This window comes from Massilia sp. IC2-477, assembly GCF_020707265.1.
GTDB lineage: Bacteria > Pseudomonadota > Gammaproteobacteria > Burkholderiales > Burkholderiaceae_D > Telluria.
Genome location: NZ_JAJFEQ010000011.1, coordinates 112,034 through 168,205, shown reverse-complemented (window position 1 = coordinate 168,205; position 56,172 = coordinate 112,034). Strand labels below are relative to the sequence as shown.

53 protein-coding genes, 1 tRNA gene and 1 riboswitch (2 of these 55 only partly in view) are annotated in these 56,172 nt (G+C 65.1%); of the genes, 13 read left to right on the top strand and 41 right to left on the bottom strand.

The genetic code is table 11. The annotated features are described in order from the left end of the window. Nucleotides 1-122: the end of a choice-of-anchor K domain-containing protein gene (locus LK542_RS20735; protein WP_227813411.1), read on the top strand. It extends 562 nt beyond the left edge of the window; 122 of the gene's 684 nt are visible here — the last part of the coding sequence; its start codon lies beyond the left edge, outside the window; the stop codon is at nt 120-122. 111 nt (nt 123-233) lie between these two features. Here LK542_RS20735 and LK542_RS20730 read toward each other — a convergent pair whose 3' ends face one another. The 10 genes from LK542_RS20730 to LK542_RS20685 all read right to left on the bottom strand — a co-directional run bounded on the left by LK542_RS20730 (nt 234) and on the right by LK542_RS20685 (nt 11,265). Further along, a complete protein-coding gene (locus tag LK542_RS20730) occupies nt 234-617 on the bottom strand; it encodes a nucleotide pyrophosphohydrolase (RefSeq protein ID WP_227813410.1) in 384 nt (127 codons plus the stop codon). Beyond that, the gene (can, locus tag LK542_RS20725; protein ID WP_227802005.1) at nt 580-1,275 is read right to left on the bottom strand and encodes a carbonate dehydratase; all 696 of its coding nucleotides are present in this window, start codon (nt 1,273-1,275) and stop codon (nt 580-582) included. Before can ends, LK542_RS20730 begins: the two co-directional genes overlap by 38 nt. A 99-nt stretch (nt 1,276-1,374) precedes the next feature. After that, on the bottom strand, nt 1,375-2,499 hold the full coding sequence (gene dnaJ, locus LK542_RS20720) for a molecular chaperone DnaJ (RefSeq protein WP_227802006.1): 1,125 nt from the start codon (nt 2,497-2,499) through the stop codon (nt 1,375-1,377). Nucleotides 2,500-2,625: 126 nt separating this feature from the next. Continuing rightward, nucleotides 2,626-4,566, bottom strand: coding sequence for a molecular chaperone DnaK (gene dnaK, locus LK542_RS20715; protein WP_227802007.1), 1,941 nt, complete (start codon nt 4,564-4,566; stop codon nt 2,626-2,628). Between the two features lie 193 nt (nt 4,567-4,759). Beyond that, the gene (grpE, locus tag LK542_RS20710) at nt 4,760-5,359 is read right to left on the bottom strand and encodes a nucleotide exchange factor GrpE (protein WP_227813409.1); all 600 of its coding nucleotides are present in this window, start codon (nt 5,357-5,359) and stop codon (nt 4,760-4,762) included. A 392-nt stretch (nt 5,360-5,751) separates the two neighbouring features. Next, nucleotides 5,752-6,867: a ferrochelatase gene (hemH, locus tag LK542_RS20705; protein ID WP_227813408.1), complete on the bottom strand. Its 1,116-nt coding sequence runs from the start codon at nt 6,865-6,867 to the stop codon at nt 5,752-5,754. Nucleotides 6,868-6,947: 80 nt separating this feature from the next. Beyond that, nucleotides 6,948-7,376, bottom strand: coding sequence for an organic hydroperoxide resistance protein (locus tag LK542_RS20700; protein WP_227802010.1), 429 nt, complete (start codon nt 7,374-7,376; stop codon nt 6,948-6,950). Between the two features lie 219 nt (nt 7,377-7,595). Next, a complete protein-coding gene (recN, locus tag LK542_RS20695) occupies nt 7,596-9,260 on the bottom strand; it encodes a DNA repair protein RecN (RefSeq protein WP_227802011.1) in 1,665 nt (554 codons plus the stop codon). Nucleotides 9,261-9,301: 41 nt separating this feature from the next. Next, entirely contained in the window at nt 9,302-10,213 is a 912-nt protein-coding gene (locus tag LK542_RS20690) for an NAD kinase (RefSeq protein WP_227813407.1), read from the bottom strand. A 134-nt stretch (nt 10,214-10,347) separates the two neighbouring features. Next, on the bottom strand, nt 10,348-11,265 hold the full coding sequence (locus tag LK542_RS20685; protein WP_227813406.1) for a DUF3667 domain-containing protein: 918 nt from the start codon (nt 11,263-11,265) through the stop codon (nt 10,348-10,350). Nucleotides 11,266-11,423: 158 nt separating this feature from the next. Between LK542_RS20685 and LK542_RS20680 the strand changes: the two genes are divergently transcribed. The 4 genes from LK542_RS20680 (at nt 11,424) to ribB (ending at nt 13,661) form a co-directional block, all read left to right on the top strand. Then, on the top strand, nt 11,424-11,744 hold the full coding sequence (locus LK542_RS20680) for a hypothetical protein (protein ID WP_227802014.1): 321 nt from the start codon (nt 11,424-11,426) through the stop codon (nt 11,742-11,744). Nucleotides 11,745-11,755: 11 nt separating this feature from the next. Then, entirely contained in the window at nt 11,756-12,187 is a 432-nt protein-coding gene (locus tag LK542_RS20675; RefSeq protein WP_227813405.1) for an OsmC family protein, read from the top strand. Nucleotides 12,188-12,286: 99 nt separating this feature from the next. Next, nucleotides 12,287-12,700, top strand: coding sequence for a lactoylglutathione lyase (gene gloA, locus LK542_RS20670; protein ID WP_227802016.1), 414 nt, complete (start codon nt 12,287-12,289; stop codon nt 12,698-12,700). 72 nt (nt 12,701-12,772) lie between these two features. Then, nucleotides 12,773-12,915, top strand: a riboswitch (FMN riboswitch). 101 nt (nt 12,916-13,016) lie between these two features. Continuing rightward, nucleotides 13,017-13,661 (top strand): 3,4-dihydroxy-2-butanone-4-phosphate synthase, encoded by a 645-nt coding sequence (gene ribB / locus LK542_RS20665; RefSeq protein ID WP_227813404.1) that lies wholly within the window; start codon nt 13,017-13,019, stop codon nt 13,659-13,661. A 171-nt stretch (nt 13,662-13,832) separates the two neighbouring features. On the opposite strand, the gene glf is transcribed toward ribB, so the two are convergent. From glf to LK542_RS20635, 6 genes are all read right to left on the bottom strand, one after another. Next, nucleotides 13,833-14,987 carry a UDP-galactopyranose mutase gene (gene glf, locus LK542_RS20660; protein WP_229521340.1) on the bottom strand — a complete coding sequence of 385 codons (1,155 nt, stop codon included), beginning with the start codon at nt 14,985-14,987 and terminating at the stop codon, nt 13,833-13,835. A gap of 258 nt (nt 14,988-15,245) precedes the next feature. Beyond that, on the bottom strand, nt 15,246-16,607 hold the full coding sequence (locus LK542_RS20655) for a TolC family outer membrane protein (protein ID WP_227802019.1): 1,362 nt from the start codon (nt 16,605-16,607) through the stop codon (nt 15,246-15,248). 38 nt (nt 16,608-16,645) lie between these two features. Then, nucleotides 16,646-16,978, bottom strand: a complete 333-nt coding sequence (locus tag LK542_RS20650; RefSeq protein ID WP_227802020.1) for a rhodanese-like domain-containing protein — start codon at nt 16,976-16,978, stop codon at nt 16,646-16,648. A 7-nt stretch (nt 16,979-16,985) separates the two neighbouring features. Continuing rightward, the gene (locus tag LK542_RS20645) at nt 16,986-17,639 is read right to left on the bottom strand and encodes a protein-L-isoaspartate O-methyltransferase (protein WP_227802021.1); all 654 of its coding nucleotides are present in this window, start codon (nt 17,637-17,639) and stop codon (nt 16,986-16,988) included. A gap of 161 nt (nt 17,640-17,800) precedes the next feature. After that, the gene (locus LK542_RS20640) at nt 17,801-18,445 is read right to left on the bottom strand and encodes a TetR/AcrR family transcriptional regulator (RefSeq protein ID WP_227813403.1); all 645 of its coding nucleotides are present in this window, start codon (nt 18,443-18,445) and stop codon (nt 17,801-17,803) included. A gap of 112 nt (nt 18,446-18,557) precedes the next feature. Then, nucleotides 18,558-19,448, bottom strand: coding sequence for an SDR family oxidoreductase (locus LK542_RS20635; RefSeq protein WP_227813402.1), 891 nt, complete (start codon nt 19,446-19,448; stop codon nt 18,558-18,560). 121 nt (nt 19,449-19,569) lie between these two features. Here LK542_RS20635 and LK542_RS20630 point away from each other — a divergent pair, with 121 nt between their 5' ends. Next, entirely contained in the window at nt 19,570-19,824 is a 255-nt protein-coding gene (locus tag LK542_RS20630) for a YkgJ family cysteine cluster protein (RefSeq protein WP_227802024.1), read from the top strand. A gap of 10 nt (nt 19,825-19,834) precedes the next feature. Here the strand turns inward: LK542_RS20630 and LK542_RS20625 are convergent, their stop codons facing one another. Both LK542_RS20625 and LK542_RS20620 read right to left on the bottom strand, forming a co-directional pair. Beyond that, the gene (locus tag LK542_RS20625; protein WP_227813401.1) at nt 19,835-20,044 is read right to left on the bottom strand and encodes a hypothetical protein; all 210 of its coding nucleotides are present in this window, start codon (nt 20,042-20,044) and stop codon (nt 19,835-19,837) included. A gap of 90 nt (nt 20,045-20,134) precedes the next feature. Beyond that, nucleotides 20,135-20,545: a hypothetical protein gene (locus tag LK542_RS20620; protein ID WP_227813400.1), complete on the bottom strand. Its 411-nt coding sequence runs from the start codon at nt 20,543-20,545 to the stop codon at nt 20,135-20,137. A 225-nt stretch (nt 20,546-20,770) separates the two neighbouring features. Between LK542_RS20620 and LK542_RS20615 the strand changes: the two genes are divergently transcribed. Genes LK542_RS20615 through LK542_RS20605 form a run of 3 tightly spaced genes read left to right on the top strand, consistent with a single transcriptional unit; the run spans nt 20,771 to nt 24,800 of the window. Next, on the top strand, nt 20,771-21,604 hold the full coding sequence (locus LK542_RS20615; RefSeq protein ID WP_227802027.1) for an undecaprenyl-diphosphate phosphatase: 834 nt from the start codon (nt 20,771-20,773) through the stop codon (nt 21,602-21,604). A gap of 36 nt (nt 21,605-21,640) precedes the next feature. After that, complete coding sequence (recQ, locus tag LK542_RS20610; protein WP_227813399.1) at nt 21,641-23,464, top strand: DNA helicase RecQ; 1,824 nt, start codon at nt 21,641-21,643, stop codon at nt 23,462-23,464. Nucleotides 23,465-23,498: 34 nt separating this feature from the next. Next, nucleotides 23,499-24,800, top strand: a complete 1,302-nt coding sequence (locus tag LK542_RS20605) for a sugar MFS transporter (protein ID WP_227813398.1) — start codon at nt 23,499-23,501, stop codon at nt 24,798-24,800. Nucleotides 24,801-24,827: 27 nt separating this feature from the next. Here the strand turns inward: LK542_RS20605 and trmB are convergent, their stop codons facing one another. Continuing rightward, on the bottom strand, nt 24,828-25,508 hold the full coding sequence (trmB, locus tag LK542_RS20600; RefSeq protein ID WP_227802098.1) for a tRNA (guanosine(46)-N7)-methyltransferase TrmB: 681 nt from the start codon (nt 25,506-25,508) through the stop codon (nt 24,828-24,830). Between the two features lie 159 nt (nt 25,509-25,667). On the opposite strand from trmB, the gene LK542_RS20595 reads away from it, so the two are divergent. Beyond that, nucleotides 25,668-26,783, top strand: coding sequence for a succinylglutamate desuccinylase/aspartoacylase family protein (locus LK542_RS20595; RefSeq protein WP_227813397.1), 1,116 nt, complete (start codon nt 25,668-25,670; stop codon nt 26,781-26,783). A 12-nt stretch (nt 26,784-26,795) separates the two neighbouring features. Here the strand turns inward: LK542_RS20595 and LK542_RS20590 are convergent, their stop codons facing one another. From LK542_RS20590 to LK542_RS20580, 3 genes are read right to left on the bottom strand one after another with little or no spacing between them, the layout of a single operon-like run. Next, the gene (locus LK542_RS20590) at nt 26,796-27,488 is read right to left on the bottom strand and encodes a lysozyme inhibitor LprI family protein (RefSeq protein WP_227813396.1); all 693 of its coding nucleotides are present in this window, start codon (nt 27,486-27,488) and stop codon (nt 26,796-26,798) included. A 42-nt stretch (nt 27,489-27,530) separates the two neighbouring features. Continuing rightward, nucleotides 27,531-28,202: a DUF6064 family protein gene (locus LK542_RS20585; protein ID WP_227813395.1), complete on the bottom strand. Its 672-nt coding sequence runs from the start codon at nt 28,200-28,202 to the stop codon at nt 27,531-27,533. After that, nucleotides 28,199-29,113 carry an aldo/keto reductase gene (locus tag LK542_RS20580; protein WP_227813394.1) on the bottom strand — a complete coding sequence of 305 codons (915 nt, stop codon included), beginning with the start codon at nt 29,111-29,113 and terminating at the stop codon, nt 28,199-28,201. The genes LK542_RS20585 and LK542_RS20580 overlap by 4 nt, the downstream gene beginning before the upstream one ends. Before the next feature lie 88 nt (nt 29,114-29,201). On the opposite strand from LK542_RS20580, the gene LK542_RS20575 reads away from it, so the two are divergent. Continuing rightward, nucleotides 29,202-30,434 (top strand): sialidase family protein, encoded by a 1,233-nt coding sequence (locus LK542_RS20575; protein WP_227813393.1) that lies wholly within the window; start codon nt 29,202-29,204, stop codon nt 30,432-30,434. Here LK542_RS20575 and LK542_RS20570 read toward each other — a convergent pair. Beyond that, nucleotides 30,431-30,943, bottom strand: coding sequence for an SgcJ/EcaC family oxidoreductase (locus LK542_RS20570; RefSeq protein ID WP_227813392.1), 513 nt, complete (start codon nt 30,941-30,943; stop codon nt 30,431-30,433). The genes LK542_RS20575 and LK542_RS20570 overlap by 4 nt on opposite strands. A 167-nt stretch (nt 30,944-31,110) precedes the next feature. Here LK542_RS20570 and LK542_RS20565 point away from each other — a divergent pair, with 167 nt between their 5' ends. Beyond that, nucleotides 31,111-31,875, top strand: a complete 765-nt coding sequence (locus tag LK542_RS20565) for a LytTR family DNA-binding domain-containing protein (protein WP_227813391.1) — start codon at nt 31,111-31,113, stop codon at nt 31,873-31,875. 27 nt (nt 31,876-31,902) lie between these two features. Here the strand turns inward: LK542_RS20565 and LK542_RS20560 are convergent. Then, nucleotides 31,903-31,976: transfer RNA gene (locus LK542_RS20560), tRNA-Gly, on the bottom strand. A 93-nt stretch (nt 31,977-32,069) separates the two neighbouring features. Then, nucleotides 32,070-32,810, bottom strand: a complete 741-nt coding sequence (locus LK542_RS20555) for a PEP-CTERM sorting domain-containing protein (protein ID WP_227813390.1) — start codon at nt 32,808-32,810, stop codon at nt 32,070-32,072. 211 nt (nt 32,811-33,021) lie between these two features. Between LK542_RS20555 and LK542_RS20550 the strand changes: the two genes are divergently transcribed. After that, nucleotides 33,022-33,204 (top strand): hypothetical protein, encoded by a 183-nt coding sequence (locus tag LK542_RS20550; RefSeq protein WP_227813389.1) that lies wholly within the window; start codon nt 33,022-33,024, stop codon nt 33,202-33,204. A 36-nt stretch (nt 33,205-33,240) separates the two neighbouring features. On the opposite strand, the gene LK542_RS20545 is transcribed toward LK542_RS20550, so the two are convergent. From LK542_RS20545 to dapB, 16 genes are all read right to left on the bottom strand, one after another. After that, nucleotides 33,241-34,260: a TraB/GumN family protein gene (locus tag LK542_RS20545; RefSeq protein WP_227813388.1), complete on the bottom strand. Its 1,020-nt coding sequence runs from the start codon at nt 34,258-34,260 to the stop codon at nt 33,241-33,243. A 120-nt stretch (nt 34,261-34,380) separates the two neighbouring features. After that, the gene (locus LK542_RS20540) at nt 34,381-35,901 is read right to left on the bottom strand and encodes a UdgX family uracil-DNA binding protein (RefSeq protein ID WP_227813387.1); all 1,521 of its coding nucleotides are present in this window, start codon (nt 35,899-35,901) and stop codon (nt 34,381-34,383) included. Further along, nucleotides 35,898-37,127, bottom strand: coding sequence for a putative DNA modification/repair radical SAM protein (locus LK542_RS20535; protein WP_227813386.1), 1,230 nt, complete (start codon nt 37,125-37,127; stop codon nt 35,898-35,900). The genes LK542_RS20540 and LK542_RS20535 overlap by 4 nt, the downstream gene beginning before the upstream one ends. 263 nt (nt 37,128-37,390) lie before the next feature. Further along, a complete protein-coding gene (locus LK542_RS20530) occupies nt 37,391-40,150 on the bottom strand; it encodes a pitrilysin family protein (RefSeq protein WP_227813385.1) in 2,760 nt (919 codons plus the stop codon). A gap of 157 nt (nt 40,151-40,307) precedes the next feature. Then, nucleotides 40,308-41,852: a tetratricopeptide repeat protein gene (locus tag LK542_RS20525; RefSeq protein WP_227813384.1), complete on the bottom strand. Its 1,545-nt coding sequence runs from the start codon at nt 41,850-41,852 to the stop codon at nt 40,308-40,310. Nucleotides 41,853-41,861: 9 nt separating this feature from the next. Next, the gene (locus LK542_RS20520; RefSeq protein WP_227813424.1) at nt 41,862-44,075 is read right to left on the bottom strand and encodes a bifunctional diguanylate cyclase/phosphodiesterase; all 2,214 of its coding nucleotides are present in this window, start codon (nt 44,073-44,075) and stop codon (nt 41,862-41,864) included. A gap of 7 nt (nt 44,076-44,082) precedes the next feature. Beyond that, nucleotides 44,083-46,254, bottom strand: a complete 2,172-nt coding sequence (locus LK542_RS20515; protein WP_227802044.1) for an HDOD domain-containing protein — start codon at nt 46,252-46,254, stop codon at nt 44,083-44,085. A 413-nt stretch (nt 46,255-46,667) separates the two neighbouring features. Next, a complete protein-coding gene (locus tag LK542_RS20510) occupies nt 46,668-47,957 on the bottom strand; it encodes a multidrug effflux MFS transporter (RefSeq protein ID WP_227802045.1) in 1,290 nt (429 codons plus the stop codon). A 9-nt stretch (nt 47,958-47,966) separates the two neighbouring features. Continuing rightward, complete coding sequence (locus LK542_RS20505; RefSeq protein ID WP_374040200.1) at nt 47,967-49,169, bottom strand: class I SAM-dependent RNA methyltransferase; 1,203 nt, start codon at nt 49,167-49,169, stop codon at nt 47,967-47,969. A gap of 236 nt (nt 49,170-49,405) precedes the next feature. Then, nucleotides 49,406-49,819 (bottom strand): CopD family protein, encoded by a 414-nt coding sequence (locus LK542_RS20500; protein ID WP_227802046.1) that lies wholly within the window; start codon nt 49,817-49,819, stop codon nt 49,406-49,408. 13 nt (nt 49,820-49,832) lie between these two features. After that, nucleotides 49,833-51,104, bottom strand: coding sequence for a glutamate-5-semialdehyde dehydrogenase (locus tag LK542_RS20495; protein WP_227813383.1), 1,272 nt, complete (start codon nt 51,102-51,104; stop codon nt 49,833-49,835). A gap of 130 nt (nt 51,105-51,234) precedes the next feature. Next, on the bottom strand, nt 51,235-52,248 hold the full coding sequence (gene holA / locus LK542_RS20490) for a DNA polymerase III subunit delta (RefSeq protein WP_227813382.1): 1,014 nt from the start codon (nt 52,246-52,248) through the stop codon (nt 51,235-51,237). Between the two features lie 9 nt (nt 52,249-52,257). After that, complete coding sequence (gene lptE, locus LK542_RS20485; RefSeq protein WP_374040206.1) at nt 52,258-52,752, bottom strand: LPS assembly lipoprotein LptE; 495 nt, start codon at nt 52,750-52,752, stop codon at nt 52,258-52,260. Between the two features lie 12 nt (nt 52,753-52,764). After that, on the bottom strand, nt 52,765-55,407 hold the full coding sequence (gene leuS, locus LK542_RS20480) for a leucine--tRNA ligase (RefSeq protein WP_227813380.1): 2,643 nt from the start codon (nt 55,405-55,407) through the stop codon (nt 52,765-52,767). Between the two features lie 298 nt (nt 55,408-55,705). After that, entirely contained in the window at nt 55,706-56,032 is a 327-nt protein-coding gene (locus LK542_RS20475) for a barstar family protein (RefSeq protein ID WP_227813379.1), read from the bottom strand. A gap of 2 nt (nt 56,033-56,034) precedes the next feature. Beyond that, nucleotides 56,035-56,172 carry the 3' end of a 4-hydroxy-tetrahydrodipicolinate reductase gene (gene dapB / locus LK542_RS20470; protein ID WP_227813378.1) on the bottom strand. 672 nt of this gene lie beyond the right edge of the window, so the window shows 138 of its 810 coding nt (coding positions 673-810); its start codon lies beyond the right edge, outside the window — the gene reads right to left on this strand; the stop codon is at nt 56,035-56,037.

The window sequence follows — 56,172 nt, the reverse complement described above, 5'->3', positions numbered from 1 at the left end:
TGAACGAATCCAGGATGTTCATCACGGCCGACTTCAGGGCCGTGCCCGAACCAGCCTCGCTCGGCCTGCTCGCGGCCGGCTTCCTCGGCCTCGGCGTGCTGCACCGCCGCCGCCGGGTCTGAACTGCCGGGCAAACAGCACCGTGACGCGGCCGGGCCGCATCGCGGTGCGCTTTTCGGGAAATGCCATGAATTGCCCCGTGCCAGGCTGACGCAGGAGACGCCGGGCGAAGCTTACTTCTTGTACTCGTAGTACTTCCGCGCATCTCCCTTCACTTGCTCGGCCGGGTACTTCTCGCGGTTGAGCACCATCTTCTCCTGCACTGCCACGAACAGGTCGACGTCGAGCTTGTCCGCCAGGCGCACGAGATACACCAGCACGTCCGCCATCTCGTGGCGTACCGCTCGCTGCTTGTCCGGCCCCAGCTCGTCGAGCCGCCCATGCTGCAGCCACTGGAAGTGCTCGAGCAGCTCGGCCGCCTCCACGCTGAGGGCGGAGGCGAGGTTCTTGGGCGTGTGGAACTGGTCCCAGTCGCGCTCGTCCACAAACGTGCGGACGAGCTCGCGCAGACGGATCAGATCACTGTCCGCGGCGTTCGTCACGAACCTGGTCCCCATCCATGTAGCCCTGCAGCACGCGCTCGAGCTTCGGTGCGATCTCCTCGAAGCTGCTGACGGTGATGCCGAGGTCGCGCAGCAGGCCGTCGTGCACGCCATAGACCCAGCTGTGGATGGTGAGCGGCTGGCCGCGTTCCCAGGCGTCGCGCACGATGGTGGTCTGGGCCACGTTGATCACCTGCTCGGCCACGTTCAGCTCGACCAGGCGGTTGACCGCCGCCTTGCCGGCCACGTTGCCGAGATACTTGCCATGCTTGTCGCGCACGTCGCGCACGTGGCCGAGCCAGTTGTCGGCCAGGCCCACGCGAGTGCCGGTCAGGGCCGCGCCCACGCCCGAGCAGCCGTAGTGGCCGCACAGGATGATGTGCTTCACCTTCAGCACGTCGATCGCGAACTGCAGCACGCTCAGGGCGTTCAGGTCGGAGTGCGCGATCACGTTGGCGATGTTACGGTGAACGAACAGCTCGCCCGGCGCCATGCCCAGCAGCTCGTTGGCCGGGACGCGGCTGTCGGAGCAGCCGATCCACAGGTATTCCGGGGCCTGCTGTTCCGACAGCGCCTTGAAGAAGTTCGGGTCTTCGGCCACCATCGAGGCGGCCCATTTGCGGTTGCGTGCGAAGAGGTCTTCGGCGGTCACGCCCGTCGTCTTGTTTTCCAATTTCTCTCCTGTCTGATGCGTGCTGAATAGACGAAAGTATACCAGCCGGGCGAAAAAAAACCGCCGGGGCCTTCGCCGCCGGCGGTTCAGTATGGTCTCTTACTCGAAGAAGTCCTTGACCTTGTCCATCCAGCCCTTGCTCTGCGGGCTGTGCTTGGCCCCGCCTTCGCTGGTGGAGCGCTCGAACTCGCGCAGCAGGTCCTTCTGCTTGTCGGTCAGCTTGACCGGGGTCTCGACCACCACGTGGCAGAACAGGTCGCCGGTGTAGCCCGAACGGACGCCCTTGACGCCCTTGCCCTTGAGGCGGAAGGTCTTGCCGGTCTGGGTGCCTTCGGGCACCGTGAACGACACCTTGCCGGTGAGCGTAGGCACTTCGATCTCGCCGCCGAGTGCGGCTTTCGCGAACGAGATCGGCATTTCGCAGTGCAGGTCGTCGCCTTCGCGCTGGAACACCGGGTGCGGCTTGATGTGGATTTCCACGTACAGGTCGCCCGACGGTCCGCCGTTGGTGCCCGGCTCGCCGTTGCCGGTCGAGCGGATGCGCATGCCGTTGTCGATGCCGGCCGGGATCTTCACTTCGAGCGTCTTGTTGCGCTTGATGCGTCCGGCGCCGCCGCAGGCCGCGCACGGTTCCGGGATGATCTTGCCGCTGCCATGGCACTTCGGGCAGGTCTGCTGGATGCTGAAGAAACCCTGCTGCATGCGCACCTGGCCGTGGCCCGAGCAGGTGGTGCAGGTGACCGGCTGGGTGCCCGGCTTGGCGCCGCTGCCGTGGCAGGTGTCGCACTTGTCCCAGCTCGGCACGCGGATGGTGGTCTCGTAGCCGTGGGCCGCCTGCTCCAGGGTGATCTCGAGGTTGTAGCGCAGGTCGGCGCCGCGGTAGACCTGCGGGCCCGAGCTGCGGCCACGTCCGCCGCCGAAGATGTCGCCGAAGATGTCGCCGAAGGCGTCGCCGAACCCGCCTGCCCCGCCACCGAAGCCGCCGCCGCCCATGTTCGGGTCCACGCCGGCGTGACCGTAGCGGTCATAGGCCTCGCGCTTCTCCGGATTGGTCAGCATCTCGTAGGCTTCCTTGACCTCCTTGAACTTCTCTTCCGCTTCCTTGTTGTCAGGGTTGCGGTCAGGGTGGTATTTCATCGCAAGCTTGCGATAGGCCTTCTTGATGTCGTCTTCCGACGCGGTCTTGGCGACCCCGAGGATCTCGTAAAAATCACGCTTTGCCATTGGCGGCACCTTGCTTGTTGTACTGGTAAAACGGTGGTTGCAAAAAAACCGAGCCGGGGAACCTGGTGGTCGCAGCGGCTCGGCGATTCCCGCGAGAGGGCGGCTTCAAGGCCGCCCCACCGGGGATTACTTCGCGTCTTTCACTTCCTTGAAGTCCGCGTCCACGACGTCGTCCTGCTGCGGCTGCTGTTCGCCGCCAGGCTGCTGGCCACCGGCTGCGCCGGCAGCGCCAGCCTGCTGCGCCTGCATGTCGGCGTACATCTTCTCGCCCAGCTTCTGGGCCGCAGTCGACAGGGCCGCGGTCTTGGCGTCGATGTCCGACTTGTCGCCGCTCTTGATCGCGCCTTCCAGGTCGGTGATGGCCGCTTCGATCTTTTCCTTCTCGCCGGCGTCCAGCTTGTCGCCGTACTCGGTCAGGGACTTGCGGGTCGAGTGCACCAGCGCGTCACCCTGGTTGCGGGCTTCGGCCAGTTCCTTGACCTTCTTGTCCTCTTCCGCGTTCAGCTCGGCATCCTTCACCATCTTCTGGATTTCTTCTTCCGACAGGCCCGAGTTGGCCTTGATGGTGATCTTGTTTTCCTTGCCGGTGGCCTTGTCCTTCGCGCCCACGTGCAGGATGCCGTTGGCGTCGATGTCGAAGGTCACTTCGATCTGCGGGGTGCCGCGTGGTGCCGGCGGGATGCCTTCGAGGTTGAACTCGCCCAGGCCCTTGTTGCCCGCTGCGATCTCGCGCTCGCCCTGGTAGACCTTGATGGTCACGGCCGGCTGGTTGTCGTCGGCGGTCGAGAACACCTGCGAGAACTTGGTCGGGATCGTGGTGTTCTTGTGGATCATCTTGGTCATCACGCCGCCCAGGGTTTCGATACCCAGCGACAGCGGAGTCACGTCCAGCAGCAGCAGGTCCTTGCGGTCGCCCGACAGCACCGAGCCCTGGATCGCGGCGCCGACAGCGACGGCTTCGTCAGGATTGACGTCGCGGCGTGGCTCCTTGCCGAAGAATTCCTTCACCTTTTCCAGGACCTTCGGCATGCGGGTCATGCCACCGACCAGGATGATGTCGTCGATGTCCGAGACTTTCACGCCGGCGTCCTTGATGGCGACACGGCACGGCTCGATGGTCTTGGCGATCAGTTCTTCCACCAGCGCTTCCAGCTTGGCGCGGGTGATCTTCAGGTTCAGGTGGACCGGCGCGCCGTTCGCCATGGCGATGTACGGCTCGTTGATCTCGGTCTGCTGCGAGGACGACAGCTCGATCTTGGCGCGCTCGGCCGAAGCCTTGATGCGCTGCAGGGCGATCGGGTCCTTCGACAGGTCGAGGCCGTTGATCTTCTTGAATTCGTCGATGATGTAGTCGATCACGCGCTGGTCGAAGTCTTCGCCGCCCAGGAAGGTGTCGCCGTTGGTCGACAGCACTTCGAACTGCTTCTCGCCATCGACGTCGGCGATCTCGATGATCGACACGTCGAAGGTGCCGCCGCCGAGGTCGTACACGGCGATCTTGCGGTCACCCTTGTCGGTCTTGTCCAGGCCGAATGCCAGCGCGGCCGCGGTCGGCTCGTTGATGATGCGCTTGACGTCCAGGCCCGCGATGCGGCCGGCGTCCTTGGTCGCCTGGCGCTGCGAGTCGTTGAAGTAGGCCGGCACGGTGATGACGGCTTCGGTCACTTCTTCGCCGAGGTAGTCTTCGGCGGTCTTCTTCATCTTGCGCAGGACTTCAGCCGAGATTTGCGGCGGCGCCAGCTTCTTGTCGCGCACGCCGACCCATGCGTCGCCGTTGTCGGCGCCCAGGATCTGGTACGGCATCAGCGAGATGTCTTTCTGGACTTCCTTCTCCGCGAATTTGCGGCCGATCAGGCGCTTCACGGCGAACAGGGTGTTCTTCGGGTTGGTCACAGCCTGGCGCTTGGCCGGGGCGCCGACGAGGATCTCGCCGTCTTCCTGGTAAGCGATGATCGACGGGGTGGTGCGCGCACCTTCCGCGTTTTCGATGACCTTAGGCTGGCCATTTTCCATGATCGCGACGCAGGAGTTGGTGGTTCCCAGGTCGATACCGATGATCTTGCCCATGTTTGTTTTCCTTTTAAATGCTGTAGTTTCGGATTAATTCAATATTGGGAAATACCGCGCTCTTTCAAGGGCGAACCTACTGCGCGTTGCACTGGCGGTTTGCGATGCCCGCTGTACTCCCGTACAGCTGCGCTTCTCAACCACCATTGCCGCCGCTCGCTACGGTTCGTTAGGCGCAGCGTCCAGCTCCTGCTTACTTCGGCGCTGCAGCCGTCACGATGGCCGGACGCAGCAGGCGGTCGGCGATCATGTAGCCCTTTTGCAGCACGGTGACCACGGTATTGGCCTCCTGCTCGGACGGCACGACGGCGACGGCCTGGTGCTTGTTCGGGTCCAGCTTCTCGCCGGCCTGAGGCATCACCTCGAGCAGGCGGTTCTTTTCAAACGCGGCGCTCAGCTGCTTGAGCGTCATTTCCACGCCTTCGCGGATCGCTTCCACGGTCTGGGTTTCGACCTTCAGCGCCATTTCCAGGCTATCGCGCACCGGCACCATGGCCTCGGCGAAGCTTTCGATGGCGAATTTTTGGGCCTTGGTCACGTCTTCCTGGGCGCGGCGGCGGATGTTCTCCGCGTCGGCCTTGGCGCGCATGAAGGCGTCGTGCATCTCGGCCAGCTTGGCTTCGGTGGCACTCAGCTGGGCTTCCAGGTCCGACTGCGCCGACGTTGCGTCGCCGGTCGGCGGCACACCGGCCTGGCCCGCGCTTGCCTGTGCAGCCTCGTTGGCGGCAGCAGCGGTGGCGGGGTCAATGCCGTTGCCCTGCTGGGACAGCTCTTGGTTTTCTTGGTCTTGCATCGAAAAAACTCCTAGAATCAAGGACTTGGCTGAATTGGTAACGTATCCTGCCGTACTCACAGGCCCCTACATGGGGCGATGTCCTACATTTTCAAGGGGCATTTCCAGTTCGCCCCATGAAAAAGTAGAAATCATTTGTTACAAGATTTACGGTTTCCCTGAATCATTTCCCAGCGAAAAGTCTTAATCTTCCTGACAAGCTTGCGGCATGGGCCGCAGCTGCCGGGGATGAGACATCATGAGACTTCAACTGATCAGTAGCGCCGTTGTGCTGTACACCATCGCGGTGCTGGCATGGCTGTGCTACGTCGGTATCGGCGCGGCGCCCTGGCATTGATGGGCAACCGCCTATTTTAGCAGCTTGTCAAGGCGCGTCCCTGCGCGCCCTCGGCTCAGACTCCCGCCGGAGCGCCCAGCTGGGCCGCATGCTGCGCCCCGACCTGCACGTCGCGCTTCTGCGCCGCGCGCTGGGCCGGCGTGAGAATGGTCGGCCAGCCGATCAGGTGCTGTTCCGCGATTTCGGCCAGGCCCGTAATCCAGGCCGGCGCTTCGTTCAGGCAGGGAATGTAGTGGTATTCCTTGCCGCCCGCGGCTTCGAAGTCGTGCCGCACTTCCATGTTGATCTCTTCCAGGGTTTCCAGGCAGTCGCTGGTAAAACCCGGACAGATCACGTCGATGCGCTCGATCCCCTGGCGCGCCAGTTCCTGCACCGTGGGCGCCGTGTACGGCTGCAGCCACTCGGCCTTGCCGAAGCGCGACTGGAAGGTGACGATGTATTCGTCGGCGCCCATGCCCAGGGCAACGGCCAGCAGGCGCGCGGTCTTCTGGCATTCGCAGAAATAGGGGTCGCCCAGCATCAGGGTGCGCTTGGGGGTGCCGTGGAAGCTCATCACCAGCTTCTGGCCGCGGCCGTGCGCTTCCCAATACGATTCGACCTGCTCGCGCAGCGCCTCGATGTAGCCTTCGTGGTCGTGGTAATGGCGCACCAGGCGCAGTTCGGGGATGTTGCGCACCTGCGCATAGTGGGCGTAGACGGCGTCCCAGACCGAGGCGGTGGTGGTGCCGGAATACTGGGGATAGGCGGGCAGCACCACGATGCGCTGGCAGTGCTGTTCCTGCAGCCGGTCCAGTACCTCGGGCAGCGAAGGCGAGCCGTAGCGCATCGCCATTACCACCTTCACGCCTTCGTGGCCCCGTTCGGCGAGCGTCTTTTCCAGCAGCGCGGCCTGCTTCTGGGTGTGCACCTTCAAGGGCGAACCCTCCTTGGTCCAGATCAGGCGGTACTTGGCGGCCGACTTCCCGGAGCGGAACGGCAGGATGACCAGGTTCAGGATGAACCACCAGATCCTGGCCGGGATCTCGACCACGCGCGGGTCGGAAAGGAACTGCTTCAGGTAGCGGCGGACGGCCTTGCGGCTGGGCTCGTCCGGCGTGCCCAGGTTGACCAGCACGATGGCGCTGGAGGGCACGGTGCCATGGGTGAAAGGCGGTTCTTTTCTGAAGGGCATGTGTGAAGGGCGTTAACCGGGGGACCGCCATTATAAGTGGCGCTCCCCTGCTTTACGTGTCTACGGCAAACAACACCGGGTCAGGTAGTGGTGTGCAGGCGCACGTCGATGTTGTTGCGGGTGGCGTTCGAGTAGGGGCAGACCACGTGGGCCTTGTCGACCAGTTGCTTCAGTTGGGCCTGGTCCATGCCGGGGGCCTTGATGGTGAGGTCGACCTCGATGCCGAAGCCGGTCGGGATCTGGCCGATGCCGACGTCGCCGGTGACGGTCAGGTCCTGCGGCAGCGTCACGTTCTCCTTGCCTGCCACGAACTTGAGGGCGCCCAGGAAGCAGGCCGAATAACCGGCCGCAAACAGCTGCTCGGGATTGGTGCCGGAGCCGCCACCACCGCCGAGCTCTTTCGGGGTGCTCAGCTTCAGGTCAAGCACGTTGTCGGAACTTTTCGAGCTACCTTCGCGGCCGCCTTGCGAGGTGGCCTGGGCGCGGTACAGCACTTTGTCGATGCTCATTCGAACTTCCTCCTGTGTTGTTGTGGACGGTCCGCGGATGCGGAGCGTTTATCACTTTGCCACAGAATGGTGAAAGGAGGATGACGGTAGGGTGATCTAGTCCAGTAGACCAGATCAAGTTTCGCCGACCGCGCGCTCAGCCGGCTCGTGAACCGACCTTGCGTCTCTTCATGCGTGATTGGAACGCGCGGTCGGCAAAGCCGACCACCCTACAAAGCGTCACGACGCCAGCAGCTCCCGCGCATGCTTGCGCGTCGTCTCCGTGATCTCGATCCCGCCCAGCATGCGCGCCACCTCCTCCACCCGCGCCCGGGTGTCGAGTACGTCGATGCGCGATACTGTGCGGCCTTCGCTGGTGGTGCCCTTCGCCACCTGGAAGTGCTGGTTGGCTTGACTGGCCACCTGCGGCAGGTGGGTCACGCACAGCACCTGGCGCGCCTGGCCCAGGCGCTTGAGCAGGCGCCCCACCACTTCGGCGACGCCGCCGCCGATGCCGGTGTCGACCTCGTCGAAGATCAGGGTCGGGGTGATGGTGGCGCTGGCGGTGATCACGGCGATCGCGAGCGAGATGCGCGCCAGTTCGCCGCCCGAGGCCACCTTGGCCAGCGGCCGCGCCGCCACGCCGGCGTGGCCGGCCACCAGGAATTCGACCTGCTCCAGGCCGTGCGCGCCCGGCTCGCCCTCGGTCAGCGCCACCTCGAAGCGGCCGCCGCTCATGCTCAGGTCCTGCATCGCCCCGGTCACGGCCGAGCCCAGCATCGCCGCCGCCGCCCCGCGCCGGTGCGAGACGCGCTGCGCCACTTCCATGTAGGCTTCCCTGGCCTTCTCTTCCTGCTTGCGCAGGCCGTCGATGTCGCTGGCGTCGGCCAGCTGCTGCAGGCGGGTCTTGAGTGCGGCGTGTTCTTCGTGCAGCTCTTCGGGCGTGGTGCGGTACTTGCGCGCCGCGCTGTGCAGCGCCTCCATGCGCGCGTCCACCTCGCGCAGGCGGTCCGGGTCGAGTTCGACCTTGTCGATGTAGTTGTTGAGCGCGTACACGGCTTCCTGCAGCTGGATGCGGGCCGGCTCCATGCAGTCGAGCACCGCCTGCAGCTGGCTGTCGACGTCCACCAGCTTGCCCAGTTTCGCATTCAGCGAGGACAGCTGCGACAAGATCGGATGGTCGGCTTCGGAGATGGCCTGCAGCGCTTCCTGCGCGCCCTCCAGCAGGCTGGCCGCATGCGACAGGCGGCTATGCTCGTTGCTGATCTCGGCCCACTCGCCCGCCTTCGGCGCCAGCTTGTCGAGTTCAGTCACCTGCCATTCCAGGCGCTCGCGCTCGAGCAGCACGTTGCGCGCATCGTTCTCGAATTCCTCGCGCTGGCGCACCAGGGCGCGCCAGGCCTTCCAGGCCGCGGCGGTGGCATGCACGTCTTCCTGCGCGCTGGTGTCGCGCACCGCGCTCTGGTTGTCGAGCAGGGCGCGCTGGGCATCGAGCTTGAGCAGCGACTGGTGCGCGTGCTGGCCGTGGATGTCGACCAGCATGTCGCCCAGCTCGCGCAGCTGCGCGGCGGTGGCGGTGATGCCGTTGATCCAGGCCTTGGAGCGGCCGGCGTTGTCGATCACGCGGCGCATCAGGGCCACGCCTTCGTCATTCGGGAATTCGTTCTCCAGCAGCCAGGAGGAGGCCGGCGAGGTCAGCGCGAATTCGGCGGTGACGTCGGCCTTGGCCGCGCCTTCGCGCACCATGCTCGCGTCGCCGCGTCCGCCCAGCGCCAGTTGCAGCGCGTCGATCAGGATCGACTTGCCGGCGCCGGTCTCGCCGGTGAACACCGTGAAGCCATGTGCGAACTCGAGTTCGATGGCGTCGACAATGACGAAGTCACGGATGGTAAGTGTGCGCAGCATGAAAAATCGGGTCTCCTGGTTTTACTCTGCTTTTGACGCGATTACGTCAATTTGCCTTCGTTGGTCGGGTATTCGTTCCAGTGCAGCTTTTCGCGCAGCGTATGGTAATAGCTCCAGCCCTGCGGGTGCAGGAAGGTGATCGTGTGCGGCGAGCGCGAGATGACGATGCGGTCGCCCAGCTGCAGGCTGGTGAAGGTCTGCATGTCGAAGTTGACGCTGATGTCGCGCCCGGCCACCAGTTCGACCACGATCTCGCTCGACTCGGGCACCACGATCGGCCGGTTCGACAGCGCATGCGGCGCGATCGGCACCAGCACGACGCCCTGCACGCGCGGATGCAGCAGGGGGCCGCCGGCCGACAGCGCGTAGGCGGTGGAGCCGGTGGGCGTCGAGACGATCAGGCCGTCCGCGCGCTGGTTGTACATGAATTCGCCGTCCACGGTGAGCTTGAGCTCGACCATGCCGGCGCCGGTGCCGCGCGCCACCACCACGTCGTTGAAGGCGACGCTGCAGAAGATCTCCTGGTCGTCGCGCACCACGCGCGCCTGCAGCAGGGTGCGCTCTTCCTTGCGCGCCTGGCCCTGCAGGATCTCGTGCAGCGCCGGCACCATGCGCTCGAGCGGGATGTCGGTGATGAAGCCGAGGCGCCCCGAGTTGATGCCGATGAGCGGGATGTCGTACTTGGCAAGCTGGCGCGCGATGCCGAGCATGGTGCCGTCGCCGCCCATGACCACGGCGTAGCCGGCCTGCTCGCCGATCTCGGCCACCGACATGGCGTCGGCCGCGTCGATGCCGAGGGCGTTCAGGTAGGCGGCGGTATCGGCCTCGAACACCACGCGGTAGCCCGCCCCGGCCAGGAAATCGGTGAGCTGCCGGGCCGGATCTTCGATGCCGGGGGTGTTCTGCCGCACCACGAGCGCGATGATTTCTTGCTTTTCAGGCGACACTGACATGGTCTGGAGCGGTTGGGTAAGGACTTGCGAGATTAACCGATTATCCCTGCGGCTGCCACTTCAGCCCCTGCGCACGCCCGGATAAGACTGTACAAATAAACAGTATAAGGGCGGCGCCCACTCGGGGGCAAGTATCAGCCCATCAGGGCCTGCCCCACGGCCACGATGATGGCCAGGACGATGCTCAGGAGGTGCAGCGTCATCAGGACCACCCAGCGCAAGCCGGTGATGAGACGCCCGCCGCCGTAGACGCGGCGCATGGCGGTCGGCAGGTAGAAGGCCAGCCACACGGTCAGCAGGAAGCGGATGAAGTCCCAGCTGCCCGGCACCAGGATCGTGATGCTCAGCATGAAGAAGGCAAAGGCATTCGTGTGCAGCGCGAACAGGAAGTGCTCGCCGTAGCGCCGGCCCGAGCCCAGGTACAGCAGTTTCAGGTAGCCGGCGAACAGCGGCATCAGGGCGAAGATCGCGTACGGGGCGTAGCCGAAGAAGGCGCGCTTGACGGCATCTTGCTGCGCCGCGACCGGCTGGTCCAGGAACTTGTCGACCTTCTTGCCAAGCAGCGGATTGATCGAGGCCGTCCAGGCGACGAAGCGCTCCTGGGTATCCGCCCAGGTATCGGCCTGCTCCCGCGTGGCCGCGCCCAGCGCGGTGTCATGCGTGGGCCCGGCGCTTGCCGGCGCGGTGACGGCGGGACGCTCGATGGTGGTCTCGGGATCGAACAGTTCGGCGCCGCTGAACTTGACCAGGGCGAAGAAGATGATGCTGAAGCTCAGGTACAGGCGCAGGGGTTCGAGGTAGCGCACGCGCCGGCCCTCGATGTATTCGCGGCTGAGGAAACCCGGCTTGAACAGCAGCAGCGCCAGCGACTTCCACAGCTTGCCTTCCAGCGCCACGTAGTGCGCAAGGAACTCGTGCAGGAACTCACGCGCGCTGGGCACGTGCAGGTGGGCCGCCTGGCCGCACTGGTGGCAGTAGTTGCCCTGGGTAGTGGCGCCGCAGTTCTTGCAGATGTCGGCGTCGTGGAGAGTGGCGAGTGCGTCGGTGGTCACAGGTAGATCCGGCTGAGTCGTTCCAGCCCTCATGTTAGCTGTTCAATTGCAAAAAAGCATCTCGGATTATCACACTTGCATTGCTGCCGCACCAATTGCGCGACTGCTTCATCTGGCCGGGGTTAGGATTCAGTCAACTGCAATAGAAGGAGGCCATCATGGTGACCGAAACCAAAGACCGCTTCGTGAACACGAAGAAGCCGATCGAAAACGACGGCATGAAACGCCAGCCGCACGAGCGCGACGAGAGCCCGGACGCGCAGGACCAGGAACCGCGCGGCATCATCAAGCAGGCCGCCGAGGACATGGCGCAAGGGCTGGTGAACACCGACATGTACGGGACCAACGGCGAAGGCGACCTGGACCGTGCAGTCGAACCCGCTCCCGGCGCCACCGGACAGGCAAACCCGCAACCCGACCGCCACCGGTCGATGACCCGCCACGACTCCGTCGATTCGGAGCCGGGCAAGAACCGATAAGGAAGAATGCAATGACCATCAAGCGTAACGGCAGCGCCGTCTGGAGCGGCGGCCTGAAGGACGGCAAGGGCGCCGTCTCGACCGGGAGCGGCGTGCTGAAGGATAGCCAGTACGGCTTCAACACCCGCTTCGAGGACGGCCCGGGCACCAACCCGGAAGAACTGATCGGCGCGGCCCACGCGGGCTGCTTCACGATGGCGCTGTCCGGCCAGCTGGGCCAGGCCGGCATGACGGCCGAGGAACTGCGCACCACCGCCACCGTCTCGATGGAAAAGGTCGAAGGCGGCTTCTCGATCACCGCCGTGCACCTCGACCTCGTCGCGAAGATCCCTGGCGCCAGCCAGGAAGCCTTCGACAAGGCCGCCAACACCGCCAAGGAAAACTGCCCGGTGTCGAAGCTGCTCAACGCGAACATCACGATGACCTCGCGCCTGGAAAACTGAAGCGCATACGGACACTGCCGCGATTGGGCGGTGTCCGGCACGAATCGCGGCCAACGCATAAAATGGCCGCTTTCCGTTTCATCCAGAAGGACATCCACAATGCGCTTCCTGCACACCATGCTCCGCGTCGGCAACCTCGAGCGTTCCATCGACTTCTACACCAATGTGCTCGGCATGAAGCTGCTGCGCACCAGCGACAACCCCGAGTACAAATACAAGCTCGCCTTCCTCGGCTACGGCAGCAACCCGGAGCACGCCGAACTCGAGCTGACCTACAACTACGGCGTCGAGAGCTATGACATGGGCACGGCCTACGGCCACATCGCCCTCTCCACCGAAGACATCTACGCCACCTGCGACAGCGTGCGCAAGTTAGGGGGCAACATCACGCGCGAGCCGGGCCCGGTCAAGGGCGGCACCACCGTGATCGCCTTCATCACCGACCCGGACGGCTACAAGGTCGAGCTCATCGAGCGCAAGGACAATGCCGCCGGCGCTGGGCTGAGCAGCTAAATCTCCCCTGCCCGGCAAGCTCTGCCGGGCGCTGCTACAATCGCCTGGCCTGGCTGTCAGGCAACAATCTAAATACGTCTTCGGGGCGGGGTGCAATTCCCCACCGGCGGTATGGCCTGTAATGGGCCGAGCCCGCGAGCGCCTGCGTGAGCAGGGTCAGCAGACCTGGTGAGAAGCCAGGGCCGACGGTATAGTCCGGATGAAAGAAGATGTGCGCTGTCACGCGCTGTTCCCGCCGCTTTTTGCGCAGGGACCGGCGCGCGCTTTGCTTTGCCCTGATGCGTTTTTCGCCAACTTACTGCGAGGAGCGTTTCACATGTTAGTCACCACCACCCACTCCCTCACCAGCACCGACCTGGAAGGCCGCATCAGCGCCGCCCTGGAAGCCACGCGCTTGGGAATTCCCGTCATCCTGCTCGACGATTTCGACCGCGAGAACGAGGCCGACCTGATCGTCGCAGCCGAAAAACTGAGCGTCGAGACGATGGCCTTGATGATCCGCGAATGCAGCGGCATCGTGTGCCTGTGCTTATCAAGCGACAAGGTACGCACCCTGGAGTTGCCGCCGATGGCCGCGGAGAACGGCAGCCGCTACGGCACGCCTTTCACCGTGTCGATCGAGGCGCGCCATGGCGTGTCGACCGGCGTATCAGCGGCGGACCGCGTCACCACCATTCGCACCGCGATCGCAGCCCACGCCAAGCCGGAAGACCTGGTGCGGCCGGGTCACGTGTTCCCGCTGCGCGCCACACCGGGCGGCGTGCTGGCGCGCGCCGGCCACACCGAAGGCTCGGTCGACCTGGCCATCATGGCGGGGCTGGAACCGGCCGCCGTGCTGTGCGAGCTGATGAATCCTGACGGGACGATGATGCGCGGGGAGCAGATCGAGGAGTTCGCCGCCCTGCACGGCTTCCCGATCCTGACGATCGCGGAGATGATCGAGTGGCGTAAAACCCGTTAAACCGTAGGGTGGGCGGGGTGTTTTAGGCCAGTGGCCTAAAACACGAACGCCCACCCGGTCAACGTACGTATATGAGCCACGGAGGAAACGTGAACTGACCGCGTGGGCAGGAAACCTGCCCACCCTACAAAAGCGATGACGTCGCGTATCCCGGAACGTCATCCAAACGCGTTACGCCAGCGGATCGATCACGAACGCCGGCATGCGCTGGTTGTTCGTCGCGCATTCCAGGAACTTGTCGGCGGTCGACAGTGCCTCGTTGATGGTGACGTCCATGTCCAGGTAGCGGTAAGTGCCGAGGCGACCGACGAAGGTCACGTTCGGCTCCTCGCGCGCCACGTTCACGTAGCGTTCCAGCTGCTGCTTGTCGCGCGCCTGGCGGATCGGGTAGTACGGGATGTCCTTCTCTTCGCACTGGCGGCTGTATTCCTTGTACATCAGCGTCTTCTCGTGCTTTTCCCACGGCGAGAAGTGCTTGTGCTCGGTGATGCGGGTGTAGGGCTGACTGTCGTCGCAGTAGTTGATGACGGCATTGCCCTGGTAGTCGCCGGTGTCGCGGAACACTTCGAAGTCCAGCGTGCGGTACGGCAGGCGGCCTTCGGTGTGCTTGAACCAGGCGTCGATCGGGCCGCTATAGAACACGTGCGCGTAGTCGCCCTTGTTGGCCGGGTCGAAGGTGGTGTTCAGGTGCACGGTGACGCCCGGCACGTCGAGGATCTTCTCGACCAGCGCGGTGTAGCCGTCTTCCGGCATGCCTTGGTACTTGTGTGCGAAGTAGTTGTCGTCGTAGTTGAAGCGCACCGGCAGGCGCTTGAGGATGCTGGCCGGCAGTTCGGTCGGCTGCATGCCCCACTGCTTGACGGTATAGGTCTTGAAGAAGGCTTCGTACAGTTCCTTGCCGACAAAGCGCAGCGCCTGGTCTTCGAAGGTGACCGGGTTCTCGATCGACTTGTCGCCCAGCGAGGCCAGGAATTCCTGGGCTTCGGCCGGACGGAAGGTCTTGCCGAAGAACTGGTTGATGGTGAGCAGGTTGATCGGCAGCGTGTACACGCTGTTGTTGGTGATCGCCTTGACCCGGTTCACATAGGGCATGAAGCGGCTGTAGCGGTTCACGTATTCCCAGACGCGCTCGATGTCGGTGTGGAAGATGTGCGGACCGTAGATGTGCACCATCACGCCGGTCTCGGCGTCGCGTTCGGAGTGGCAGTTGCCTGCGATGTGAGGGCGCGATTCGAAGATCTCGACTTGGTAGCCAGCCTCTGCCAGCTGGCGTGCAATGACGGCTCCGGAAAAACCGGCGCCGACAATCGCGATATTCTTTTGCATGTTATTTATCCTTAGGAATGAGAATTCATGACTCCGGGGGCACCAGCAGCTGGCGGGCTCGGCCGGCCAGCCATTCAGGGAGCGTTTAACGTTGTCAGTTTATCAGTTTTGCAAAAAAATCCGCCGGTTTGAGACTTGTCGTGCGTCAACTATTTTGTCGTCAAATCAATGAGTTAGGTAGAGCTCTAAAAGTAAAAAGCCCGGACGCAAAGTCCGGGCTTTTTACATTCTGCGCTGCAGGACAAGCCTGCGCGGCAATTACTTTTCCAGCAGGGCGTTCACCGCTGCCAGGTCCGATTCGCGCAGCGAACCCGAGGCGGCTTTCAGGCGCAGGCCGTTCAGGATCGTGTCGTAGCGGGCACGCGACAGGTCGGTGCGGGTCGAGTACAGCTGGCGCTGCGCGTTCAGCACGTCGATGTTGATGCGCACGCCCACCTGGTAACCCAGCTTGTTCGATTCCAGCGCCGACTGGCTCGATACTTCGGCCGCTTCCAGCGCCTTAACCTGGGCCATGCCGCTGTTCACGCCGAGGTAGGCCTGGCGCGCCTGCAGGGCGGCCTGGCGGCGGGTCGCTTCCAGGTCGTTGCGCGCCTTGTCTTCCAGCGCGATGGTTTCGCGCACGCGGCTGGTGACGCCGAAGCCGTTGAAGATCGGGACGCTGAACTGGACGCCGATGCCGTTATTCCGGTTCACGCCCGAGACATTGTTCACGCGGCCGCTGGTGTCCTGGCGCGAGCTGCTGGCCACCAGGTCCAGGGTCGGGTAATGGCCGGCGCGGGTCTTCGAGATCTCGCGCTTGGCGACTTCGACCGCCAGCTGCTGCACGGTCACGCCGTAGTTCTGGCTTTCGGCGGCCGACACCCACGGGTCGGGATTGGCCGGCGACGGCGCGGTCAGGGCGATGCCGGCCTTGAGCGGCGCCAAGTTGGTCGGCTCGGTGCCGATGATGGCCTGCAGGGTGTTGCGCTTGTTGTCGAGGTCGTTCACGGCCGCGAATTCCTGGGCGATCACCAGGTCATAGGCAGCCTGTGCTTCGTGGGTGTCGGTGATGGTCTGGGTGCCGACTTCGAAGTTGCGCTTGGCCGATGCCAGCTGCTCGGTCACCGCGGTCTTCTGGGCGCGGGTCGACTCCAGCTTGTCCTGGGCTGCCAGCACGTCGAAATAGGCTTGCGCCACGCGGGTGATCAGCTCCTGCTGGGCCTGGGCGAACTGCGCTTCCGCGATGGCCTGCTGGAGCTTGCTCTGCTGGTAGGTTTCCCAGCGGTCCCAGCGGAACAGCGGCTGGGTCAGGCCGATCGTGTACTCGGTGGTGCGCTCGTTGGTGCCGGTACCGAGCACGCGGGTCTGCCCACCGCTGGCGTTGGGGACCAGCTGGCCCTCGTTCCAGGGCGAACCGTCACGGTCGTTCTTGACGCTGCTGCCGGTGATGCCGATGGTCGGGAGAAGTCCTGCACGCCCCTGCGCGATCCGTTCCCGGCCGGCGGCGGCCGACGCACGCGCGCTGGCGAAGTTCGCGTCGTTGGCCAGTGCCTGCTGGTACACCTGGATCAAATCGGCCGCGCTGGCATTGAGCGAAAAGAGAGCGCTGGCAACCAGCACGGCAAGAAGGGGTTTCTGCATCACATTCTCCACAGGAGTCATCAAAGTTAGGAAGCAGTTCAATACTTCGGCATCGAAGGATCGACCTGTACGGCCCAGGCGTGTATCCCGCCCGTCAAATTCGTTACGTTGTCAAACCCGTTACGTTCCAGGAAGCTCGCTACCTGCATGCTGCGCGCTCCGTGGTGGCAGATGCACACGATTTCGCGGTCATCCGGCAGTTCGCCGGCGCGGATCGGCACCAGGTGCATCGGGATCTGGGTCGAGCCTGCGATGTGGCAGGTCTCGAATTCCCAGTTCTCGCGCACGTCCAGCAGCAGGGGCTGCTCGGCTGCCCCGGCTTCAGCCTGGGCCAGCCGGGCGGCCAGCTCCGGTGCGGTCAAGTGCTGCATCGCGGCCTCAGAACTGGAAGCGCGACGGCGCCTGGGCGCCCGTCAGCGGTTTGACATTGGTCTCGAACAGCTTGACCGTGTCGTAGCCCGTTTCCGAGGTGCGGGTGACGATGTTGAAGCTCATCGCCGGCGCATCGCCCAGGATCAGGCCCAGGCGGCCACCTACTTTCACCTGCTTCAGCAGGGCTTCCGGCAGGACCGGCAGGCCGGCCGAGACGACGATCACGTCGTAGGGCGCGCCCTTGTCCCAGCCGCCGGCGCCATTGCCTTCTTCGACCGTCACGTTGCTCACGCCGGCGCGCGCCAGGTTCTCGCGCGCCAGTTTCGCGGCTTCCGGCTGGATTTCCACGGTGGTCACCTGGCGCGCCTTATGCGCCAGCAATGCCGCCATGTAGCCCGAACCGGTGCCGATTTCGAGGACGTTCTCATGCTTCTTGATCGCCAGTTCCTGCACGATGCGCGCTTCGACCTTCGGGTTGAACATCGCTTCACCGCCCGGCAGCGGGATCTCGACGTCGGCAAACGCCAGGTTCTGGTACGCGGCCGGCACGAACTGTTCGCGCTTGACGACATGCAGCATGTCCAGTACGTCCTGGTCGAGCACGTTCCACGGACGGATCTGCTGTTCGATCATGTTGAAGCGGGCTTGTTCGATATTCATTTGGATTCTCGGTGGAAAATAAATAATCCGATATTTTATCGTTGAACGGCCTCAGGACGCACATCTTAGCGATGGGCTGCCCGAGACCAGGGGAAATTGCGACAGTCTGCAGTTTAGAGGGGTTGAACGCCAAAAAAATGGCGCGTTGTCGCAAACGCAGCTCAGGCTGTGTGGGGAATCAGGCCGTGCAGGCTAACGTCCAGCAGATGTTCGAGGAAAACCTGGGGTTGCAGTTCGGCGCAGTCGCAGGGCGCCACGGCCGAGTGCTTCCATACGTTGAGCATCATCATCGGCGCAATCAGGACCCGGGTCATCTGCTCGATGTCGAAACGACGGAACTCGCCGCGGTCGACGCCACGCTCGAGGATGCTGGAAATCATGCGGACGGTGCGGCTCATGACCTCTTCGCGGTAGAACTTCGCCAGTTCCGGGAAATTGACCGCTTCGGCGAGCATCAGCTTGCCCAGGCCGGAAGCCTTGCTCTGGCCGATCTGGCGCGACCAGGTCATGACCACCTCGCGCAGCAGGTCGGCGCTGTGGCCGTGGAATTCGGCGACCGACAGCTCGGCCTGGCCGAGGAAAGGCAGGATGCTCTCGCGCACTACAGCCTTGAACAATTCTTCCTTGTTGGTGTAATACAGGTAGAGCGTGCCCTTTGACACGCCGGCGCGGCGCGCGACGTCTTCCAGCCGGGTAGCGGCGAAGCCACGTTCGACGAACAGTTCAATAGCGGCAGCAAGGAGCTCCTGGGGACGGGCATCCTTTCGGCGTTCCCACCGCGGCTTGCTGTCGAGTGGACATTCCATGTTTCTGCCTGACAACTGAAGAACCATAGAATATAGACGTGGCTTTCAGAGCAGTCAAGCAATCGTTGTGGCACCGAAACTGTCAATATAAACAGGTATTTACGCTATTTGCTCAACTCATACCCGGGCCGTAAATACGGCCGTTGGCGCGCGAAGTGTACAAGGCGCCGTCGGGGTTGCGCGGCGGGACGTCGCGCTGTTGGCGCGGCACCTGGAACACCGCCAGGCGGTCGACCACGCCGGGAACCAGTTTCTCCAGCATGACATCGAGCTCGGCCATCATGCCGACCCGCACCGTGCGCATCGGGACCACCGCCGCATGCAGGATCGCCGCCGCCACCTCGTGCGGGTCGACCTGGGGCCCGGGCAGTTTCGGTTCGCGGTCCATGTAGTTGCGCGCATGCTGGGGCAGCGGCGTGTCGACGGCGGTCGGCTCGATCAGGGTGATCGAGACCGGCGCCCCGTCCATGTGCTCGACCTCGATGCGCAGCGCATCGGTAAAGCCTTTCACCGCGTGCTTGCTGGCCGAGTACATGCCCTGCATCGGAATCGCCACCTCGGAGGCCTCGCTGCCGAGGTTGATCAGGGCCCCGCCCTGGCGGTTCAAGTGCGGCAGCGCCACCAGCGAGCCGTGCACCATGCCCCAGAAATTGATGTCGAACAGTCGCCGGCTGTCTTCTTCCGACACCTGGTCCAGGCGTCCGTAGATGGTGCCGCCGGCATTGTTGATCCAGGTGTCGATGCGGCCGAAACGCGCGATCGCGACTTCGGCGATGCGCTCCACGTCGGCGCGCACGGACACGTCGGCCACCACGGCAACGGCGTCGAAACCGTCGTCCACCAGTCCCTGCACCACGGCCTCGAGCACGTCGGCGCCGCGCGCGGCCAGCACCAGCTGCGCGCCCTGTTTTGCCGCTTCCTGGGCGGTGGCCAGGCCGATGCCGCTCGATGCACCGGTGATGACGAGGACCTGGCGGTTCAGGGGTTTGAGGGGACTGGACATGGGGTCTCCTGCTGACGATGTGGATGTCTGCAAGCTAGCAGGAAAACGGCGGGCGACGCGCCCGCTTCAGGCGCGGCGGCGGTATACTTGCCCCCTTCCTTCCCGCTTTGATCCTATTCCCATGCAGTGCAGAGACAACTGCGGCGCCTGCTGCACCGCCCCGTCGATTACCAGTCCGATTCCCGGCATGCCGGAGGGAAAGCCAGCCGGCGTGCGCTGCGTGCAGCTGGGTGAGGACAACCGTTGCCGCATCTTCGGCCGGCCGGAACGCCCTGCCTTCTGCGGCGGCCTGCAGCCCTCGCTGGAGATGTGCGGCTCCAGCCGCGAACAGGCGATCCGCTGGCTGGACGACCTGGAACGCGCCACCATGCCCTGAGCCGGGGCTGTCAAGGCTCCTCCTCGGCCTCGCCGCCCTCGGGCGTCAAGACCTTGAAACGCTTTTTCTTCCTTTTGATGACGGTCGCGTCCTCGACCGCCGGCTTGGTGGGCGGCGGCGGGGCGACCGGCAAGGGGAAGCCGAGGAAGGCCATCACGAGGAAGATCGGCAGCAGTCCAAAGAACAGTGGCCGCCGCCAGTTCAGTTTCTCTTTGAGCATGGCCAGCACATATTGCCGAGCTGGCAAATCACAAGGGCGTACCCTTACCCGCTCAGGGTAATGTGCGATGTCTGGCTGCGCAGCCGCTTCTCAGGCAGCGACCGGCTTGCCGCGCGCCTGTTGCACGCGCTGGAACAGCCCGCCCAGCGTCAGGCCGTCGTGCCAGATTTCCTCGAGCATCAGGCCGTATTTGTCGCGCAATTCCTTCGCCAGCGTCTCGATCTCCCGCGCATCCGGCACCCGGCGCACCGGTTTCACCGCGCGGCAGATGCCGAGTACTTCGTCGTCGGGACGGAAATGCAGCTTCTCGCTTTCGCGGAAGGCAAACGCGGACACGACGACGGACAGGAAATCGCGGATGTCTTTCCGCGAGGCAGTAGGGAATGTGCTGCGCCAGGCCCGGCCCTGGCAGGGACGGTAACGCAAGGAAGTTGGGCTTTGCCAACCGTGAAATGCTGCCCAGGCGAGCGCAGCAAGAATCAGGACAACAAAGATACTCATGCAATCGAGTGAAGAATACTCATGCGCTTGAGTGTAGCACGCGTTTGCGCGGATGGCGCACGAGAGAATTTCGCTGTCATGCCCATGAGCTAACCCTGCGGCAAGCTTGGCGCGGTACAATCTTGGACCGGACACGACGGGCGACGTTGCCTGTTGTGATCATGTTAAGCTTCGACCCCGCCGTACTCCCGTCACTCTCCCTCAGCCGAACTGAATAACGCGTACATGGATATTCTTCTCGCCGTCAAGGCGATCATCATGGGCCTGGTCGAAGGCTTCACCGAATTCCTTCCGATTTCTTCCACCGGCCACCTGATCCTGGCAGGCAGCCTGCTCAATTTCACCGGCGAAAAGGTCAAGGTCTTCGAGATCGCCATCCAGGCCGGCGCCATGCTGGCCGTGATCTGGGAATACCGCCAGCGCATCGGCGCCGTCCTCGCCGGCCTCGGCTCGGATCCGAAGCAGCAACAATTCGTCCTCAAGCTGATCGTCGCGTTCATGCCGGCGGCCGTGCTCGGCTTCCTGTTCAACAAGGCGATCAAGGCCGAGCTGTTCGCGCCGGTGCCGGTGGCCACCGCCTTCATCGTGGGCGGCCTCGTGATCCTGTGGGTCGAACGCCGCCATACCGGCAAGGACCGCGTGGCGCGCGTCGAGACCGTGGACGAGATGAGCACCCTGGACGCGCTGAAGGTGGGCATTGCCCAGGCCTTCGCCCTGATCCCGGGCACCAGCCGCTCGGGCGCGACCATCATCGGCGGCATGCTGTTCGGCCTGTCGCGCAAGGCCGCGACCGAATTCTCCTTCTTCCTGGCGATCCCGACCCTGCTGTCGGCCACCGTGTACTCGGTGGTCAAGGAGCGCCACCTGCTGTCGATGGCCGACCTGCCGATGTTCGGCCTGGGCGGCCTGGCGGCGTTCGCCTCGGCCTTCCTGTGCGTGCGCTGGCTCCTGCGCTACATCAGCACGCACGACTTCACGATCTTCGCCTGGTACCGTATCGTATTCGGTATCGTCGTTCTCGTGACCGCGCACTTCAACCTGGTGACCTGGGCGGAATAACACAACACCAGGCAAACCTGTAGAAACACGTTCAGCATGACTTCCGACATTGGCGCGCGCGCCCTCCACGTCCTCGAGACGGTCTTCGGCTATCCCGCCTTCCGCGGGCAGCAGGCCGAGATCGTCGAGCACGTGGCCAGCGGTGGCGACGCACTCGTCCTGATGCCCACCGGCGGCGGCAAGTCGCTGTGCTACCAGATCCCGGCGCTGCTGCGCGACGGGGTGGGCGTGGTCATCTCGCCGCTGATCGCACTGATGCAGGACCAGGTCGACGCGCTGGAAGAAGTCGGCGTGCGCGCCGCCTTCCTCAACTCGACCCAGACCTTCGAGGAAACCCTGCGCATCGAGCGCCTGGTGCGCAATGGCGAGATCGACCTGGTCTACGTGGCGCCAGAGCGCCTGCTCACCCAGCGCTGCCTGGAACTGATCGACGCCTCGCCGATCGCGCTGTTCGCCATCGACGAAGCGCACTGCGTGTCGCAGTGGGGCCACGACTTCCGGCCGGAATACATCCGCCTGTCGGTGCTGCACGAGCGCTATCCGGGCATCCCGCGCATCGCCCTCACCGCCACCGCCGACCAGCAGACCCGCGCCGAGATCGCGCACCGCCTGCAGCTCGACGACGCGCGCCAGTTCGTGTCGTCCTTCGACCGCCCGAACATCCGCTACTCCATTGTCGAGAAGACCACCGGCCGCAAGCAGCTGATCGACTTCATCAGCAGCGAACACCCGCAGGATTCCGGCATCGTCTACTGCCTGTCGCGCAAAAAAGTCGAGGAGACCGCCGACTTCCTGTGCCAGCACGGCATTCGCGCCCTGCCCTACCACGCCGGCATGGAGCACAGCGTGCGCGCCGCCAACCAGTCGCGCTTCCTCCGCGAAGACAATATCGTGATGGTGGCCACCATCGCTTTCGGCATGGGCATCGACAAGCCGGACGTGCGCTACGTCTGCCACCTCGACCTCCCGAAGAGCATCGAGGGCTACTACCAGGAGACCGGCCGCGCCGGCCGCGACGGCATGCCGGCCAGCGCCTGGATGGCCTATGGTTTGCAGGATGTGGTGCTGCAGCGCCGGATGATCGACGAATCCGAGGCCGACGAGACCTTCAAGCGCGTGCTGTCGATGAAGCTCGACGCCATGCTGGGCCTGTGCGAGACGCTGAGCTGCCGGCGCATGCGCCTGCTCGACTACTTCGGCGAGCGCTCCGGCCCCTGCGGCAACTGCGATACCTGCCTGATCCCGCCGATCCAGGTGGACGGCACGGTGCCGATGCAAAAGCTGCTGTCGGCGATCTACCGGGTCGACCAGCGCTTCGCCGCCGGCCATGTGATCGACGTGCTGCGCGGCGCGCAGACGGAACGCATCACCCAGTGGCACCACGACAAGCTGACCGTCTACGGCGTCGGCGCCGACCGCTCCGAGCAGGAATGGCGCGCCATCGTGCGCCAGGCGATCGCGCTCGGCTTCGTCACCGTGGACCACGACGCCTTCAGCTCGCTCAAGCTCACCGACGCCGCCCGTCCCGTACTCAAGGGCGAGCAGAAGGTGCAGCTGCGCCAGTACCAGAAGCCGGTCAAGGCCAAGCGCCCCTCGTCCTCGCGCAGCGGCGGCTACGAGGAAATGGAACTGTCGCGTTCCGAGCAGCAGATCTTCGAGCGCCTTCGCTCCTGGCGCATGGGCACCGCGCGCGAGCACGGCGTGCCGGCCTACGTGGTATTCCAGGACGCCACCCTGCGCGAGATCGCCAAGGTCAAGCCGTCTTCGATCGACGCATTGCGCGGGGTGTCCGGCGTCGGCGAAAAGAAGCTGGTGTCCTACGGCGATGAAATTGTCGCCATCATCAATGAGATGATGTAAGGTCTAAGGTTGAATCCGTTCAACCTCAGACACCATGTCCATCCCCACTCCCACCAGCACCACCGCCGCGCCTTCCAAGGACGGCGCCCAGGCCCAGGTCCCGCAGAATGCGGCCAGCCTGCAGACCTTCGTGTTCGCCCTGTTCTTCGTCTTCGGCGGCATCACCAGCCTGAACGACGTCATCATCCCCAAGCTGAAGGACCTGTTCACGCTCAGCTACGCCCAGGCGATGCTGGTGCAGTCGGCCTTCTTCGCCGCCTACTTCTTCGTCTCGATTCCGGCCGCCGCCATCGTGCAGCGCATCGGCTACATGCGTTCGGCCGTGGTGGGCCTCCTGACGATGGCGGCCGGCTGCCTGCTGTTCATCCCGGCCTCGTACTCGGGCATGTTCATTACCTTCCTGCTGGCGCTGTTCGTGCTGGCCTCGGGCATCACCATCGTGCAGGTGGTGGCCAACCCCTTGATCTCGATGCTGGGCAAGCCGCAGACGGCGTCCAGCCGCCTGACCTTTGCCCAGGCTTTCAATTCGCTCGGCACCACGGTCTTCCCCTACGTCGGCGCAATCCTGATCCTGGGTTCGCTGGCGACGGTCGACGTTTCGACCTTGAGCGGCGCAGCGCTCGACGCCTACCGCCAGGAAGAAACGCGTGTCGTCGTGAACACCTACATCGGCCTGGCGATCGCGCTGGCGCTGCTGGGCGGCGCGGTGTGGATCAACCGCCGCAAGCTGGTGGAAACAGCGGCGCCCTCGGAAAACATCCTGCACGCCTTCGACCTGCTCAAGCAGCCGCGCTTTGCGCTCGGCGCGCTGTGCATCTTCCTGTACGTCGGCGCCGAAGTGGCGATCGGCTCGGTCATCGTGAACTACCTGATGGAGTCGCACGTGATGGGGCTGGGGGCGGAGGAAGCCGGCAAGCACGTGCCGCTGTACTGGGGCGGCGCGATGGTCGGCCGCTTCATCGGCGCGGCGCTGCTGCGCATGTTCTCGCCAGGGAAAGTGCTCGCTTTCGCGGCAGCGGTGACGATCACGCTGCTGCTGGTGTCCGCGAACACCACCGGCGCCGTATCCGGCTGGTCGCTGCTGGCCATCGGCCTGTTCAACTCGATCATGTTCCCGACCATCTTCACGCTGGCTTGCGAAGGCCTGGGTGCGCGCACGGCGGAAGGTTCGGGCGTGATCTGCGTGGCGATCGTGGGTGGGGCCATCGTGCCCCTGCTCATGGGCTTCGCGGCCGACATGGCGGGGCTGAAGATGTCGCTGATCGTGCCGGCCGTGTGCTATGCCGTGATCGTGTATTTCGGGCTGTACGCGCGCCGTCCGCACGGCGCCCAATGAAAAAACGCGCCCTGCGGCGCGTTAGCTTTACTTCTTGGTGAACACCAGGTCCCAGACCCCGTGGCCGAGTTTCAGGCCACGGTTCTCGAACTTGGTCAGCGGCCGGTATGCCGGCTGCGGCGCATAGCCTTCGGCCGTGTTCTGGAGCAGGGGCTCGTTGCCCAGCACTTCCAGCATCTGCACCGCGTAGTCTTCCCAGTCGGTGGCGCAGTGGATGTAGCCGCCGGGGGCCAGCTTGTCGCACAGGACCTTCACGAAGGGCGACTGGATCAGGCGGCGCTTGTTGTGGCGCGCCTTGTGCCACGGGTCCGGGAAGAACACGTGCACGCCGGCGAGCGAACCGTCCGCGATCATGTGGTTCAATACCTCGACCACGTCGTGCTGGATCAGGCGCAGGTTGGTGATGCCCTGCTCGCCGATCTGCTTGAGCAGGCTGCCCACGCCCGGCGTGTGCACTTCGACGCCGATGAAATCCTTTTCCGGCATCAGGCGCGCGATGTGCGCGGTGGTGTCGCCCATGCCGAAGCCGATCTCCAGGATCACCGGCGCCTTGCGGCCAAAGGCCTGCTCCAGGTCGAGGAATTCCTTCCTGTAGTCGATCAGGTATTGGGGACCGAGCTCCTCCAGCGCGCGCGCCTGCGCGGTCGACAGCCGGCCGGCCCGCGTGACGAAGCTGCGGATGCGGTGTTCGGTCGGGTCGTACAGCATGGAACGCGCCGGGCCGTTGGTAGGCTTTTCTTCAGACATGGGGATCGGTAATGAGGGAAAAAAACGGCTGTCATTATAGCCCAGGCGGCGCGTGCGAAGTCCGTCAGCAGAATCGCGCATAATCGTGCTTTCGCCACTGCCGCGTACCGGAGCCCTTCCATGCATTCCCTGAAACACCCGATCGCCGTCGACGAGAACGTCGCCACCGCCCACCTGACCTCGTTCCACTACGGCAGTCCGGGCAGCGGCAAGAAGGTCTATATCCAGGCCGCCGTCCATGCCGACGAGGTGCCGGCGATGCTGGTGGCGCACGTGCTGCGCCAGGAACTGGAACGCCTCGAGGCCGAAGGCCGGATCAAGGGCGAAGTCATCCTGGTCCCGGCCGCCAACCCGATCGGGCTGTCCCAGGTCGTGCACGGCACGCCCTTCGGACGCTACGACCTCAAGTCGGGCACCAACTTCAACCGCGCCTACAAGCACGTCGCCGACGAGCTGAAGAAGTCGCTCGAGGGCCGGCTCGGCAGCGATATCGACGCCAACGTCGCCTTGATCCGCGAGGAAGCACGCAAGCATGTCGCCAGCTGGGAACCGAAGGACGACACCGAGACCCTGAAGAAGACCCTGCTCTCGATGGCGATCGACGCCGACATCGTGCTCGACCTGCACTGCGATAACGAGGCGCTGCTGCACATGTACACCGGCACCCCGCTGGTCGAGACGGTGGCGCCGCTGACCGCCCTGCTGGGCGCGCGCGTGCTGCTGGTGGCCAAGGCCTCGGGCGGCGAAGCTTTCGATGAAGCCTGCAGCCGCCTGTGGTGGGACCTGGCCGACCATTTCGAGGGAACCGCGATCCCGCCCGCCTGCGCCGCCGTCACGGTCGAGCTGCGCGGCGAGAACGACGTGCGCTACGACTACGCGCGCCTGGACGCGGCTGCCCTGCTCCAGTACCTGGGCCACTCCGGCGTGCTCGACATCGAGCTGGCGCCGCTGCCGGAAACCCCGTGCCGGGCGACGCCCCTGAACGCGGTCGAACCCCTGTCGGCGCCCCATGCGGGCGTGCTGGTGTTTCACAAGCGGCTGGGCGAGCTGGTCGAAGCGGGCGAACCAGTGGCCGACATCGTCAACCCGGTCAGCGGCCAGGTGACGACCCTCTCGGCTGGGCACCCCGGGCTGCTGTTCGCCAGCACGGCGCACCGCCACCTGCTGCGTGGCATGCACGTCTGCAAGATCGCCGGGACCGAGTCCTTCCGCAGCGGCGACCTGCTGAGCGCCTGAGCGCTTGCTGGCTCAGGGGGCCAGCTTCTGGCCGAGGATATCTGTCAGGTACAGATAGGCGCCTTGCCCGTCGTCCTTCACCACGCCCTGCCAGTGCCCCGCAGGCTGCTGGGCACACAGGAAGTCCTTTTCCTGGTCGGGCATGCTGCTGAACCGAACAGGGAAGCGGGTCTTCCCCGGTTGACCGACCAGCTCGGCCACGGTGCGCGGGCCGGTCCTGTCGTGGCAGGCGCCCAGATCCATCCAGCCGAATACCGCGACCGGCTTGCCGACATAGGCACGGCTGAACTGGCGCAGATAGCCGGGGTCGACGAAGCGGTAGGTGCCCGCCAGCGACGAAAAATCGCATCCCTGCCTGACCGCGCCCAGGTCGTGCAAGCGCTTATCCATGCGCTCACCCAGGCAGGCGGCCAGCTTGCCGCTGGGACCCAGCGCGCCTTCACCATTGCGGCAATCCCAGCGCTCGCGTAACCAGAACGTTTGTCCCTGCGCCAGCAGCGCCTTGTTGGCCGGGCATTGCTGCCCGAGCGTGGCCAGGCGCTGCGAGATGGCCCGGTCCTTTGCCAGCAAGTCCTGATGCGCGCAGATCGCCTGCTCGATGTCGCTGCGCGCCAGGGTGCAGTCGATGGTCGCGGCGGCGGCCATTCCCGGCAGGGCGAGAACGGCAGAGAAAACCAGCAGCAATGGCGTGCGACGTGGCGTCATGGGGTGGCCCTTCTCGAGGTAGCGGTCATGATAGCGCGGCATTCAGACCGAAAACGCACGCTTTCTCACGGCACTGGACCAGATGCCCGCTGCCAGTGCCAGCAGACCGCCCGCCAGCGGCATCCAGGCCGTCCGCACATGGAGTTCGGCCAGTGTGGCGCTGCTCACCGCGCACCACAACAGCGGCAACACCCAGAGCAGCCATGGCGCGCGCCAGCACAGCAGGGCGCCGAATGTGGCCAGCGCGGTGGGATCGGGCGCGATAGCGAAGGTCTCGGCCTGCCACCAGCTGCGTCCGGCCAACGCAGCCAGCACGGGATAGGCCAGCGCCAGCAGCATGCAGAGCGATCCGAATCCTGCGGGCAGCCCGGCGGCCGGGACCCTGCTCCCGTACTTCAGCGCCGCCCATGCCAGCAGCAGCGCCTGCACCAGGAATCCGGCCGCAAAATACGGGGCGCCGGTGTTGATATCGGCATAGCGCTCCAGGTGGTAGGCCCAGCCGGTCCACAGCCAGGCCAGGGCCAGCAGCGCAAACGCGATCCTGGCACCGGCGCTGCGCGGACGCAGCATGCAGGCCAGGATCGCGGCCCCCGCACCCAGAGCCAGCAGGTGCAGCGGCCACCACTCGCGATTCATCAGTTCGAACTGGCGGTAATAGGTCCGTGCCGAGAACATCAGGAAGTCCGACAGCGAATAGGTCCACCACTCGCTCATGACAGCCTTTCGACATCCTGGACGATGCGGCGGCGCAGCGCCTCGTCCGGCAGCGGTCCGGTCGCCGCCAGCAGGTTCTCGCGCACGTGGACCACGCTCGACGTAGCAGGAATGGCGCAGGTTACCGCCGGGTGCGCGATGATGAACTTGAGCAGAGCCTGGGCCCAGCTGCGGCAGCCGATGTCGGCAGCCCAGCCGGGCAGGCGCTTGCCCGCCAGCGCCTGCGTCAGGTCGCCCTGGCGGAACGGCCGATTGACGATCACGCCGATGCGGCGCTCGCGCGCCAGCGGCAGGATGCGCTGCTCCACCTCGCGGTCGAGCGGGTTGTAGGAGATCTGCACGAAGTCGATCGGCTGGCTGGCCATGATTTTCTCGATCTCGCCATGGCGCCGCCCTTCGGACGTCGTGATGCCGACGTAGCGCAGCTTGCCCTCGCGCTTCATCCGCAGCAGCATCGGCAGGTGGGCTTCCCAGGCCAGCAGGTTATGCACCTGCAGCAGGTCGAAGCGCGGAATCCGCCACAGGCGGCGCGAGGCTTCAAGCTGGGCCGGGCCCTGCGCGCCTTCGCCGATCCACACCTTGTCGGCCGCGAACAGCCGCCCGGGCTTGAGCCTGGCGATGGCTTCGCCGATCACGTCCTGGGCCGAGCCGTACATGGGCGAGGAATCGATCAGCCGTCCGCCGCCGGCGAAGAACTGGCGCATCACCTCGCCGCATTCGGCGCGCGCGCCGGGGTCGCGCCCGACGTTGAAGGTGATCCAGCTGCCCAGGCCGACCAGCGGGATCTGCTCGCCGGACGAGGGAATCGCGCGCGTGAGCAAGGGGCCCTGTGCGTGGGCAAGATGAGGTAGCGCGGGCAACGCCAGCAGCGAAGCAAGCAGGCGGCGGCGCGAGCGGGACACGTGGGGCATGCGGGCGCTCCTTGTCGGATAGCAGGACTAGGATGCGAGCATAGCGCGCCGCCGTTCCACGCGGCGCACCAGCCGGAGGGCTCGTCCCATGCGTTGTCATCCCCTTGCCGCCTTGCTGCTCGCCTGCGTACCCGTTCCCGCTTCTTCCTGGGCGGACGCCTGGCTGCCGGTCGTGGAGATCGCCGCCGGCGGCGGAACCAAAGGCCCCTGGCGCCAGAACGATTCGCGCTACGACTACGTGGACGACGGCACCGTCGCCTTCACGCCGGACGGCAAGCTCGCCGTCGCCTGGGCCGACCAGCGCCGCAAGGAGGTGTTGCTGCAGCTGCGCGGCGCCGATGGCCGGGCCTTGTCGGCCCCGGTGGACGTCTCGCGCAGTCCGGACACCTTCTCCTGGATGCCGCGCATTGCCACGAGTGGAGCGGACACCTTGCACCTGCTCTGGCAGGAGATCATCTTCTCGGGCGGCTCGCACGGCGGCGACATCCTCTATGCGCGCTCCCTGGATGGGGGGCGCAGTTTCTCGCGCCCCGTGAACCTGTCGGCCTCGCGTGCCGGCGACGGCAAGGGGCGGCTCGACCGTGCCACCTGGTCGAACGGCAGCCTGGACATCGTGGCGCATCCCGGTGGTGCTGTCCACGGGGCCTGGACCGACTACGAGGGCAGCCTGTGGCTGGCGCGTTCGCCCGACGGCGGACGCAGCTTCGGCGCGCCGCGGCGCATCGCCGGCGACGCGGCCCGTCCGGCGCGGGCGCCGGCATTGGCTGTCGGCGCCGATGGCCACGTCTACCTGGCCTGGACCGTCGGCGAGGATGCAGATGCCGACATCCGCGTCGCGCGTGAGGATGGGAAGCCGGTGCTGGTCGGCGCGCCCGGAGCCCGTGCCGATGCGCCGCGCCTGGCGCTGGACCGGGCCGGCAGGCTGCACCTGGTCTACCTGGAGGGGGCTGGCAAGGGCCAGGCAAGGATCCGCTACGCGCGCGCCGGCAGCGACCTGGTATTCGGCCCGCCGCGGACGCTGTCCGCGCCCGGCGAAGGGGTCGGCGCCCCGCAGCTGGCGCTCGACGCGGATGACAGGCTGCACGTCGCCTGGGACACACCGCCGCACGGCCTGCGCTACACGGTCGATGCGGGAAGCGGTTTCACCCCTCCCCTTGCCGTCCCGGGCAGCGCGGACGCGGGACGCAACGGCAGCCAGCAAGGCCTGCTCGGCAGGAAGCTGGCGGCCGGCGACAGGCTGGTCGCGCTGGTCAACAGCAGCCTGGCACCTAGCCAGGGCAGCCGGGTGTGGCTGATGCGCCGGCGCCTGCCACCCGGTTAAGCCCTGGGCGCGGCGCCCAGCGGCGTGGCGCGCACCGCGAGGAATTCCCAACCGCCGGCCACCGGGCGCACCAGCGCAAAGGTAAAGAACTCGCGCAGCACGCGCTTGCCCCCGGCGCCGTCCGGCATCTCGATCGCTACCTGGGAGTCGACGGCGAACATGTCTCCCAGCGGCTCGATGCGCTGCACGACCGTCCGGTGCGTCATCCCCGCCGGCAGACCGGCAAAGGAACGCGTGAAATGGGCCAGGATCTCCGGCCGGCCCTTGAGCCGGATATCGCGGCCGATGGTCGTCGTGGCGTCAAGCGCATACAGCGCCGCCATTGCGGCGGCATCGCGCCGGTTCCAGACAGCGTCGGACCGGTCGGCCAGCGCCGTCATCACGTTGGCGATCCCGCCGGATGGGGCCGACGGGACGGCGGCAAGGGCGGGGCCGGCGGCCTGCACCGGCAGGACGGCGACGGACACCAGCACGAGGGCGCAGGCATGCATACTCAACAAGCGTTTCATGGATTCTCCAATAGGTCGATGGGCCGCAAGCCCGGGTCTCGGCAGGCCCGGCGCTTGCGGTTAGAATGCCCACTGTATTGACCGTGCCCTGCCCCGGCCAGCATGGTTGCGCCGATCGACACCCCTTTTTCGCGAGTTGCACCCGCATGCCGTTCACGAAGCGTGAAATGAATCCGCCCCTGCTCACCCAGTTGGCAAGCGTCTTCGGCCTGGCGCTGTGCCTTGCGGTGCTCGGCCCCTTCGGCACCTATACCGACCTGAGCGTGCCGGTACGCTATGCCTACTGGATCGGCCTGGTGCTGGTCGGCTACCTGAACATCCTGCTGGCCGCGCATGCGGTGGCGAGCCTGCGGCCCGGCCTGCCCCACCGCTGGACCCTGATGGCCGTGACCCTGGTATCCAGCGTGCCGACCACGCTGGCGGTGGCCTGGGTCGAATCAGTGACGCGGCTGGCGCATTCGGTGCCGCTGTCGGTCTTCCCCCGCGTGTACGGCTGCGTCGCGCTGATCCAGCTGGTGATGCTGCTGTTCCTGACCCGGCTGCAGCCTTCGCTGTCGGCCCTGCTGCTACGTCGGGAGCAGGCGGATTCACCCGCACCGGTAGCTGTTCCTGAGGCCACCCCTGCCTTTTACCGGCGCATCCCTCCGCACCTCGGCCAGGAATTGCTGGCCTTGAGCGCCGAAGACCACTACCTGCGCATCATCACGGCCGCCGGCTCGGACCTGATCCTGATGCGCTTTGCCGACGCGCTGGCCGAACTGGGCGACAGCGCCGGCCTGCAGGTGCACCGCAGCTGGTGGGTGGCGCATGGCGCGGTGCGCTCGCTCGGCCGCGACAAGGGGCGCCTGTCGCTCACGCTGCACAATGGGCTGGAGGTGCCGGTCAGCCGCACGTACGCTGCAGCAGTGCGCGCAACTGGTGTGTCGGCATGAAGGAATCAGGTCGGGGAAGAGGGGGACTGGAGCGGGTGAAGGGAATCGAACCCTCGTCGTAAGCTTGGGAAGCTTCTGCTCTACCATTGAGCTACACCCGCGTGAATTCGCATTCTACGCGGCATATCGCTTGTTTGACAAATTCTCAAGCCCGCACGGCCTGAAACGCCGCGCGGGCAAGCCGAAGGGATCGCTCAGGCCTGCTGCTTGCGACGGCGTGCGGCGGCTAGGCCGGCGGCGCCGAGACCGAGCAGCGCGAAGACGCCTGGTTCCGGCACGTCGGCCGATTGCGCACCGACTTGCACATTGATGGCGCTGCGTCCCAGTTCATCGCCCTGGCCGTTATACGCGACCAGCGCGAAGCTGTACTGACCGTTGGCGTTCGGGTTGAACGCGCCCGGCGGCGGCGCCACGAAGAAGGAAGGCGTGGCCAGGTAGCCGAACAGCAGGTTCTGGGAATCCTGCTTGGTAGCGGCTGCCGAACCGCCTGCGCCGAACGGGAAGATCGCGCTCAGGTTGAGCACGCCCAGTTGCGCCTCGTCGGTATCGGTGCCGGCATCGAAGTCGTACAGGAGCTTGAAAGTCAGGCCGCTATCCTCGATCGAGTCCTGGTCGACCTGGATGTAATAGCCGATGTTCCAGGTCGAGCCATTCAGGCCGCTAGGCGAGGTCGTAGTACCCGGGTTGGCGAAGAAGGTGCCCTGCTCGTCATTTTCCAGGTTGGGACCGCTGAAACGCTGGTGTGCCGTCAGCCCCAACAGGAAGCCTTCACGGAAAGTAATGGCGCTAGCATCGTTGGGAATGCCCGAGCCGCCATAGGTCGCTTGCGGCAGCGGACCGAAAACCGAGAACTCCGGGGTGATGGGGCCGGCGGTAGCGAAGGCCGACATGGCGCCCAGCAGCAGGGTCAGGGTAAGACGGGATACGGTGTTCATTGAATCTCCTTAAGCATTAATGCAGGATATCGAGCAAAAACCGTGCCCGCAATTTACTAAAAGAAATTAACATTTAGAAACAAAGATTTAGCCGGTGCTATATTTTCTGCATCTGCTTCATCTTGTTTCACTGTAAAGCTTTTCGACAACCTGTACCCGGCGCTTCACCCGACTGCTCGACCGTATAGCCCTGGCTGCGAGTGCCGCCACCATGCCCTTCGGATCGAAGATATCCCTGATCGGCAATAGCGCGAAGGTCAAGGCATTGCGTTTCAGCGCGCTTTCCACGGAAGTCACCCACAGCGGCTTCAAGCGCGGGCGTACCGACTGGAAGTTCCGGTCCTTGCGCACCGCGGCCCTGCTCAGAATCACGTCACGACAGCTTTCTTCCTGATCGAATAGTCTGGCACTGCATCAAACAGGCTGGTCCTCAGTCCGGCTCTTCAACCCGGTAGCCCTTCGCCGCCAGCGCCGGAATCACGCCGTTCGGATCGAGGATGTCCTTGATCGTCATGAGCGCAAAAGTAGACGTATTGGTGGCGAGCGCATTTTCTGCCGCGGCTAGCCACTTTTGTCGCATCAGCGAGCGCATGTTCCTGAATGCAGGCTCGTTGTCGAATACCGCGCTGTCGAAGACGCTGCTGAAACAGGCTTGCTCGCGCTCGACGAAATCGAGCTTGCGCATCTCGTCCAGGTTGCCCCTGGCCCAGGCATTTGCACGTGCGCTAGCCTCGGCAATGTCGGTCTCGAGCGTAGCCATGGTTTTAGACAGGCAGGCGACGTCGTTGAGCGGCGTCTTCTTGAAATTCTTGAGCATGGCCCCCGCATTGTCCATTGGCAGGTCGACGACCGAGTTCGTCGTTTTCAGCTTGTTTTTCTTGATCAGTTCCTGGATGCGATTACGCACGGCTTCGTCGTTATCCAGGTCGGCCTGCTTGCGGGCGGCACGCGCCAGTGCCTGGGCCGCGAATATCGGACGCTCGCGCTCCGCGTCTCTGTTGTTCGGCATGTATTTGGTCTTCAGTTCCGTCCAGCGCGCATACTCCTCTGGCGGCATGAGGTCGCGCAACTGCGCGCCGTCGGGGTTCTTGCGTATCCCGATCAGGGACGGCAGCAGGGTCAAGCCCTTGAAAAATCCCGGCGAGGCGGTGGCGCCCGGTGGCGCCAGGTATTCCTGCGAGCGCCCGATCACCGCTTCGACCTGCTGGGAACGCCATTCCATTTTCTTTGGCAGCGGTGCATAGGTTCCGAACACCCACAGCACATGGTCTCCCTTCGAAATCTTCCACATGCCGGGGCCGGGCTTCTGGCCGACCACCAGGATCTGCTCGGGCGCGGGCGCGTCGGCGACTGCCGCAGGAGGCGCGGTTTCGGCAGGGGTGGACTGGGCCCAGGAAGGCGCGGCCCACAGGGCCAGGCACAGCGTGGGCAGAAGCGCGAGTTTCAGCATCAGGACTTCCTTGTTGTTGGTTGTCCGTCAAGCTTAGCTCTGCAATATGAGCGAATACTTAAGGATGAGGGTGCGCCCGCATTTCATGCGCGCGGCATCTTGTATGCATGCGACGCCGCTTCATTCCGGTTCCGGCACGTCCGGCCGCTCGAGCAGCTCGTAGGCCAGCTTCAAACCCTTCACCATCACCGAAAAGGCTTCGTGCTTGGACGCTTCATCCGGCACCCGCAGCACGTAGGAAGGGTGGTAGATGGTCACCACCCAGCAGCCATCCACCCGCACCGGCTTGCCAAGGAAGTCCTTCAGGGTCACCGTGCCCTTGCGCATGACGGACTTCAGCGCCGTGGAGCCCATCGCCACGATGACCTTCGGCTTGACCGCCGCCAGTTCCTTTTCCAGCCAGTAGTGGCAGGCCTCGACCTCGCGCTGGGCCGGGGTCTTGTGCAGGCGGCGTTTGCCGCGCGGCTCCCATTTGAAATGCTTGACGGCGTTGGTGAGGTAGATGGCCTTGCGGTCGACCTGGGCTTCTGCGAACACGCGGTCGAGCAGCTTGCCGGCCGGGCCGACGAAGGGCTTGCCGGCCAGGTCTTCCTGGTCGCCCGGTTGCTCGCCCACGATCATGATCGGCGAACGCTTCGAGCCTTCCCTTCCCACCGCCTGGGTGGCGTACTGCCACAGCTCGCAGCGCCGGCACTCGTCCAGCTTGGACGGCTGCTCGCGGTCCGGCTGCGCCGCCTCGGCGCTGATCGGGATGGTGGCGCCGCTGCGCCGCCCCACCGCCTGTACCTGGCCGATCTTGCGGGCGCCGAGTTCGGCCTGGCTGACCAGGGAAGGCACGATGGCGCCTTCCGGCAGGTTCTTCCAGAAGCGCGACGGGATGTGGCTCTGCATCAGCTGGGCATTGACGCGCGCCGGGTTGAAGATGCTGCGGTAATAAGTGAGCCAGAGCGCTTCGCCGGCGTCGTCGAGGTCGGCCGCGCTCGACATCAGGGGTCCGGTATTGTGCAGGGTATTCCCGTCCCACAGCACGCTGGCGTCGGGCGTGGCGATCATCCAGCTGACCTTGCCCATGCGGGCCACGAAATGCTGGGCCACCTGCGGCAGCACGTCGTGGCGCGGCTCGAACCAGGCCACGAAGCGCGGCGGGCCGGCATCGATGGGACGCTCGCGGAATCGGATGTAGGCATGCATGTCGTGCTCCTCGCGGCGCACCGCCTTGACCATGCCGTGCAGGCGGCTGCCGTCCGGGTCGGCGGGCGACTGCACGTCGTGCTCGCCCCGGGTCCAGCGCCACAGGACGCGGTACAGGAAGGCCCAGCGGTCCGGGGCACGGAAGCAGGCGGCTTTCTGCAGCATCTCCATCAGGGCGCGCGGCACGCGCGGGGACGAACCCGGATTGGCAGGTCGCGGCGGTTGCGACGATTGCAATGGTGGGTTGCCCGCATTATCGTCCGGCCCAGCCGCAGGGGGCGCACCCGAGAACAGGTCGCCTCCCTCAGGCGTGCCCCAGCTCACCGCCTCGGGCGGCACGCCCGCCTTGAGCAGTTCGCGCGCCGCCTCGCGCCACTCGGCGAAGTCGCTCACCGCCAGCGGCTGGCCGCTGGCGGCGACGAAGCTTGCCGCGGCGGCGCCAGGGCTCATGCCGCCTGCAGTTCCGGCCACAGGTTCATCTGCTCGGGCGCGTCGGCCAGGTGGCGCCGGAGGATGTGGGAGCTGGCCGCGTCCTGCGCCGGCCTGTAGTCGGCGGTGACGATGAAGGGGGCCAGCTTCTTCATGCTGCAGCGCAGGCGCGACAGGTCTTCCCAGCGGATACGGCGGATGCGGCGCAGCTCGACGATGCGCTTGGCATTGCGGATGCCGATGCCCGGCACGCGCGCGATCATGGTCTCGTCGGCGCGGTTCAGGTCGAGCGGGAAGTGCTCGCGGTTGGACAGGGCCCAGCCGAGCTTTGGGTCGACGTCGAGCGACAGGTTGCCGGATTGCGGCATCAGCTCGCCCGCCGTGAAGCCATAGCCGCGCAGCAGGAAGTCGGCCTGGTACAGGCGGTGCTCGCGCAGCAGCGGCGGCGGAGCGAGCGGCACGCTCTTGGGGCTCTGCGGGATCGGGCTGAAGGCCGAGTAGTACACGCGCTTGAGTTTATAGCTGCCGTACAGGGTCTCGGCCGTGTTCAGGATGGTGTGGTCGTCGCTGCTGTCGGCGCCGACGATCATCTGGGTGCTCTGCCCTGCCGGCGCGAAGTTCGGCGCCTTTGGCTCCTCCGCCTTTTCGTCCAGCTTGCGGCGGATCGAGCCCATCGCCAGCTTGATGGTGTGGACGTTCTTTTCCGGCGCCAGGCGGGTCACGCTGTCGTGGGTCGGCAGCTCGATGTTGACGGACAGGCGGTCGGCCCAGCGGCCCGCTTCCTCGATCAGCAGCGGGTCGGCATCGGGAATCGTCTTGAGGTGGATGTAGCCGCGGAACTTGTGCACCTCGCGCAGCTGGCGCGCCACGGCCACCAGCTGCTCCATGGTGTAGTCGGCCGACTGGATGATGCCCGAGCTCAGGAACAGGCCGTCGATGTAGTTGCGGACGTAGAAATCATGGGTGAGCTTGACCACTTCCTCGACCGAGAAGCGGGCACGCGGCACGTTCGAGCTGCGGCGGTTGATGCAGTACTGGCAGTCGTAAATGCAGAAATTGGTGAGCAGGATCTTGAGCAGCGAGACGCAGCGGCCGTCGGGCGTGTAGCTGTGGCAGATGCCCATGCCGGTGGTGGCGCCGAACCCGTCCTTGTCCTCGGACGAGCGTTTCGGCGCGCCACTGCTGGCGCAGGACGCATCGTATTTCGCGGCGTCGGCCAGGATTTCTAGCTTGTCGGTAAGTTCCATCGCGATGCCTGAACTGTATGGGCATACAGTATACTATCGCGCGCGTAGGTACAGGGCGACCGGAGTCAAGTGTGCGGGCGTGTCGGCGGTTCAAAGCTGGGACAGCACCAAAAATATCCGGGTCGTACGTAGGGTGGGCGGCTCGTGATCTGGTCCACTGGACCAGATCACCCCACGCGTTCAAACGTGGCGAGATTAGCCCGTTCGTCGCATTGACCGCTAACGATCACCGCGTGGGCGGGAAGACCCGCCCACCCTACCGATCAGCGAATCGGCTTGCCATCCGCATCCACGACGCTGACCTCACCCCAGCCGAGCGAGCGGACACCCGCCTCGATCTTGCGCAGGTCGCCGATCACCATCCACACCACCTCGTCCGGCTTGATGAACTTGGACGACGCCGTCCCCAGCTGCTGCGGGGTCAGGGCGCGCACGTTCGACGCGTACTTGTTCCAGTAGTCGTCCGCCAGTCCCAGATTGACGGTCGACAGGCCCGCCGATTCCAGCGCGTCCAGGGTGCTGAAGCGGCCCGGCAGGCGTGCGGTCACGTTGCGCATGATGCTTTCGTACTCGGTGCCCACCAGCGGACGCTCGCCCGCTACGCCGCGCAGCTCTTTCTGCACTTCGCGCATCGCCTCGATGGTCTTATCGGTCTGTACCGGCGCGATCACGATGAAGGGACGCTGGCCGCGCACTTCGGTCAGGCGCGCCTGGGTGCCGTAGCTCCAGTGCTTGTCGAGGCGCAGGTTGCGGTTCAGGCGCGAAGTCGCGATGCCGCCGAAGTTGGCCATCACCGGTTCCATCGCCAGGTCTTCCGGTTGGCCGTAGGCCTGCGACACGTGGGTCGCGACGATGGTCGACTGCGGCGCGTTCGGCTTGTCGACCAGGATCAGGCGCTTGCCCTGGGTCGGCGGCACGACCGCCATCTGCTTGCCTGGCGCCGCGCCCTGCGGCCACTTGCCGAAGCTCGCTTCCAATGCCGGCAGGAGCTTGTCCATGGTGGTGTCGCCGGCAACCACGATGGTGGCGCTGCCCGGCTTGAACCAGGTGGCGTGCCAGGCGGCCAGGTCTTCACGGTTCAGGCCCTGCACGCTGCCCTCATAGCCGCTGGCCGGCTTGCCGTAGGCGTGTTCAGCGCCATAAAGCACCGAGGGCACCAGGCGCATGGCCAGGCTGTTCGGCTGGGCCTTCTCCTGGCCGATCTGGGCAATGCGGCGGCTCTTCGACAGCGTGAACTGGTCTTGCGGGAAGCTTGGGCTGAGGGCCGCTTCCGCCATCAGCGCCAGGGAGGGGGCGAGGTTGGCGCTGGTGCCCTGCAGGCGCACATAGGACATGTCCTGGCCGGTGCCGGTGGACAGGCGCGCGCCCAGGTTTTCCAGCGCATCCGACAGCGCGAAAGCGTCGCGCGTTTTCGTTCCCTTGTCCAGCAGGTCGAGGGCCAGCGAAGCGGCGCCGGCCTTGGCGGCGCTGTCGGATGCCGCGCCGGCGTCGATCGCCAGCGCGACGTTGAAGATCGGCGCCGAGTGGCGCTCCAGCAGCACCACCTTCAGGCCGTTCTTCAGCTGCGCGCGCTGCAATACCGGGAACTTGACCTCGGGCGCGTCGCCCAGGCTCGGGAGGACCTTGCGGTCGATGGTCGACTTGGCGGCGGCCAGCTTGGGCGCCGGACGCACCGTCATCGTGTAGTGGTTGGCGCGCAGCCAGCGGTTGGCGGCAAGCTTGACGTCTTGCGGGCTGCTGGTGGCGAAGACCTCGAGGCGGTCGAGGTAGGCGTCCGGTTTGCCGCCATAGGTCATGCTCTCGGCCAGCACGTCGGAACGGCCGCCGAAGCCGCCCAGGCGCTCCAGGCTGCGCGAGAAGTCGGCCAGGTCGCTGGTCTTCACGCGCTTGAGTTCAGCGTCCGTCAGGCCCTTGTCCAGCAGCTCGGCCAGCACGCGCTCCATCTCGCGTTCCACTTCCATCGGATCGGCGCCCGGCTTGACGGTGACGATGAGGTTGAAGGTGCTGCCCAGTTCCGCATCGTTGACGCCGGCCGAGACGCTGGTCGCCAGGCCCTTGTCGTAGACCAGGCGCTTGGTCAGGCGCGCGCTCTTGGAGCCGGCCAGCACACCGGCCAGCAGGTTCAGGCGCGCGGTGTCGGCGTCCTTCCATGTCGAGGCGTGCCAGGCGCGGTAGATGCGCACCTGCGGCACCTGGTCTTCCATCTCGTCGCGGATGTTGCGGTCCAGTTGCGGAATCCATTTTTCGGTACGCGGCAGCGCCGGTCCCGGCGGGATCGCGCCGAAGTATTTGTTGACCAGTTCAAGGGCGCGCTCCGGGGTGATGTCGCCGGCCAGCGAGATCACCGCATTGTTCGGGCCGTAATAGGTGCGGTACCACTCCTTGATGTCTTCCAGCGAGGCGGCCTGCAGGTCTTCCATGCTGCCGATGGGCGACCACGAGTACGGGTGCGAATACGGGTACATCTTGGCCGAGATTTCCTGCCACACGCGGCCATAGGGCTGGTTCTCGCCCTGGCGCTTCTCGTTCTGCACCACGCCGCGCTCGCGCTCGAGCATCTCTTTCGAGATGTAGTTGCCGAGGAAGCCCATGCGGTCCGATTCCAGGAACAGGGTACGCTCGAGCGCCGACACCGGCACGTCTTCGAAGAAGTTGGTGCGGTCGGTATTGGTGGTGCCGTTGCGGTTGTTCGCGCCCAGGTCGTCCATCGCTTCGCGGAAGCCGTGCGGGTAGTTCTCGGAACCGTTGAAGAAGAAGTGCTCGAACAGGTGGGCGAAGCCGGTCTTGCCGCGCTTCTCGTTGCGCGAACCGACGTGGTACCACATGTTCACGCCCACCACCGGCACGCTGTGGTCGGTGTGGACCAGCAGGGTTAGGCCGTTGGGCAGCACGAACTTTTTATGCTCGATGCTGTAGGCCTTGCGGTCGAATTTGAGTGGCGCGGTGGTCGGTGCGGCGGCGTGGGAAGGCAGCGCTGCTGCGGCTGCGAGACCGAGCAGGAAGGGGATGGCGAGTTTTTTCATGGGCGTCTCGTGGACAGTTGTTGTATGTATGCGTCCCGTCCGATCACGCGCCGGTTGACCGCGTGGGCGGAAACCCGCCCACCCTACAATAAACAATGAGCTGACGCCAGCAGAAATAGGTACATACGTAGGGTGGGCGGCTATGCCGCCCACGCGGTCAGGAAAACGACTGCGCCTGCGCCAGCAACTGCGGCTCCATGCGCGCCGAGATCTTCTTCAGGTAGCTTGACGCCGCCGCCACGCCGGCGCCGCCGGCGCGCTGCAGCCACGCATAGGCCTCGACAAGGTCGCGCTGCACGCCCTGCCCCGCCGAGTACATCACGCCGAGGTTGAACTGCGCCCGCGCGTGTCCCTGGCGCGCCGCGCACAGGTACCAGAAATGGGCCGCTTCGTAGTCGCGCTCGATGCCCTTGCCGCAGTCATGGCGCAGGCCCAGCTCGAACTGCGCCAGCGCGTGTCCCTGGTCGGCCGCCTTGTGGAACCACTCGGTTGCCTCGCGTGGATCGGCGTAGTCGGCGCGGTCCAGCAGGGTGCCCACCATGTACTGGGCCGGCGCGTAATCCTGGGTAGCCGCGCGCCGGTACCACTCGAGCGCCTGGGCTTCGTCGCGCGCCACGCCGACGCCGCCCTCGTAGCGCAGGCCGAGGTCGAACTGGGCGCGCAGGTGGCCCTGCTCGGCCGCCTTGCGGTACCAGTGCACTGCCTGGCTTGGGTCGTTCGGCACGCCGCTGCCGGCGTCATACAGCTGGCCGAGGTGGTACTGGGCCGACGGCATGCCCTGCTCGGCCGCCTGGCGGTACCAGTGCGCTGCCCTGGCCGCATCGCGTTCGACGCCCTGCCCGTGCTCGTAGCGCACGCCGAGGTTGTCCTGGGCGCCGGCGTGGCCCTGTTCGGCCGCGCGGCGGTACCAGTGCAGGGCCAGCGTTTCGTCGCGCGGCACGCCGTGGCCGCTGTCGTGGATCAGGGCCAGGTTGAACTGGGAACTGGCGTGGTTCTGTTCGGCGGCGCGGCCGTACCACAGGACCGCGAGGGCGCTGTCCTGCTCGACGTCCTGGCCCTTGTCGTAGCGCAGGCCCAGGTTGAACTGCGCCGGCGCGTGGCCCTGTTCGGCGGCCTTGCGGAACCAGTCGATCGCCTGGCTTCCATTGGAGCGCAGGGCGAGGCTGAACTGCGAGCGCGCATAGCCCTGCTCCGCGGCGCGGCGGTACCACATCGTGGCGGCATCCTGGTCCTGGGGCACGCCCTTGCCGGTCTCGTACATCATGCCGAGGTTGTGCTGGGCGCCGGGCTCGCCCTGGTCGGCGGCCTGGCTGAACCAGTGCAGCGCCTGCCCGACGTCGCTCTGCACGCCCTGGCCCTTGGCATACAGCCAGCCCAGGTTGTACTGGGCCGGCGCGTAGCCCTGTTCGGCGGCGCGGCGGTACCAGTAGGCGGCCTGGCCGTAGTCCTGGGCCACGCCCTGCCCCTTCTGGTACATCACGCCGAGGTTGTACTGCGCCAGTTCGAGGTCGGCGCTGGCCGCCATGCGGTACCAGGCCACCGCCAGCTCGTAGTTGCGAGGCACTCCCTGGCCGCTGGCGTACATGAAGCCCAGGCTGTGCTGGGCGCTCGGCACGCCGCGCTCGGCCATCCCTTTCACGCGCAGGAATTCTGCGGTGTGGCGACCTTCGAGGTCGCCCGGCTGGGCAGGGATGTCGAGCATGATGGCGGTTTATGCCTGGATGGCTCGCAGGCCGAACAGGGTCGGCTGGGTGCGCAGCGACTTCATGAATTCGCCCAGCGGGATCGGGCGGTAGTACAGGTAGCCCTGCATCGTCATGCAGCCGTTGGCGCGCAGGTAGCGCGCCTGTTCCTCGGTCTCGACGCCTTCCGCGATCAGGTTCAGGCCCAGGCCGCGCGCGATCGAGATGATCGCCAGGATCACCGGATAGTGGCCGCCCTCTTCGTGGATCTCCTTGACAAAGGACTGGTCGATCTTGACGGTGTGGATCGGGAAGCGGTGCAGGTAGGACAGCGACGAGTAGCCGGTGCCGAAGTCGTCGATCGCCACCGACACGCCGAGCTGGCACAGCTTGTTCAGCTGCTCGATCGCGTACTGCGGATTGCGGATGCAGATGTTCTCGGTGATCTCGACTTCGATCTGGCCCGGCGCGATCCCATAGCGCACCAGCGCGTTGCGCATCTTTTCGAAGAAGTCGCCGCGGTCCAGGTATTGCGGCGACAGGTTGAGCGACAGGCGCACGTGGTCGGTGCCGGAGGCGTTCCACTGCAGCATGTCGCGGCACAGGGCGCCAATCATCCAGTCCGAGATCGGCAGCATCAGGCCGTTCTCTTCCGCAAACGGCAGGAACTCGCCGGCCGACAGCAGGCCGCGGGTCGGGTGGTTCCAGCGCATCAGGGCTTCGGCGCCGACGATGCGGCCGGTGAGCGCATCGATCTGCGGCTGGTAGTACATCTCGAGTTCGTCCTGCTCGAGCGCGCGGCGCAGCGCCTGTTCGAGGGCGATCTTCTGGTGCGAAATGTCCAGCATCGAGGTGTGGTAGAAGCTGTGGCCGTTCTTGCCCTGGGCCTTGACCTGGTACATCGCAATGTCGGCGTGGCGCAGCAGCTCGTCGATCGATTCGCCGTCGGTCGGGTAGATCGCGATGCCGATCGAGGCCGAGATGTGCACTTCATGGCCGTCCAGGTCGAAGGGACGCTGCAGGGTCTCAAGGAACTTGTCGGCGATGACGCGCGCGTCGTCGCGGTCGCGCAGCTCCGGCAGCACGATGGTGAATTCGTCGCCGCCCTGGCGCGCCAGGGTGTCGCCCTTGCGCAGGCAATCCTTGAGGCGCGTCGCGGCCTGCTGCAGCAGCTCGTCGCCCTTCACGTGGCCGAGGGTGTCGTTGACCAGCTTGAAGCGGTCGAGGTCGATGAACATCACCGCCAGCTCGGTCTTCTTGCGCTTGGCCTGGATTACCGCCAGGCCCAGGCGATCCTTGAACAGGATGCGGTTCGGCAGGTCGGTCAGGATGTCGTGGTAGGCCTGGTAGGAGATGACCTCTTCGGCGCGCTTGCGGTCGGTGATGTCGCGCGCCACGCCGTAGGTGCCGAAGAACTCGAGCTTCTTCACTTCCTGGTCGGGCACGTGCATGCCGATCGCGTTCAGCGAGATCGTCATCAGGGTATTGTTGAAGGTGCGGTCCTGGCTGTTCCCGCCGCGGCACTTGAGGCGCAGTTCGACGTTGCGCGAGGCGCGTTCGTCGACGCGGCGCTCGTTGAAGACGTAGCGCGCGCGTTCCAGGTCTTCTTCATGCACCAGCACCGAGTAGTGCTTGCCGAGCAGCTCGTCGCGCGAATAGCCCAGCAGCTGGTAGGCGCGGTCGTTCACGAAGGTGAAGCGGCCTTCGTGGTTCAGCGTGTAGATGATGTCCGGCGACGAGTCCACCAGGTAGCGGTACATCTTCTCCGAGTTTTCCAGCTGGGTGGCCATGCGCTGGTTTTCCAGCGCCAGGCGGCGGCCCTTGAGCGCGTTGGCGACGGTGGCCAGCAGCTCTTCGCGCGAATAGGGCTTGCGCAGGTAGTCGTAGGCGCCGCGCTTGAGCGCGCCGATCGCCGCGTCGATGCCGACTTCGCCGCTCATCACGATCACGTCGGCGTTGATGCCCTTCTCGTTGATGAAGTCCATGATCTCGTGGCCGCCGATGTCGGGCAGGCGCAGGTCGAGCAGGACCAGGTCGAAGCGCAGGCGCGACAGGTGGGCCAGGGCTTCGCTGCCCGAGCTGGCGGTGGTCAGCTGGTAGCCGCGGTCGCGCAGCAGTTCGTACAGCGAGGAGAGCAGGCGCGGCTCGTCGTCGACCAGCAGCAGGCGCGGCTGGCTGTCGGTTTCCAGGGACGGGGAGTAGGGAGACGGATCGCCGGGAAACAGGGCGTTTTGCGCGTTCATCATCACTTTATGCGGATCCCAGCGCGCGGGCCGGCAGCGCGACAGGCTCACCAAAACCCGTGCCGGCGCCGGACCACGCCGGCAGGAGAATTTCGAATGCAGTGCCGCTGCGGCCGCTGCGGCAGGCGATATGGCCGCCCAGTTTCTTGACCAGGCTGTGGACGATCGACAGGCCCAGGCCATGGTGGGCGCCGTCCTTGGTGCTCTTCACCGGCGAGAACAGGTGGGCCAGCACTTCGCGCGACAGGCCGGGGCCGTTGTCGCTGACGACCAGCTCCAGGTACAGCTGGCGCTCGCGGTTTACATGGCCGCGGTTGACGATCTCGATCCGGCCGCCGTTGGCGCCGAGGGCCTCGATCGCGTTCTTCACCAGGTTCACCAGGATCTGCTTGAGCACGTCGGCGTCGCCCTCGATGCGGGTCGCTTCCTCGTGCATGGTGACCAGGATGTCCACCGAGCTCGGTACGAAGCCGGTACTGCGGAACAGGCGCTGCACCTCGTCCACCACCTTGGCGACGTCGGTCGGCATCGGGCCCGATTCGGTCGGCTTCAGGTCGGCCAGGCTGGAGACCAGCTGGCCGACGCGGTCGATCTCCTCGTTCAGGATCGACATCTCGGTGTTCACCGGTTCCTGGCGCGCCAGCTTGCTGTCGAGGACACTCAGGTAGTTCTTGATGATCGACAGCGGGTTGTTCACCTCGTGCACCACGCGGCGCGAGGCCTCGCGGTATTCCTCGGCCACGTGGGCCAGCTGTCGTTTTGCATGGCCGCGTTCGGACAGCATGTTTTCCAGCGCGCCGGCGGCCTGCGCCCCGAAGGACTGCATGAAGCGCTCGCGCCGCTGGCAGTACGGGATCTGCCAGTTGGCGATACCGCCGATCAGCACACCCAGGCAGCGCGCGCCGGCGACCAGCGGCACGCAGACCATGCTCTCGGTGCCGAGCATGCGCAGCAGCTGTTCTTCGGCCAGGCCAAGCGGGCTGCCGTCCTGGGGTTCGCGTCCGATGAAGGCGGGACGGCGCTCCAGTGCGCTCTTGGCGATCGCGCCGCCCTTGGCGAGCGGCACGGCGAATTCGGCGATGCGCTGGCTGCCCTGGGTGGGCGCGCCGACCAGGGCGTGGCCGGTCGGGTTCTCGAGCAGGACCACGGCATTGCCGAAGTCGAACAGGATGCGGGCCGAGCGCGTCATCGCTTCCAGCAGGCCGTTTTCTCCCTGCTGGCGCGCGAAGCTCTGGCCCACTTCCGACACCAGCACCATGTTGCGCACTTCTTCGGACAGGCGCTGCTGCACCGGGTCGAGCGCGGGCGGCGCATAGGCCGGCGGCGCGGGGATGTCGTCGGCTCCGGTGAGGTCGATGCCGAGGTGGGCGGCGGCCTTGTCGACCTGGCGCGCGGCGCCGGCGAGCATCTGGGCCGCCTGCTCGCCGTCGATGCCGCACAGGGCCGCGGCTTCACTGACCAGCTGCTCGTCATGCGGATGGCTGGACAGCACGTGGGCGAGGCGCACGATGCGGATCAGCGGATGGGCCGACTCCAGGCGCTCGCTCGGCTCGTGGTGGTACAGCACCGCGTCGGCCAGGAAGGAATCGAGCTGCCAGCGCTCGATCAGCCAGGCGCCGGCCTCGGTGTGGGTGATCTGCAGCGTGCGCTGCTCGACGGCGCACAGGTCTTCGTCGTCGCGCGCCGTGAAGTTGAAGGCGTATTCCTTGGGCGCGGTGGCCAGCAGCGCCAGGCGGCCGACGTTGTGCAGCAGGCCGGCGAGATAGGCTTCTTCCAGGTGCGGATACTCGACGGTGCGCGCGATTTCCTTCGCGATCACGGCCGTGCTCAGCGAGTTCTTCCAGAAGGCGCGCAGGTCGGTGCTGCCCGAATGGGGGAAGTTGTTAAAGGTCTGGAATACCGAGTCGCTGATCACCAGCGTCTTGATCATGTCGGTGCCGAGGGCGACCAGGGACTGCTCGAGATTGACGTTGCGGTGATGGCGCTGGTAGGCGGAGCTGTTCGCGACCGCCAGCAGCTTGCCGGTCATGCCGGCATCCTTCGAGATCAGGGCTGCCAGCTCCGGCATGCCCAGGTCGTCGGCCTGCAGGTGTTCGATGAGACGCACGAGGATCTGCGGCATGGCCGGCAGACGTGCAATCAGCAGACGATTGCGGATATCCTGATCCGATTGTTGCATGGTCTCAAACGTGGCCGCTTGTCGAGGGTTGTCCAGGCATCCCAGGACGGGGCTGCCACAAGGTCTTGCTCGTTTATCTACCAAACAGAACAATGTTTCGACGTTTGCTCTGGGCACGAAAAACTTATCTTAGCATATAGACATTTCTGATCGGGAACAATACTTTCTGTAAAAAGTGTTGTCGAGAAGTCGCTCTAACGCTAATAAAAGGCCGGGACGATGCGCGGCGAATGAAATAGTATTTCATATATGTATGCATACGTGAAATATTATTTCATATAAATATTAAAGCCCGGTTACCCGGGCTTTTGAAGGAGCGTCTGGCAAAGCCTCCAGAGCAAGGCGCAGTGCCGACGACAGTACGCTTGTACGGCAAGGCGCTGCAACGCAGCTATGGAGGTTTTGCTAGGCGCTTACGGCATCATTTCGCCATCTCTTATCTTCTGTCGGCGATAGCGGCGTGCCGTCGCCCACAGCGCAATCGAGAGCAGCGTAAAACCGGCCTGCCCCAGCGCCAGCGACAGCACCGAATGCGACAGCATTGGCGAGATCACGCCAGCCACGATGGCGCCGGCCAGGGTGGTCACGAAGGACTGGCAGGAAGCCACGGTGCCGCGGATGTGCGGGAACAGGTCGAGCGCCATCAGGGTGGCGCCCGGCGCGATGATCGAGCTGCCGAAGGTGAAGAAGAACATGTGCAGCACGCTCCAGGGCAGCGCCGGCGGCAGGAAGCTGTGATACGCCACGTTGAAGGTCACCGCCCCCAGCATGAAGAAGAAGCCGATCCGGATCTGGCGCGCGAAGCTGAACTTGCCCGCCATGCGGTTGGCCGCCAGTGCGCCCAGGAAGATCCCGCTCACGGTCGGCACGAACAGCCAGGCGAAGCCGGATGGGCCGAGGCCCAGGTGCTCGGGCAGCATCACCGGCGCCGACGAGATGTACAGGAACAGGCCGGCGAAGTTCAGCGCCACCACGCCCGACTTCATGTGGAACAGGAAGGAGCTGAAGATGGCGCCGTAGCTCTGGGCCAGGAAGCGCGGATTGAAGGGCTGGCGCCTCTCGACCGGCACCGTCTCGGGCAGGTGGCGCCAGCTGAACCAGCCCAGGCCCACCGTATAAACACACAGCGCCAGGAAGATCGCGCGCCAGTCGAAGAAGGTGACGATCCAGCCGCCCAGCACCGGCGCGATGGCCGGCGCGATCGAGAAGATCATGGTGACCATCGAGAGCAGGCGCGCTGCCGCGGCATCCGAGTACAGGTCACGGATGATGGCGCGTCCCACCACCACCCCTGCCCCCGCGGACACGCCCTGCATGATGCGGAACACCCACAGGTAGTGCACCGAATTGGCCGCCGCGCAGCCGAAGGTGCCGATCGCGAACACGACCAGGGCCGTGAGGATCACGTTGCGGCGGCCAAAGGCGTCCGACAGCGCGCCGTGCCACAGCGACATCCCGGCGAAGGCCAGCATGTAGGCGGTCAGGGTCTGCTGGACTTCCAGCGGGGTGGCGTGCAGTTCGGCGCGGATCTGCGGGAAGGCCGGCAGGTAGGCGTCGATCGAAAACGGACCCAGCATCGCCAGCATGGCCAGCAGCAGGGCCAGGCCGCCGGCGGACAGCATCGCGATCTTGTGGGGCGCGGGAAGCGGGACCGGAATAACCGGGTCTTTGGGCAAGTCGTCTGGGTCGGTCGGCGGCAGCATCGGTATCGGTTATTCCTGTTTGGGCTTGGCTTCTTCGCGGCGGTTGAAACCGGCCACCATGTCGAAGCGGAACAGGCGGCATTCGAGCGCGCCATTGAAGAACGGGGTCTTGCGCGATTCCTTCAGGCGCATCAGCTTGGGCAGTCCCAGGTCCGCCGTGAACAGGAAGGCGGTCCAGCCGGCGAAGCGCTGCTTGAGCGTGGTGCCGAGCGCCGAATAGAAGGAGACCGCCATCTCGTCCTGCGGCACGGTCGAGTCGCCGCGCACGCCGATACGCTCACCGTAGGGCGGATTGGTCAGCAGGATGCCCGGCGCTTGCGTCGGCGGCGACACGTGCTGGGCTTCGATCTGCTTGAGCGGCACATCGAACAGGATGCCGGCGACCTTCAGGTTGTGACGGGTCATCGCGACCATGTCGCCCGAGATGTCGGAGCCGAAGATGGTCGGTTCGGATGGCAGCGGATTCGGCTTGATCTCGGCCTTCAGCGCGGCCCAGGCCTCGCGGTCGAAGTCGGCGAATTTTTCAAAGGCGAAGCGGCGGCGTGCACCCGGCGGAATGCCCTGCACCATCTGGGCGGCTTCGACCAGGATGGTGCCGGAACCGCACATCGGGTCGAACAGCACGGTGCCCGGCTTCCAGCCGGCCACACGCAGCATGCCGGCGGCCAGGTTCTCGCGCAGCGGCGCGTCACCGGTCTCTTCGCGCCAGCCGCGCTTGAACAGCGCCTCGCCCGAGGTGTCGAGGTAGATGATGAAGTTGCGCTGGTCGAGGAAGCCGACGATGCGCATGTCCGGCTCGCGCGTGTTGACCGAGGGGCGCTTGTTGAACTGGTCGCGGAAGCGGTCGCAGACGGCGTCCTTGATCTTCAGGGTCGTGAATTCGAGACTCTTCAGCGGCGACTTGACCGCGGTGACGTCGACGCGGATGGTGTGGTTGACGCCAAACCAGTCTTCCCAGGGCTGCTCGAGCACCAGGTCGTAGATGTCGTTCTCGTTGTTGTAGCTGCGCTGGCCCATGCGCATCAGGACGCGCGAGGCGATGTGCGAGTGCAGGTTGATGCGGTAGGCGTCGACCATCGAACCGGAGCAGTGCACACCGCCCGGCACCTGGTTGTGCACCCGCATGGTGGTGCTTTGCTGGGCGATTTCACCCAGTTCGTCGGCAAGCGCCGCTTCCATGCCGCGCGGGCATGGGCAGAAATATGAGGCCATGAGGAGTACCCTTTGTCCGTTAAAAAATCAAAACCAGATCAGTAGTATCAGTACTGCTGACCGAAAAACCGTTGCGAACGCTTGATTGCACCGTTTGCCGTAAAACCGTCGTTCCGGCGTAGGCCGGAACCCAATTTGACGTTCGTGGCGGACCAGCGAACTTGGATTCCGGCCTTCGCCGGGATGACGGTCTTGAGGCTGTTGGTACTAATCGCTGTTGTTGGGATCGAACACCGTCAGAACGGCTTCACCACCACCAAAATCACAATCGCCAGCAACAGCAGCACCGGCACTTCATTGAAGTAGCGGTACCACTTATGACTGCGCACATTCGCTCCGCGCTCGAACTTCTTGAGCAGCGAGCCGCACGCGTGATGGTAGCCGATCGCCAGGATCACGAGCGCAAGCTTCGCGTGCAGCCAGCCGCCCTGGATGCCGTAGCCCAGCCATAGCCACAGGCCCAGCACCAGGGCCGGAATCATCAGGATGGTGGTGAAGCGGTACAGGCGGCGCCCCATGCCCAGCAGGCGCGCCAAGGCTGCCGGGTTGGTTTCCTGGGCCAGGTTCACGAAGATGCGCGGCAGGTAGAACAGCCCGGCGAACCAGGAGGCGATGAAGACGATGTGAAGGGCCTTGATCCAGAGGTACATGCTTTCCTTTTTGTTATTGACGGATTTCGCCGTGACCGAACACGACGTACTTCAGCGAAGTCAGGCCTTCCAGCCCGACCGGTCCACGTGCGTGCAGCTTGTCGTTCGAGATGCCGATCTCGGCGCCCAGCCCGTACTCGAAGCCGTCCGCGAAGCGGGTCGAGGCGTTCACCATCACCGAGGCCGAATCCACTTCGCGCAGGAAGCGCAGCGCGGCGCTGTAGTCTTCGGTGATGATCGATTCGGTGTGCTTCGACGACCAGGTGTTGATGTGGTCGATCGCACTATCCAGCCCCTCGACCACGCGGATCGCCAGGATCGGCGCCAGGTATTCGGTACTCCAGTCCTGCTCCGTGGCGTGCTTCAGCCAAGGATAGCCATTAGCGGACAGGATCGCGTGCGCTTCGGCGTCGGCGCGCAGCTCGACCTCTTCCGTCTTGTACAGCTCCGCCAGCTGCGGCAGTGCGATCGCTGCGATCGCGCGCGATACCAGCAGGGTTTCCATCGTGTTGCAGGTGCCGTAGCGGTGGCACTTGGCGTTGAACGCGACCGGCAGCGCCTTGGCGATGTCGGCCCTGTCGTCGATGTAGACGTGGCAGATGCCGTCCAGGTGCTTGATCATCGGGACCGTGCTCTCCGCCATCAGGCGCGCGATCAGGCCTTTCCCGCCGCGCGGGACGATCACGTCCACATACTGCGGCATCGTGATCAGGGCGCCCACGGCGGCGCGGTCGACCGTATCGACCACCTGCACCGCGTCCAGCGGCAGGCCCGCGCCCTGCAGGCCTTCGCTGACCAGCCTGGCCAGCGCGCGGTTGCAATGGATCGCTTCCGAGCCGCCGCGCAGGATGGCCGCGTTGCCGCTCTTGATGCACAGGCCGGCCGCGTCCACCGTCACGTTCGGACGGGCTTCGTAGATGATGCCGATGACGCCCAGCGGCACGCGCATCTGGCCGACCTGGATGCCGCTCGGGCGCGACTTCATGTTGGTGATTTCGCCGACCGGATCGGGCAGCGAGACGATCTGGCGCAGGCCGTCGACCATGGTCTTGATGGCGCTATCCGACAGCGCCAGGCGGTCGAGCAGGGCCGGCTCCAGGCCGCCGGCGCGGGCGGCGTCCATGTCCTGCCGATTGGCGGCGCGCAGCAGATCGGCGTCACGCTCGATGGCGTCGGCGATCAGGAGCAGCGCGCGGTTGCGCGTGGCGCCGTCGGCACGCGCCATCGCGCGCGAGGCGGCGCGGGCCTGGCGGCCCATCGAGTGCATGTGTTCGGTGATGTCCATCGTGTAGCCCGTTTTCGATCATGTGTGGGAACGCGTGGGCGGTAGACCCGCCCACCCTACCGGTATCGCAATTCGTAGGGTGGGCGGGGGAATTTAGTCCAGTGGACCAAATTCCCGCCCACGCGGTCAGTTACCGCGCTACTCGCAACGCCAGCTGCAGCATCGCATCCCACGCGTCCCCGGCAAACGCCTTGGCGCGCAGGCCCTTGACCATGCGGTCGACCTGGGCCGCTTCCTGCAGGGCCGCTTCCAGCGTGGCCACCGACACGCGGCGCAGCGCCGGGTCCATCATGCGTTCGCGCGGACCCCAGATGCGGTATTCCTTCAGCAGCGCGCCCAGCGGGCGTCCCTGCGCCATCCCGGATTTCAATTTTAGCAGCGTACGGATTTCTTCACTGACGGCCCACAACACCAGCGGCAGCGCCTCGCCCTCGCCTTTCAAGCCGTCGAGCATGCGCGCGAGGCGCGCCGGGTCGCCGGCGAGCATCGCTTCGGAGAGCTTGAACACGTCGTAGCGCGCCACGTTCAGCACGGCGTCGTGCACCTGCTCGAAACTCAGCTTGCCCGGTTCGTAGAGCAGCCCGAGCTTCTGGATTTCCTGGTGCGCCGCCAGCAGGTTGCCCTCGACGCGGTCGGCGATGAAGTCCAGGCTCTGGCGCTCGGCGCTCTGCCCCTGGCTTGACAAGCGCATGCCGATCCAGCCCGGCAGCTGGGCGCGCTCCACATTCGGGATCTCGATGTAGACGGCGGCCTGCTGCAGCGCCGCCACCCACGAGGCCTTGGCGGTCTGCCAGTCCAGCTTGGGCAGGGTGATGAGGGTGAGGTTGTCCGGACCGAGGTCTTTCGCGTAGCTCTGCAGGGCGGCGCTGCCGTCCTTGCCCGGCTTGCCGCCCGGGATGCGTAGTTCGATCAGCTTCTTGTCGCCGAATAGGGACATGGCCTGGTTCGCCGCCAGCAGTTCGCCCCACTTGAAATTGCGCTCGACCGTGAGCACGTCGCGCTCGGTGTAGCCCTGGGCACGGGCGGTCTTGCGGATACGGTCGGCCGCTTCCAGCGCGAGCAGGTGCTCGTCGCTGGTGATCACGTACAAGGGCGCGAGGCCCTTGGCCAGGTGGCCCTCGAGGGCCTCAGGCCGCAGTTGCATTGGCTAGTCTCAGACAGGTTTGATCGCGGCCAGGCGGCGCAGGATCTGCTGCACCAGGTCGGCCTGCATGTCGCGGTACAGGAGCTGCTCTTCCGATTCCTTTGCCAGCACCTGCGACTCGTCGAAGGCGATGTTGCGGCGCAGGGTGATCTCGGTCGGTCCCAGCAATTCGCGGTTAGAGGCGTCGCGCACGCGGAACACCAGCGTGTAGCTGAGCGAGTATTCGCGCACCCGGCCCAGGCTGTTCAGCGACAGGATCGCCTTGCCGCGCGACTCGGACAGCACGTCGAACAGCGCTTCCGCCTTCGACGCATCGGTTTCGATGCGCACGCCGTCGCCCGCGCGCAGGTTGCGCTTGAGTTCCGTGCCCAGCGGCGAGGTCTCGGTGAAGGCCAGGTAGATGCTCTTGAAAGGCATGTTGTACTGGCCGTTCGAGCCGCGCAGCTGGAAGCCGCAACCCGCGAGGATTGCCGCCGCCAGCACGGCCAGGAGTACGCGCACCATATTGGTCATCGCTTACACCACGATGTTGATGAGTTTACCGGGAACGACGATGACCTTCTTCGGCGTGCCTTCGATGAACTTTTGCACCGATTCCTCGGCCAGCGCGGCCGCTTCGATGCTCGCCTTGTCGGCGTCCTTCGCCACCTTGACCGAGCCGCGCAGCTTGCCGTTCACCTGGATCATCAGTTCGATCTCGGACTGCTCCAGCGCGGCCGGGTCCACTTCCGGCCACTGCACGTTGAGGATGTCGCCGTAGACGGCGGCATAGCCAAGGTCCTGCCACAGTGCGTGGGTGATGTGCGGCGCCACCGGGTTCAGCAGGCGCAGGAAGATCGAGAAGCCTTCCGCGATCACTGCATCCGACGCCACGCCTTCGGCCAGCTTCGCCGATTCCAGCGTGTTCAGCATCTTCATGCAGGCCGAGACCACGGTGTTGTACTGGATGCGCTTCAGGTCATAGTCGGCCTGCTGCAGCACCTTGTGCACTTCGCGGCGCAGGGTTTTCTGGGCGTCGTCGAGCGAACCTTGCTGCTGGCCCTTGAGCGCGCTGGCGATGCGCTCGCGCTGGGCGTAGCCATAGGCCCAGACGCGGCGCAGGAAGCGGCTCGCGCCTTCGACGCCGCTGTTCGACCACTCCAGGGTCTGTTCCGGCGGCGAAGCGAACATGGTGAACAGGCGCGCGGTGTCGGCGCCGTACTGTTCGATCTGGGCCTGCGGATCGATGCCGTTGTTCTTCGACTTCGACATCTTCTCGGTGCCGCCGATCGCAACCGGCTGGCCGTCCGATTTCAGGACCGCGCTCTGCGGGCGGCCCTTGTCGTCGAAGGTCAGTTCGACGTCGGCCGGGTTGAACCAGGTCTTCTTGCCGGTTTCGTCTTCGCGGTAGTAGGTCTCGTTCAGCACCATGCCCTGGGTCAGCAGGTTGACGAAAGGTTCGTCGAACTTGAGCAGGCCGAAGTCGCGCATGACCTTGGTCCAGAAGCGCGCGTACAGCAGGTGCATGACGGCGTGCTCGATGCCGCCGATGTACTGGTCCATCGGCATCCAGTAATCGTTGCGCTCGTCGACCATCTTGTCGCTCGAGCCCGGCGAGGTATAGCGCATGTAGTACCAGGACGAATCGATGAAGGTATCCATCGTGTCGGTCTCGCGGCGCGCAGGTTTACCGCACTTCGGGCAATCGCACTTCAGGAAGGCTTCGTCCTTGTTCAGCGGGTTGCCGGTGCCGTCCGGGACCAGGTGCTCGGGCAGCACGACCGGCAGCTGGCTTTCAGGCACCGGCACCGCGCCGCAGTCGCCGCAGTGGATCATCGGGATCGGGGTGCCCCAGTAGCGCTGGCGCGAGATGCCCCAGTCGCGCAGGCGGAAGGTGACCTTCTTGTCGCCCAGGCCCTGGCTTGCCAGGTCGCCCGACACGGCATTGACGGCGGCGATGTAGTCCATGCCGTCGTACTTGCCCGAGTTGATGGTCTTGCCGTGTTCCTTGTCGCCGTACCACTCCTGCCAGCCGTCGAGCGAGAACTCCTGGCCTTCGACAGCGACCACCTGCTTGATCGGCAGATTGTATTTGGTGGCGAAGCCGAAGTCGCGCTCGTCGTGGCCCGGCACGCCCATCACGGCGCCGTCGCCGTAGGTCATGAGGACGTAGTTGCCGACCCAGACCGGCACCTGCTCGCCCGTCACCGGGTGCGTCACGGACAGGCCCGTCGGCATGCCCTTCTTCTCCATCGTCGCCATGTCGGCTTCGATCACGGAGCCGAGCTTGCACTCGGCGATGAAGGCCTGCAGTTCCGGGGTGTTCTTCGCTGCGTGCTGGGCCAGCGGGTGCTCGGCCGCCACGGCGCAGAAGGTCACGCCCATGATGGTATCGGCGCGGGTGGTGAAGACGTACAGCTTGCCTTCGTTGATGAGTTCACCCGACTCGTCCTTGATCTGGTGCGGGAAGGCGAAGCGCACGCCAGTCGACTTGCCGATCCAGTTGGCCTGCATGATGCGCACGCGTTCCGGCCAGCCCGGCAGCCTGTTGTCGACGTAGTCCAGCAGCTCGTCCGCGTAATCCGTGATGCGCACGTAGTACATCGGGATCTCGCGCTTTTCGATCAGCGCGCCCGAGCGCCAGCCGCGGCCGTCCACCACCTGCTCGTTCGCCAGCACGGTCTGGTCGATCGGGTCCCAGTTCACGGTGCCGGTCTTCTGGTAGATGATGCCCTTCTCAAGCATCTTGAGGAACATCCACTGGTTCCACTTGTAGTATTCCGGCTTGCAGGCGGTCATCTCGCGCGACCAGTCGATGGCCAGGCCCATCGATTCCATCTGCCCGCGCATGTGCGCGATGTTCGAATAAGTCCACTCCGCCGGCGGCACGTTGTTGGCCATCGCCGCGTTCTCGGCCGGCATGCCAAAGGCGTCCCAGCCCATCGGCATCAGGACGTTGTAGCCGTTCATCCGCAGGTAGCGGTACATCACGTCATTGATCGTATAGTTGCGCACGTGACCCATGTGCAGCTTGCCCGACGGGTAAGGCAGCATCGAGCAGGCGTAATACTTGCCTTTGGGGAAACGCGGGTCATTCTCGACGGCCTTGTAGGCGTCGATCGACTTCCAGTAGGCCTGGGCGGCCTGTTCGACTTCGGCTGGACTATATTTTTCTTGCATGATTTCTGCAGACGTAATGGGGGGTGGAACCGGACATTATACTGTTTCGTATTGCACTGCGGCGAAAGGTGCTGACCTTGCGAAAAGCAGGCGTTGCCGCATTGGTGTTATCACCACAAAATGCAAAACCGTCATTTCTGCCACTGGCAGAAACGACTCCCGGCGCAGGCCGGGATCCAAGTTTGCTCGCATTACCGTGGCTGACGCAAAGGCCAACACGGTGCAACGGAATTGGATCCCGGCCTTCGCCGGGATGACGGTTCTACTGCTAGTGGTGCAGGGTGAGGCAGGCTGACAGTCAGCGCAAGGTCAGCTTCAGCGCCGGCTTCTCGCCATAATCCTCATAGCGCTCGTTGATGCCGCCCACGCAGAAGCTGATCTCTTCCAGCAGATCAGGCAGGGCGGCCTTCATCGTTTCCCCATCGAGGATAACGATCTCGAGTACCTCGTTCGGCTCCAGCCGGAACCTGGTCATGTTCTCGTCGTCGCGCAGGTAGCTCATGCAGTCGACCCAGGCGTCGATCGAATCGGCATACGACTCCGGAAAGCCGAAGGCGCGCCGGGATTCGCGATGGAAGGACGCCTCGTCCACGATGGCGGCGCCGTTCAGTTCCGCGACTGCCATGGTCAAGCCTTCAGGCCCAGCACGTCGTCCATGCCGAACAGGCCGTTCGGCTTACCGGCGAGGAAGCGTGCCGCGCGCAGGGCGCCGTGGGCGTAGGTGACGCGGCTGCTCGACTTGTGGCTGATCTCGATGCGTTCGCC

Coding starts and splice junctions, on each gene's coding strand:
- leuS (WP_227813380.1), bottom strand. CDS start 55,407: ATGCAAGAAAAATATAGTCCAGCCGAAGTCGAACAGGCCGCCCAGGCC.
- lptE (WP_374040206.1), bottom strand. CDS start 52,752: ATGGTGCGCGTACTCCTGGCCGTGCTGGCGGCGGCAATCCTCGCGGGT.
- LK542_RS20530 (WP_227813385.1), bottom strand. CDS start 40,150: ATGAAAAAACTCGCCATCCCCTTCCTGCTCGGTCTCGCAGCCGCAGCA.
- LK542_RS20495 (WP_227813383.1), bottom strand. CDS start 51,104: ATGGACATCACCGAACACATGCACTCGATGGGCCGCCAGGCCCGCGCC.
- holA (WP_227813382.1), bottom strand. CDS start 52,248: ATGCAACTGCGGCCTGAGGCCCTCGAGGGCCACCTGGCCAAGGGCCTC.
- recQ (WP_227813399.1), top strand. CDS start 21,641: ATGACTTCCGACATTGGCGCGCGCGCCCTCCACGTCCTCGAGACGGTC.
- LK542_RS20535 (WP_227813386.1), bottom strand. CDS start 37,127: ATGGAACTTACCGACAAGCTAGAAATCCTGGCCGACGCCGCGAAATAC.
- LK542_RS20500 (WP_227802046.1), bottom strand. CDS start 49,819: ATGTACCTCTGGATCAAGGCCCTTCACATCGTCTTCATCGCCTCCTGG.
- gloA (WP_227802016.1), top strand. CDS start 12,287: ATGCGCTTCCTGCACACCATGCTCCGCGTCGGCAACCTCGAGCGTTCC.
- LK542_RS20635 (WP_227813402.1), bottom strand. CDS start 19,448: ATGTCCAGTCCCCTCAAACCCCTGAACCGCCAGGTCCTCGTCATCACC.
- LK542_RS20565 (WP_227813391.1), top strand. CDS start 31,111: ATGAATCCGCCCCTGCTCACCCAGTTGGCAAGCGTCTTCGGCCTGGCG.
- LK542_RS20505 (WP_374040200.1), bottom strand. CDS start 49,169: ATGGCCTCATATTTCTGCCCATGCCCGCGCGGCATGGAAGCGGCGCTT.
- LK542_RS20520 (WP_227813424.1), bottom strand. CDS start 44,075: ATGAACGCGCAAAACGCCCTGTTTCCCGGCGATCCGTCTCCCTACTCC.
- LK542_RS20550 (WP_227813389.1), top strand. CDS start 33,022: ATGCCCTTCGGATCGAAGATATCCCTGATCGGCAATAGCGCGAAGGTC.
- LK542_RS20475 (WP_227813379.1), bottom strand. CDS start 56,032: ATGGCAGTCGCGGAACTGAACGGCGCCGCCATCGTGGACGAGGCGTCC.
- LK542_RS20585 (WP_227813395.1), bottom strand. CDS start 28,202: ATGAGCGAGTGGTGGACCTATTCGCTGTCGGACTTCCTGATGTTCTCG.
- LK542_RS20650 (WP_227802020.1), bottom strand. CDS start 16,978: ATGCAGCACTTGACCGCACCGGAGCTGGCCGCCCGGCTGGCCCAGGCT.
- LK542_RS20645 (WP_227802021.1), bottom strand. CDS start 17,639: ATGAATATCGAACAAGCCCGCTTCAACATGATCGAACAGCAGATCCGT.
- glf (WP_229521340.1), bottom strand. CDS start 14,987: ATGCAAAAGAATATCGCGATTGTCGGCGCCGGTTTTTCCGGAGCCGTC.
- LK542_RS20690 (WP_227813407.1), bottom strand. CDS start 10,213: ATGTCAGTGTCGCCTGAAAAGCAAGAAATCATCGCGCTCGTGGTGCGG.
- LK542_RS20575 (WP_227813393.1), top strand. CDS start 29,202: ATGCGTTGTCATCCCCTTGCCGCCTTGCTGCTCGCCTGCGTACCCGTT.
- trmB (WP_227802098.1), bottom strand. CDS start 25,508: ATGCTGTACGACCCGACCGAACACCGCATCCGCAGCTTCGTCACGCGG.
- grpE (WP_227813409.1), bottom strand. CDS start 5,359: ATGCAAGACCAAGAAAACCAAGAGCTGTCCCAGCAGGGCAACGGCATT.
- LK542_RS20680 (WP_227802014.1), top strand. CDS start 11,424: ATGGTGACCGAAACCAAAGACCGCTTCGTGAACACGAAGAAGCCGATC.
- LK542_RS20620 (WP_227813400.1), bottom strand. CDS start 20,545: ATGAGTATCTTTGTTGTCCTGATTCTTGCTGCGCTCGCCTGGGCAGCA.
- LK542_RS20630 (WP_227802024.1), top strand. CDS start 19,570: ATGCAGTGCAGAGACAACTGCGGCGCCTGCTGCACCGCCCCGTCGATT.
- LK542_RS20730 (WP_227813410.1), bottom strand. CDS start 617: ATGGGGACCAGGTTCGTGACGAACGCCGCGGACAGTGATCTGATCCGT.
- LK542_RS20580 (WP_227813394.1), bottom strand. CDS start 29,113: ATGCCCCACGTGTCCCGCTCGCGCCGCCGCCTGCTTGCTTCGCTGCTG.
- dnaJ (WP_227802006.1), bottom strand. CDS start 2,499: ATGGCAAAGCGTGATTTTTACGAGATCCTCGGGGTCGCCAAGACCGCG.
- LK542_RS20540 (WP_227813387.1), bottom strand. CDS start 35,901: ATGAGCCCTGGCGCCGCCGCGGCAAGCTTCGTCGCCGCCAGCGGCCAG.
- LK542_RS20675 (WP_227813405.1), top strand. CDS start 11,756: ATGACCATCAAGCGTAACGGCAGCGCCGTCTGGAGCGGCGGCCTGAAG.
- dnaK (WP_227802007.1), bottom strand. CDS start 4,566: ATGGGCAAGATCATCGGTATCGACCTGGGAACCACCAACTCCTGCGTC.
- hemH (WP_227813408.1), bottom strand. CDS start 6,867: ATGCCCTTCAGAAAAGAACCGCCTTTCACCCATGGCACCGTGCCCTCC.
- LK542_RS20595 (WP_227813397.1), top strand. CDS start 25,668: ATGCATTCCCTGAAACACCCGATCGCCGTCGACGAGAACGTCGCCACC.
- LK542_RS20590 (WP_227813396.1), bottom strand. CDS start 27,488: ATGACGCCACGTCGCACGCCATTGCTGCTGGTTTTCTCTGCCGTTCTC.
- ribB (WP_227813404.1), top strand. CDS start 13,017: ATGTTAGTCACCACCACCCACTCCCTCACCAGCACCGACCTGGAAGGC.
- LK542_RS20625 (WP_227813401.1), bottom strand. CDS start 20,044: ATGCTCAAAGAGAAACTGAACTGGCGGCGGCCACTGTTCTTTGGACTG.
- LK542_RS20515 (WP_227802044.1), bottom strand. CDS start 46,254: ATGCAACAATCGGATCAGGATATCCGCAATCGTCTGCTGATTGCACGT.
- LK542_RS20655 (WP_227802019.1), bottom strand. CDS start 16,607: ATGCAGAAACCCCTTCTTGCCGTGCTGGTTGCCAGCGCTCTCTTTTCG.
- LK542_RS20570 (WP_227813392.1), bottom strand. CDS start 30,943: ATGAAACGCTTGTTGAGTATGCATGCCTGCGCCCTCGTGCTGGTGTCC.
- LK542_RS20545 (WP_227813388.1), bottom strand. CDS start 34,260: ATGCTGAAACTCGCGCTTCTGCCCACGCTGTGCCTGGCCCTGTGGGCC.
- LK542_RS20525 (WP_227813384.1), bottom strand. CDS start 41,852: ATGCTCGACATCCCTGCCCAGCCGGGCGACCTCGAAGGTCGCCACACC.
- LK542_RS20510 (WP_227802045.1), bottom strand. CDS start 47,957: ATGCTGCCGCCGACCGACCCAGACGACTTGCCCAAAGACCCGGTTATT.
- LK542_RS20605 (WP_227813398.1), top strand. CDS start 23,499: ATGTCCATCCCCACTCCCACCAGCACCACCGCCGCGCCTTCCAAGGAC.
- LK542_RS20640 (WP_227813403.1), bottom strand. CDS start 18,445: ATGGAATGTCCACTCGACAGCAAGCCGCGGTGGGAACGCCGAAAGGAT.
- LK542_RS20700 (WP_227802010.1), bottom strand. CDS start 7,376: ATGAGCATCGACAAAGTGCTGTACCGCGCCCAGGCCACCTCGCAAGGC.
- LK542_RS20555 (WP_227813390.1), bottom strand. CDS start 32,810: ATGAACACCGTATCCCGTCTTACCCTGACCCTGCTGCTGGGCGCCATG.
- recN (WP_227802011.1), bottom strand. CDS start 9,260: ATGCTGCGCACACTTACCATCCGTGACTTCGTCATTGTCGACGCCATC.
- LK542_RS20615 (WP_227802027.1), top strand. CDS start 20,771: ATGGATATTCTTCTCGCCGTCAAGGCGATCATCATGGGCCTGGTCGAA.